60 protein-coding genes, 1 other RNA gene and 1 riboswitch (2 of these 62 cut by a window edge) are annotated in these 57671 nt (G+C 39.7%); of the genes, 9 read left to right on the top strand and 52 right to left on the bottom strand.

What is annotated here, in order from left to right; translation table 11 throughout:
* A protein-coding gene (locus tag H7U04_RS03635) for a TrkH family potassium uptake protein (protein ID WP_107372530.1) crosses the window boundary here: on the top strand, positions 1-835 show its 3' portion. Its footprint begins 530 nt before the window's first position; 835 of the gene's 1365 nt are visible here — the last part of the coding sequence; its start codon lies beyond the left edge, outside the window; the stop codon is at positions 833-835.
* 39 nt (positions 836-874) lie between these two features.
* Positions 875-1546 (top strand): potassium channel family protein, encoded by a 672-nt coding sequence (locus tag H7U04_RS03640; RefSeq protein WP_073949300.1) that lies wholly within the window; start codon positions 875-877, stop codon positions 1544-1546.
* An 87-nt stretch (positions 1547-1633) separates the two neighbouring features.
* On the opposite strand, the gene H7U04_RS03645 is transcribed toward H7U04_RS03640, so the two are convergent.
* From H7U04_RS03645 to H7U04_RS03745, 21 genes are all read right to left on the bottom strand, one after another.
* Positions 1634-2464 carry an energy-coupling factor transporter transmembrane component T family protein gene (locus H7U04_RS03645; RefSeq protein ID WP_073688680.1) on the bottom strand — a complete coding sequence of 277 codons (831 nt, stop codon included), beginning with the start codon at positions 2462-2464 and terminating at the stop codon, positions 1634-1636.
* Complete coding sequence (locus H7U04_RS03650; protein WP_073688681.1) at positions 2457-4133, bottom strand: ABC transporter ATP-binding protein; 1677 nt, start codon at positions 4131-4133, stop codon at positions 2457-2459. Before H7U04_RS03650 ends, H7U04_RS03645 begins: the two co-directional genes overlap by 8 nt.
* A 65-nt stretch (positions 4134-4198) precedes the next feature.
* Positions 4199-4744 carry an ECF-type riboflavin transporter substrate-binding protein gene (locus H7U04_RS03655; protein ID WP_002889953.1) on the bottom strand — a complete coding sequence of 182 codons (546 nt, stop codon included), beginning with the start codon at positions 4742-4744 and terminating at the stop codon, positions 4199-4201.
* Between the two features lie 9 nt (positions 4745-4753).
* Positions 4754-5602 carry an S-adenosyl-l-methionine hydroxide adenosyltransferase family protein gene (locus H7U04_RS03660; protein WP_060972170.1) on the bottom strand — a complete coding sequence of 283 codons (849 nt, stop codon included), beginning with the start codon at positions 5600-5602 and terminating at the stop codon, positions 4754-4756.
* A gap of 150 nt (positions 5603-5752) precedes the next feature.
* Positions 5753-6961, bottom strand: coding sequence for a serine/threonine transporter SstT (sstT, locus tag H7U04_RS03665; RefSeq protein WP_201059311.1), 1209 nt, complete (start codon positions 6959-6961; stop codon positions 5753-5755).
* Positions 6962-7083: 122 nt separating this feature from the next.
* Complete coding sequence (locus H7U04_RS03670) at positions 7084-7776, bottom strand: methionine ABC transporter permease (RefSeq protein WP_002883771.1); 693 nt, start codon at positions 7774-7776, stop codon at positions 7084-7086.
* The gene (locus H7U04_RS03675) at positions 7776-8843 is read right to left on the bottom strand and encodes a methionine ABC transporter ATP-binding protein (protein ID WP_201059313.1); all 1068 of its coding nucleotides are present in this window, start codon (positions 8841-8843) and stop codon (positions 7776-7778) included. Before H7U04_RS03675 ends, H7U04_RS03670 begins: the two co-directional genes overlap by 1 nt.
* Positions 8836-10209 carry a M20/M25/M40 family metallo-hydrolase gene (locus tag H7U04_RS03680; RefSeq protein WP_104020632.1) on the bottom strand — a complete coding sequence of 458 codons (1374 nt, stop codon included), beginning with the start codon at positions 10207-10209 and terminating at the stop codon, positions 8836-8838. Before H7U04_RS03680 ends, H7U04_RS03675 begins: the two co-directional genes overlap by 8 nt.
* A gap of 60 nt (positions 10210-10269) precedes the next feature.
* A complete protein-coding gene (locus H7U04_RS03685) occupies positions 10270-11172 on the bottom strand; it encodes a MetQ/NlpA family ABC transporter substrate-binding protein (protein WP_002889939.1) in 903 nt (300 codons plus the stop codon).
* 159 nt (positions 11173-11331) lie between these two features.
* Complete coding sequence (locus H7U04_RS03690; protein WP_002889937.1) at positions 11332-12180, bottom strand: amino acid ABC transporter substrate-binding protein; 849 nt, start codon at positions 12178-12180, stop codon at positions 11332-11334.
* A gap of 165 nt (positions 12181-12345) precedes the next feature.
* Positions 12346-13062, bottom strand: coding sequence for an ABC transporter ATP-binding protein (locus H7U04_RS03695; protein WP_002889935.1), 717 nt, complete (start codon positions 13060-13062; stop codon positions 12346-12348).
* 1 nt (position 13063) lies between these two features.
* Entirely contained in the window at positions 13064-13843 is a 780-nt protein-coding gene (locus H7U04_RS03700; RefSeq protein ID WP_201059315.1) for an energy-coupling factor transporter transmembrane component T, read from the bottom strand.
* Positions 13840-14817, bottom strand: a complete 978-nt coding sequence (gene cbiM / locus H7U04_RS03705) for a cobalt transporter CbiM (protein WP_073689639.1) — start codon at positions 14815-14817, stop codon at positions 13840-13842. The genes H7U04_RS03700 and cbiM overlap by 4 nt, the downstream gene beginning before the upstream one ends.
* Positions 14818-14820: 3 nt before the next feature.
* Positions 14821-15660: an urease accessory protein UreD gene (locus H7U04_RS03710; protein ID WP_201059317.1), complete on the bottom strand. Its 840-nt coding sequence runs from the start codon at positions 15658-15660 to the stop codon at positions 14821-14823.
* A 1-nt stretch (position 15661) separates the two neighbouring features.
* Complete coding sequence (gene ureG / locus H7U04_RS03715; protein WP_048790675.1) at positions 15662-16276, bottom strand: urease accessory protein UreG; 615 nt, start codon at positions 16274-16276, stop codon at positions 15662-15664.
* A 29-nt stretch (positions 16277-16305) separates the two neighbouring features.
* Complete coding sequence (locus tag H7U04_RS03720) at positions 16306-17019, bottom strand: urease accessory protein UreF (RefSeq protein ID WP_002886562.1); 714 nt, start codon at positions 17017-17019, stop codon at positions 16306-16308.
* Entirely contained in the window at positions 17009-17461 is a 453-nt protein-coding gene (gene ureE / locus H7U04_RS03725) for an urease accessory protein UreE (RefSeq protein WP_002949549.1), read from the bottom strand. The genes H7U04_RS03720 and ureE overlap by 11 nt, the downstream gene beginning before the upstream one ends.
* Before the next feature lie 140 nt (positions 17462-17601).
* On the bottom strand, positions 17602-19320 hold the full coding sequence (gene ureC, locus H7U04_RS03730) for an urease subunit alpha (protein WP_002886560.1): 1719 nt from the start codon (positions 19318-19320) through the stop codon (positions 17602-17604).
* A 15-nt stretch (positions 19321-19335) separates the two neighbouring features.
* Positions 19336-19647, bottom strand: coding sequence for an urease subunit beta (locus H7U04_RS03735; protein ID WP_002886559.1), 312 nt, complete (start codon positions 19645-19647; stop codon positions 19336-19338).
* An 11-nt stretch (positions 19648-19658) separates the two neighbouring features.
* Entirely contained in the window at positions 19659-19961 is a 303-nt protein-coding gene (locus tag H7U04_RS03740) for an urease subunit gamma (RefSeq protein WP_002886558.1), read from the bottom strand.
* Positions 19962-19985: 24 nt separating this feature from the next.
* Positions 19986-20501, bottom strand: coding sequence for an AmiS/UreI family transporter (locus H7U04_RS03745; RefSeq protein WP_048790674.1), 516 nt, complete (start codon positions 20499-20501; stop codon positions 19986-19988).
* 406 nt (positions 20502-20907) lie between these two features.
* Here H7U04_RS03745 and H7U04_RS03750 point away from each other — a divergent pair, with 406 nt between their 5' ends.
* On the top strand, positions 20908-22299 hold the full coding sequence (locus H7U04_RS03750; RefSeq protein ID WP_201059335.1) for a DUF4153 domain-containing protein: 1392 nt from the start codon (positions 20908-20910) through the stop codon (positions 22297-22299).
* Positions 22300-22350: 51 nt separating this feature from the next.
* Here the strand turns inward: H7U04_RS03750 and H7U04_RS03755 are convergent, their stop codons facing one another.
* From H7U04_RS03755 to H7U04_RS03780, 6 genes are all read right to left on the bottom strand, one after another.
* Positions 22351-22683 carry a DUF805 domain-containing protein gene (locus tag H7U04_RS03755; protein WP_002886546.1) on the bottom strand — a complete coding sequence of 111 codons (333 nt, stop codon included), beginning with the start codon at positions 22681-22683 and terminating at the stop codon, positions 22351-22353.
* Between the two features lie 110 nt (positions 22684-22793).
* Positions 22794-24890 carry a peptide cleavage/export ABC transporter gene (locus tag H7U04_RS03760; RefSeq protein WP_201059320.1) on the bottom strand — a complete coding sequence of 699 codons (2097 nt, stop codon included), beginning with the start codon at positions 24888-24890 and terminating at the stop codon, positions 22794-22796.
* A gap of 174 nt (positions 24891-25064) precedes the next feature.
* The gene (locus H7U04_RS03765; RefSeq protein WP_201059322.1) at positions 25065-25964 is read right to left on the bottom strand and encodes an XRE family transcriptional regulator; all 900 of its coding nucleotides are present in this window, start codon (positions 25962-25964) and stop codon (positions 25065-25067) included.
* A gap of 177 nt (positions 25965-26141) precedes the next feature.
* Positions 26142-26792 carry a phosphatase PAP2 family protein gene (locus H7U04_RS03770; RefSeq protein WP_201059324.1) on the bottom strand — a complete coding sequence of 217 codons (651 nt, stop codon included), beginning with the start codon at positions 26790-26792 and terminating at the stop codon, positions 26142-26144.
* A gap of 2 nt (positions 26793-26794) precedes the next feature.
* Positions 26795-27352 (bottom strand): ECF transporter S component, encoded by a 558-nt coding sequence (locus H7U04_RS03775; RefSeq protein WP_155198345.1) that lies wholly within the window; start codon positions 27350-27352, stop codon positions 26795-26797.
* Between the two features lie 81 nt (positions 27353-27433).
* Positions 27434-27556, bottom strand: a riboswitch (FMN riboswitch).
* Positions 27557-27662: 106 nt separating this feature from the next.
* Positions 27663-28172: a tRNA (cytidine(34)-2'-O)-methyltransferase gene (locus tag H7U04_RS03780; RefSeq protein WP_021143543.1), complete on the bottom strand. Its 510-nt coding sequence runs from the start codon at positions 28170-28172 to the stop codon at positions 27663-27665.
* Positions 28173-28449: 277 nt separating this feature from the next.
* Between H7U04_RS03780 and trkA the strand changes: the two genes are divergently transcribed.
* Together trkA and H7U04_RS03790 are read left to right on the top strand one after the other, a co-directional pair.
* A complete protein-coding gene (trkA, locus tag H7U04_RS03785) occupies positions 28450-29799 on the top strand; it encodes a Trk system potassium transporter TrkA (protein ID WP_037598979.1) in 1350 nt (449 codons plus the stop codon).
* A 6-nt stretch (positions 29800-29805) separates the two neighbouring features.
* Positions 29806-31245 (top strand): TrkH family potassium uptake protein, encoded by a 1440-nt coding sequence (locus H7U04_RS03790; RefSeq protein ID WP_002886535.1) that lies wholly within the window; start codon positions 29806-29808, stop codon positions 31243-31245.
* A gap of 22 nt (positions 31246-31267) precedes the next feature.
* Here the strand turns inward: H7U04_RS03790 and yidD are convergent, their stop codons facing one another.
* From yidD to H7U04_RS03840, 10 genes are all read right to left on the bottom strand, one after another.
* Positions 31268-31516, bottom strand: coding sequence for a membrane protein insertion efficiency factor YidD (yidD, locus tag H7U04_RS03795; RefSeq protein WP_201059326.1), 249 nt, complete (start codon positions 31514-31516; stop codon positions 31268-31270).
* Complete coding sequence (locus H7U04_RS03800; protein ID WP_002883686.1) at positions 31516-32241, bottom strand: pseudouridine synthase; 726 nt, start codon at positions 32239-32241, stop codon at positions 31516-31518. Before H7U04_RS03800 ends, yidD begins: the two co-directional genes overlap by 1 nt.
* A 106-nt stretch (positions 32242-32347) precedes the next feature.
* Positions 32348-32914 carry an SMC-Scp complex subunit ScpB gene (gene scpB, locus H7U04_RS03805; protein WP_201059329.1) on the bottom strand — a complete coding sequence of 189 codons (567 nt, stop codon included), beginning with the start codon at positions 32912-32914 and terminating at the stop codon, positions 32348-32350.
* Complete coding sequence (locus H7U04_RS03810; RefSeq protein ID WP_002889903.1) at positions 32907-33620, bottom strand: segregation/condensation protein A; 714 nt, start codon at positions 33618-33620, stop codon at positions 32907-32909. The genes scpB and H7U04_RS03810 overlap by 8 nt, the downstream gene beginning before the upstream one ends.
* Positions 33620-34381 carry a site-specific tyrosine recombinase XerD gene (xerD, locus tag H7U04_RS03815; protein WP_201059331.1) on the bottom strand — a complete coding sequence of 254 codons (762 nt, stop codon included), beginning with the start codon at positions 34379-34381 and terminating at the stop codon, positions 33620-33622. The genes H7U04_RS03810 and xerD overlap by 1 nt, the downstream gene beginning before the upstream one ends.
* The gene (cbpB, locus tag H7U04_RS03820; RefSeq protein WP_107372515.1) at positions 34335-34817 is read right to left on the bottom strand and encodes a cyclic-di-AMP-binding protein CbpB; all 483 of its coding nucleotides are present in this window, start codon (positions 34815-34817) and stop codon (positions 34335-34337) included. The genes xerD and cbpB overlap by 47 nt, the downstream gene beginning before the upstream one ends.
* The gene (locus H7U04_RS03825) at positions 34814-35335 is read right to left on the bottom strand and encodes a metallophosphoesterase (RefSeq protein WP_198463493.1); all 522 of its coding nucleotides are present in this window, start codon (positions 35333-35335) and stop codon (positions 34814-34816) included. The genes cbpB and H7U04_RS03825 overlap by 4 nt, the downstream gene beginning before the upstream one ends.
* Positions 35317-36291 carry a nucleoside-triphosphate diphosphatase gene (locus H7U04_RS03830; RefSeq protein WP_198463494.1) on the bottom strand — a complete coding sequence of 325 codons (975 nt, stop codon included), beginning with the start codon at positions 36289-36291 and terminating at the stop codon, positions 35317-35319. The genes H7U04_RS03825 and H7U04_RS03830 overlap by 19 nt, the downstream gene beginning before the upstream one ends.
* Positions 36284-37099 (bottom strand): glutamate racemase, encoded by an 816-nt coding sequence (gene racE / locus H7U04_RS03835; RefSeq protein WP_002889898.1) that lies wholly within the window; start codon positions 37097-37099, stop codon positions 36284-36286. The genes H7U04_RS03830 and racE overlap by 8 nt, the downstream gene beginning before the upstream one ends.
* A gap of 63 nt (positions 37100-37162) precedes the next feature.
* Positions 37163-37414, bottom strand: a complete 252-nt coding sequence (locus tag H7U04_RS03840) for a YneF family protein (RefSeq protein ID WP_002883695.1) — start codon at positions 37412-37414, stop codon at positions 37163-37165.
* A 245-nt stretch (positions 37415-37659) separates the two neighbouring features.
* Here H7U04_RS03840 and H7U04_RS03845 point away from each other — a divergent pair, with 245 nt between their 5' ends.
* The gene (locus tag H7U04_RS03845) at positions 37660-38202 is read left to right on the top strand and encodes a TetR/AcrR family transcriptional regulator (RefSeq protein ID WP_201042749.1); all 543 of its coding nucleotides are present in this window, start codon (positions 37660-37662) and stop codon (positions 38200-38202) included.
* A gap of 32 nt (positions 38203-38234) precedes the next feature.
* Here H7U04_RS03845 and H7U04_RS03850 read toward each other — a convergent pair whose 3' ends face one another.
* Positions 38235-39488 carry a diaminopimelate decarboxylase gene (locus H7U04_RS03850; RefSeq protein WP_201042747.1) on the bottom strand — a complete coding sequence of 418 codons (1254 nt, stop codon included), beginning with the start codon at positions 39486-39488 and terminating at the stop codon, positions 38235-38237.
* A gap of 137 nt (positions 39489-39625) precedes the next feature.
* Between H7U04_RS03850 and H7U04_RS03855 the strand changes: the two genes are divergently transcribed.
* A complete protein-coding gene (locus H7U04_RS03855; RefSeq protein ID WP_201042745.1) occupies positions 39626-40762 on the top strand; it encodes a DUF5105 domain-containing protein in 1137 nt (378 codons plus the stop codon).
* Between the two features lie 37 nt (positions 40763-40799).
* Here H7U04_RS03855 and H7U04_RS03860 read toward each other — a convergent pair whose 3' ends face one another.
* From H7U04_RS03860 to H7U04_RS03870, 3 genes are all read right to left on the bottom strand, one after another.
* A complete protein-coding gene (locus H7U04_RS03860; protein ID WP_049545705.1) occupies positions 40800-41489 on the bottom strand; it encodes a Bax inhibitor-1/YccA family protein in 690 nt (229 codons plus the stop codon).
* Positions 41490-41512: 23 nt separating this feature from the next.
* Positions 41513-42016 (bottom strand): HD domain-containing protein, encoded by a 504-nt coding sequence (locus tag H7U04_RS03865; RefSeq protein WP_002883682.1) that lies wholly within the window; start codon positions 42014-42016, stop codon positions 41513-41515.
* A gap of 101 nt (positions 42017-42117) precedes the next feature.
* Positions 42118-42855, bottom strand: a complete 738-nt coding sequence (locus H7U04_RS03870) for a TrmH family RNA methyltransferase (RefSeq protein WP_155198341.1) — start codon at positions 42853-42855, stop codon at positions 42118-42120.
* 102 nt (positions 42856-42957) lie between these two features.
* Between H7U04_RS03870 and H7U04_RS03875 the strand changes: the two genes are divergently transcribed.
* Both H7U04_RS03875 and yidC read left to right on the top strand, forming a co-directional pair.
* A complete protein-coding gene (locus H7U04_RS03875; protein WP_070575857.1) occupies positions 42958-43236 on the top strand; it encodes an acylphosphatase in 279 nt (92 codons plus the stop codon).
* An 86-nt stretch (positions 43237-43322) separates the two neighbouring features.
* Positions 43323-44240 carry a membrane protein insertase YidC gene (yidC, locus tag H7U04_RS03880; protein ID WP_037598962.1) on the top strand — a complete coding sequence of 306 codons (918 nt, stop codon included), beginning with the start codon at positions 43323-43325 and terminating at the stop codon, positions 44238-44240.
* Positions 44241-44407: 167 nt separating this feature from the next.
* Here the strand turns inward: yidC and greA are convergent, their stop codons facing one another.
* The 11 genes from greA to H7U04_RS03935 all read right to left on the bottom strand — a co-directional run.
* Complete coding sequence (gene greA, locus H7U04_RS03885) at positions 44408-44890, bottom strand: transcription elongation factor GreA (RefSeq protein WP_107372509.1); 483 nt, start codon at positions 44888-44890, stop codon at positions 44408-44410.
* A gap of 84 nt (positions 44891-44974) precedes the next feature.
* Complete coding sequence (mltG, locus tag H7U04_RS03890) at positions 44975-46951, bottom strand: endolytic transglycosylase MltG (RefSeq protein WP_201042744.1); 1977 nt, start codon at positions 46949-46951, stop codon at positions 44975-44977.
* A 96-nt stretch (positions 46952-47047) separates the two neighbouring features.
* Entirely contained in the window at positions 47048-47542 is a 495-nt protein-coding gene (locus H7U04_RS03895; protein ID WP_073689405.1) for a GNAT family N-acetyltransferase, read from the bottom strand.
* Between the two features lie 59 nt (positions 47543-47601).
* Positions 47602-48930 (bottom strand): UDP-N-acetylmuramate--L-alanine ligase, encoded by a 1329-nt coding sequence (gene murC / locus H7U04_RS03900; protein ID WP_201059333.1) that lies wholly within the window; start codon positions 48928-48930, stop codon positions 47602-47604.
* Positions 48931-48956: 26 nt separating this feature from the next.
* Positions 48957-49673, bottom strand: coding sequence for a hypothetical protein (locus H7U04_RS03905; RefSeq protein WP_002886515.1), 717 nt, complete (start codon positions 49671-49673; stop codon positions 48957-48959).
* Positions 49674-49828: 155 nt separating this feature from the next.
* Positions 49829-52924 carry a DEAD/DEAH box helicase gene (locus H7U04_RS03910; RefSeq protein ID WP_201042743.1) on the bottom strand — a complete coding sequence of 1032 codons (3096 nt, stop codon included), beginning with the start codon at positions 52922-52924 and terminating at the stop codon, positions 49829-49831.
* A 105-nt stretch (positions 52925-53029) separates the two neighbouring features.
* Positions 53030-55039 carry a cell division site-positioning protein MapZ family protein gene (locus tag H7U04_RS03915; RefSeq protein ID WP_073685711.1) on the bottom strand — a complete coding sequence of 670 codons (2010 nt, stop codon included), beginning with the start codon at positions 55037-55039 and terminating at the stop codon, positions 53030-53032.
* A 2-nt stretch (positions 55040-55041) separates the two neighbouring features.
* Positions 55042-56208, bottom strand: coding sequence for a THUMP domain-containing class I SAM-dependent RNA methyltransferase (locus tag H7U04_RS03920; protein WP_064525716.1), 1167 nt, complete (start codon positions 56206-56208; stop codon positions 55042-55044).
* Positions 56209-56350: 142 nt separating this feature from the next.
* An RNA gene (gene rnpB, locus H7U04_RS03925) (RNase P RNA component class B) lies at positions 56351-56718 on the bottom strand.
* A 14-nt stretch (positions 56719-56732) separates the two neighbouring features.
* On the bottom strand, positions 56733-57065 hold the full coding sequence (gpsB, locus tag H7U04_RS03930; RefSeq protein WP_037598953.1) for a cell division regulator GpsB: 333 nt from the start codon (positions 57063-57065) through the stop codon (positions 56733-56735).
* A 108-nt stretch (positions 57066-57173) separates the two neighbouring features.
* On the bottom strand, positions 57174-57671 hold the 3' portion of the coding sequence (locus H7U04_RS03935) for a DUF1273 domain-containing protein (protein ID WP_002889858.1). 18 nt of this gene lie beyond the right edge of the window; only the last 498 of its 516 coding nucleotides appear in the window; its start codon lies beyond the right edge, outside the window — the gene reads right to left on this strand; its stop codon occupies positions 57174-57176.

Here is a 57671-nt window from a genome sequence, read left to right on the forward strand (position 1 = left end):
TAACAGTTTACAGGATTATGCAACCAATCCAACCATTAACCTTGCTGTAGCTTTTCTCATTATGTCTGGAAGTTTGGGATTTGCAGTTTGGATTGATTTGATTCAACTATTGCGACGTTATATTAAAGATCGTCCAAGGAATTGGAAATTAGCTTGTAGACCTTTCAGCAATCAAAGCCGTCTTGTTCTTATAAGTACAGGCTGTCTCCTCTTAGGAGGAACACTACTTGCTTGGTTACTGGAAATGGATAACTCTAAGACAATCGGTACTCTCAATGTCTGGCAACAACTTCTGGTAAGTTTCTTTCAGACTGTAACCATGCGTACCGCTGGCTTTGCAACTATTTCCTATACCAATGTCGATTTCTCCACAAATCTTCTTTTTATGATTCAAATGATTATTGGGGGTGGTCCTGGAGGAACTGCGGGTGGTATCAAGGTGACAACTGCCACTATCATGTTCCTGCTTTTTAAGTCAGAGCTATCTGGTAACTCGAGCGTTGTTTTTCGAAATCGTATTATATCTAATAAGACTGTTTTGCAAGCATTCACAGTTATCCTCTTTTTCCTAACAATGCTCTTTGTCGGCTATGTTATTTTGCTGGAGACTAATCCCACACTATCGCCCCTAGGCCTACTTTTTGAGAGTGTGTCAGCCATTGCTACCGTTGGTGTTTCAATGGATTTGACCCCTAATCTAAATACTCTAGGACGACTCGTTATCATGTCTCTGATGTTCATTGGCCGTGTTGGACCTATCACTGTTCTCTTGAGCTTGATGACCAAAAAAGAAAAGCATGTCTCTTATGCCCCAACTGATATTTCAGTTGGCTAAACAATTTTATTCATTGACAACATTCTGAAAGGATTTTATATGAAAACACAAATTATTGGGGTCCTCGGTTTGGGAATCTTTGGACAAACCATTGCAACCGAACTCTCCTCTTTTGGACAAGACGTTATTGCCTTAGATAATAACTCTACAACAATTGATTCCCTTGCTGATCAGGTGACTAAGGCCGCTGTTGGTGACATTACTGACATTGACTTTCTACGTTCTGCTGGTATTGATACTTGCGATACGGTCATTATTGCAACTGGAGAACACTTAGAATCTTCTGCACTGGCGCTCCTGCAATGTAAAAAGCTTGGCATTACAAATATTATCGCCAAAGCTATGAATAACAATTATGAGGAAGTCCTTTACGGAATGGGGGCCAACTGGGTCATCACTCCTGAGCGTAGCACAGCAAAAGAATTGGCTTCAAATATCCTCCGTTATAACATTTCAAATGTTTTTCATTTAGAGGACGACGTGGCTTTAATTGAACTTAAAATTCCAAAGGAATGGGCTGGAAAGTCTTTGCATACATTAAATCTAAGACAAAATTATAACGTCAACGTTATTGGTTTTAGAGATGAGCAAAATGGCAAGTTAAACACTCACTTTGACCCAAGTAAGAAACTACCTGACGAAGGAATCATCCTAGTTGTCGCCGACAATCGGACACTAGAAAAATTTGATTATTTAGGCTATTTGAAATAACAAAAAACGTTCCAATCTCGTTCATCTGGACAAGACGGGAACATTTTTTATTATACTTAATGGCAGATTCTCTCTATGCTAAGAGCATTAGCCCCATGGATTATAAAAACGACTATGATTGAAGAAGATTAATCCAATACTAATCCCCAATATAAGGATAGCTGATAGGATGACAAGGTAATCTTGTTTCATCAAAGATTTATGCACATACCATGTACGTTTTTTGTAGCGACCAAATCGTCGTAACTCCATGGCTGTCGATATGGTATCAATTCGTTCTAGAGATGAAAAAATTAGTGGAAGAACAATTTGGAGATTCCCGCGAATGCGTTTGACCAATCCCGCCTTTTGCGACAAATCCAAACCACGAGCCTCCTGAGCCTTACGAATCGTAAAGAATTCTTCTTGAACATCTGGAATATAACGCAAGGTTAAACTCACGGAATAGGCAAATTTATAAGGAACCCCAATTTGATTTAGGCTAGCCGCAAACTGACTCGGATGAGTGGTCATAAGAAAAAGAATGGCAAGAGGGACCGTTGAAAAATACTTGAGCAATAGATTTGCAAGGTAAAAAAGCTCCTGACTGGTTAGATAGAAACGCCCCCAGCCTTCAATAATAACTGTCTTAGCCCCATAAATTTCTTCACCATAGCCAGGTGCGAAAAGGTAGACCATAAGTAAATTAAAGAGAGCAATCGATCCAATAATCTTAACAACGAAAGAAATATCTCGCCAACGAATCTTGGCCAAATAAAAGAGATAAATAGAAAGTAAGCCTACTGCTAGAATAAAACGTGGGTCATAGGTTGCCATACAAGCAACTGAAACCAAGATAAAGAAAAGCATCTTACTTGCCCCAGACAAATCATAGAGGAAACCTTGACCTGACTGATAACCAATTAAACGATTAGACATTAGGGCCTCCTTTTTCGATATAATACTGGGTTACTTCTACTGGATCACTTGACAATTTCTGACCCAATGTATAAAGAGATGTCTGCTTGAGATTGGCTGACTCAAGTAAATCCTTCTGATTAAGAATTGTAACAGGATTATCGTCTGCAATGATTTTCCCCTCAACCACAACGAGACAACGATCACTATATTCCAACATGAGCTGCATGTCATGGGTAATCATCACAATGGTATGGCCTTGCTTCTGAAGACTGTCCAAGAAATTCATGATATCCGTGTAAGTCTTGTAATCTTGACCAGCTGTTGGCTCATCCAAGATAATGATTTCAGGTTTCAAGACCAAGATCGACGCAATGGTCACACGCTTTTTCTGACCAAAGGAAAGCGCAGAAATAGGCCATTTACGAAAACTATAGAGGCCACAAGTCTTCAGGACCTCATGAACACGCTCTTCAACCTCAGTTTCTTCAATCCCTCGCAAGCGTAAACCTAGAGCCACTTCATCAAAAATCATAGTTTGGCTAATCATCTGATTAGGGTTTTGCAAAACAAAGCCTATACGCTCTGAACGCTCGGCGATGCTATCCTGACTGATATCCTGACCCTTGTAAGTTAATTTCCCTTGACTAGGAACAAAACCGCATAGAGCTTTGGCAAGCGTCGACTTTCCAGCTCCATTTTTACCGACAATCGCTAGTCGCTCACCTTTTTTCAAGCTAAAAGACATATCCTCTATAATCGCTGGATTATCCCCATAGGAAACGCTAAGCCCCTCAACCTTCAAAATAGAATCACTTGAACTGTCTCTTTTATCTTTCAAAACTCTATCTGGCAGAACAAGGTCAGATAAGTCTAAAGCATCCAATTGACTAAGATTTTGTGCATCTCTTGTGTCAAATCCCAACTGACGTAAAACCGTCACATATAGAGGTTCGCGAATCCCATTTTCCAGTAAGAGAGCACTTGATAAAAGCTCATCTGGGCTACCGTTAAAGAGGAGGGTGCCATCATTGACCAGTAAAATCCGGTCAACAGGACGATAAAGAACATCTTCTAGGCGATGCTCAATAATAATTGTTGTAGCTCCCTCCTCTTTGTGGATTTTATCAATGAGGTCAATGGTTTCCTGTCCTGATTTAGGATCTAAATTTGCTAGAGGCTCATCAAATAAAAGAATAGGACTCTCATCAATCAAGACTCCAGCCAAACTAACTCGTTGTTTTTGGCCACCTGATAAGTCTTGAGGGCGGTGATTCAAAAGAGAAGTCAAGTCTAGACGTTCAGCCCAGAGAGCTACCTTATCCTTCATCTCACTTTGATTAGCACAATCATTTTCCAAGGCAAAAGCCAAATCCTCGGCTACTGTTAAGCCAATAAACTGACCATCTGGATCTTGCAATACCGTAGATACTAACTGTGACTTATCATAGATAGATTGCTTGAAAATATTCTGTCCAGCTATCCTTACCTGGCCTTGTGCCTGGCCTTTATGGATATTAGGTATGATACCATTGAGACACTGAGCCAGGGTCGACTTTCCGCTACCAGAAGGGCCTAAAATGAGCACTTTCTCGCCTTTGACAATATCAAAGCTGATATCTTTAAGCGTCGCTTCTGCTTGCGCATCATATTGAAATGTAAACTGATTAAAACTAATGTATTTATCCATGTTTCTACTAAAAAAGAGAGGAGGTATCAAAGCAAACTGACAGTCCCACTCTCCTATGATTCATGCTAGTCTTTGGTAAGACTACCAGATTGTGTACGTGAGCCAGCATAGATTGCAAGAAGGAGGGTTCCTCCGATTGCAATTGTAATAAAGTTAGCTACGCCAGCTACAAAACTTTGTGCATAAAGATATGACCAGGCTTGTGCGAATTGGAGTCTATCACCAATAGGAGTAACGATACCATAGGCAATAAGGAGGGCCAATGCTTGTGCTAGGTTAAACCAAATCATACTCATCAAAGAAAACTTGCCAGTTGTCACATCATATTTTTTGTTGAATAGACCAATTACAAGACCTGTAATGGCACTTGCAAACACCCAAGCCCATGAGATATTTCCGTATTGAATACCATCTTTAAGCGCATGCCCAATAAAGCCCATAAAGAAACCTGTAATAGGCCCAAAAATCACTGAGAATAGGGCTTGAACAGCATACTGAAGTTGGATGCTGGTATTCCCAAAAATAGGAATATTAACAAACATACCAATGATAATAAAGAGTGCTGCACCAATACCTGTCGCAACTACTGTACGAATTGAATTATTTTTCATAATCTTACTTTAATCTCCTAAATGTTTGATTTCAATGTGCCAGTTAGACCCTACACCAACATTATAAGCCTTAGCAAAAGACCCTTGGTTAATGGCTAAGCCAACACGATAGAGGGAATTGATATAAATAATTGGCTGACCGATACGAACATCCGCAAAAGATTTCCCATAGGTAACTTGATTTTGGTAGACCAACATATCATTGTTAAAGATGGTCACCTCGAATCGATCACCAAAGTTTGGTTCCAAGGCATAAAAGTCATCACGTGTGATAGAGGTCCAAAGAGAGCCGAAACGGACGTCCAAAATATCAATTGCACCACGAACCAAATTATCCTCTATGATGGTTTCAACCACTGGAAGCTCTAGAATTTTGTCCACAGGTAACTCAGGACCTACTTCTTCAAAACTGATATGACCAGAAGCTAATTTGGCACCTGTATAGGCATAAACATCACGACCATGGAAGGTATAAGACAGCTCCGTATTACTACGACGATTCTCAACTTCTGAAATTTCACGGACAGCAACGATACCGACATCCTTCTTGATATAAGAAAGTGTTCCGTTATCTGGTGTGACGATATATTGCCCCGTCTTTGTTAAGGCAACCACACTTTTACGTGATGAGCCTACACCCGGATCAACTACCGAAACAAAGGTTGTTCCCTTTGGCCAGTACTCGACAGTCTGAAACAGACGATAGGAAGCTTCAAAAGTGTTGTAGGGTGTAATATCATGTGTAAGGTGATGAACTCCCAAACTTGGTTCTTCTTGAAGAGCCACACCAATCATGGCCGAAACAGCACCGTCAACCAAACCAAAGTCTGATTGAAGCACCAATAAATTATTAGTCATAAATGTTTCACCTTTTCTCTTTGAACGGTTTATTTTACCATATTTTATGGGCTTTTTAAAGATGATAGATTCTTGAGCTAGCTATAGTCTTTGACTATGTTTTCTCCAAAATCAAAAAGCCAGCCAAATAGGCCGACCTTATACAATTATCTATACTTTCTTCCAACGGCTCTTTTCTGCTACTGCTGTAAAAAGTACGTCTGTTGAAGAGTTAAGGGCTGTTTCACAAGAGTCTTGGATGACACCTACGATAAAGCCAACACCAACAACTTGCATGGCCAAATCATTTGAGATACCAAAGAGGCTACATGCTACTGGCACTAATAGAAGGGATCCTCCAGCAATACCTGAGGCACCACAGGCAGAAATAGCTGAAACCACACTAAGAATGAGTGCTGTCGCAAAATCAACCTGAATTCCCAAAGTCGTTACTGCAGCAAGAGTTAAGACATTGATTGTCACGGCTGCCCCAGCCATATTAATAGTTGACCCCAAAGGAATAGAAACTGAATAGGTATCAGGATTTAAACCAAGATCTTTACAAAGCTGAAGGTTAACAGGAATATTAGCTGCTGACGAGCGAGTAAAGAAGGCTGTAATCCCAGAGTCTTTCAAACAACGGAAAACCAGTGGGAAAGGATTTTTGCCCATCATCACAAAAGCAATGATAGGATTAACAACCAAGGCAACAAAGGCCATTGTTCCCACTAAAACAAGGATTAGGACACCATAATCCGCCAAAACACCAACACCATTCTCAGAAATAGTATTAAAGACAAGACCAAGGATACCAAATGGCGCCAAGTTAATAATCCAACGAACGATTTGTGAAGTCACTTCTGCCAAGGTATGTAGCAAATCTTTCGTGTGAGTGCTAGCTGTTCGCATGGCGAAACCAAAGACAACCGCCCATACTAAAACACCAATGTAGTTGGCTTGACCCAAGGCATTGACAGGGTTATCCACCATCTTAAGCAACAAATCTTTAAAGACTTCTCCCACACCTTGAGGTGCCGTCGCTTTAGTCGCTGCCGCTGCTCCCAACTTCAGAGAAATTGGAAAAATATAGTGAGAAATAACAGCCGTCAATGCTGCCGCAAAGGTCCCAAAGAGATAAAGAACAATAACTGTCTTCATGTTGCTTTGTTGCCCTTCTCGCGTTTGTGAAAGGGCATTGGCAACCAAGGCAAAGACCAAGAGTGGAGCAATTGCCTTCAAGCCACCAACAAACATATCCCCTAAGAGACCAATAACCGTAAACTTAGGAACAAGCAAACCAAGTACAGCACCAATTACCACACCAATGGCAATACGCTTGATTAGACTGGTCCTATTCCAAGTTGAAATAAATCGTTTCATAATTCATTAACTCCTTTTTATGGTTAGCTCAACCATAAAGTATTCGATAGCTTCCATACTATGATAAATATCTGAAACCGTCAAGACATGAGAAAAGCCTGTGGCAAACAGGCTCTCAAATCCTATTTATGACTCAATTTACGGGTCAAGAAATCACCCAAGAATTGGATAAGGAAAATCAAAATCAAAATCAAGAAAGTTGCCAAAATGGTAACTGATGTACTTGAACGGTTATATCCATAGTAGATGGCGATGTAACCAAGACCACCGGCACCGATAGCACCGGCCATTGCAGTTTCACCCACAAGGGAAATCAGAGTTACGGTTGATACACGAACCAATTCTGGGAGCCCTTCACCAAGGTAAACTTTAATCGTATCCCAAAGTGTTGCGCCACTAGCTTGTGCTGCTTCAATAACGCCACGGTCAAGATCTGCAAGTACCACCTGTACTTGACGTGCAAAGAATGGGAAAGTCGCAGCTGACAATGGAACCAAGGCCGCTGTCATACCAAGGTTAGTCCCCACGATAAAGTAAGTGAAGCCTTTCAAAATTGCCAAGAGGATGATGAAAGGAATGGCACGGAAGATTGAAGTGATTTTATCCAAGATTTGGAAAACAAATTTATTTTCAATGACTCCACGAGGACCTGTCAATACCAAGAAGAGCCCCATAACAAGACCAAGAAGCCCCCCAATGATGAAGGAAATAACCGTCATATAGAGAGTCGCATAGATGGCGTCTGGCCAAGAGTTAACCCCCTGCATACCAATACGATAAATATCTGGAAAGTTTTGTTGAATCCAATCTGCCATTATTGGGCTCCTTTCTTAAGTACTTGCAAGCTGACACCTGCATTTTCAATCGCTTTTTGGGCAGCAAGAACCTTATCTGCCTCACCATCCAATACAACGACCAATTCACCAACAGGTGTATCACCTAGAATCTCAAGGTTACCGTAAAGGATGTTACTTGAAACTCCGTAATCTTTGAAAATTTCAGTCAAGAGTGGCTCATCTGTTGAAGAACCAGCATATTTAAGTTGAACGAGAAGGGCTGAGTTTGGTAAGTTTTTCACTACGGGTTGTGCATTAATCTTAGCCAAGGCATCTTCAATCCCTGCAGCAGTTTCAATAAATTCTTGTGTCAAATCTTCTTGTGGATTTGAGAAGATATCAAGAACACTGCCCTCTTCCAAAAGTTGACCATTTTGCATAACAGCCACACGGTTACAAATGTCTTTAACAATTTGCATTTCGTGGGTGATCATAACCACTGTCAAACCAAGCTTTTTATTCAAATCCTGCAAAAGTGAAAGGATCTGCTTAGTTGTTTTTGGGTCAAGAGCTGAGGTAGACTCATCTGAAATCAAGATTTCAGGATCATTAGCCAAGGCACGGGCAATCGCTACACGTTGTTTTTGACCACCTGACAACTGTGCCGGATAGTTTTCGGCACGATCAGCCAAATCAACCAATTCCAAAAGACCACGAATTTTTTTGTCTTTCTCTTCATTGCTTAATTTAGAATGACGAAGAGCAAAAGCTACATTTTCATAAGCCGTCTTTTGAGCCATAAGGTTAAAGTGTTGGAAAATCATCCCAATCGTTTGACGTTTCTGGCGCAATTCTTTTGTCGACAATTGGACCTTACCATCTGCAAAAGTCACATCTTTACCGATAGTGATTTTACCAGCTGTAGGCACTTGTAAAAGATTGATCGCACGCACAAGGGTCGATTTACCAGCCCCTGAATAACCAACAATTCCGTAAATATCACCTTTCTCAATCTGGATAGACACATCCTTAACCGCTTGAATAGTGCGGCGTTTCTGCGTAAAGGTGATATCAATATTTTTCAAATCAATAATGACATTACTCATAACTTGCAATTAACTCCTTAATTAGTTCAATGTGGGTGTAGTAATCTGCTAGACTAACATTTTCATCCCCACCATGGTCACGACTGTTAGCATTCCCTATACCAAAGGCTGCCATAGGAACACCCAAAGCCTGATAAATCATATGCATAGGCCCCGTACCTGCTGCTGTTGGAAGGACAGCGACACCTTCTTCATAAAAGCCTTTTGCTAACTCAATAACATTGACAATAGCTGGATCAGACATATCACTTCGATAACTTTCTTCACCAAGAGTGAAGGTTACCTTGATACGGTCAAATCCTTCTTTTTTGAGGTGAGCCTTAATACACTCCAAAACGTACTCAGGTGTCAAGCCAGGGACCAAACGCATCTCCATCTTAGCTCTGGCTTGAGCTGGTAAGATGGTCTTAACCCCTTGCCCCTGATAACCTGTTGAAATTCCCTCAATAGAAAGAGCAGGCTCAAAATAGTAAGTTTTTAAGAACGCTCGGCGGTCACTTTCTAAAATGGGTAGTTTTAAGCCGTAAATCCTACGAAGACTGTCTGCATTTTCAATGGCATAAGTTTCGATAAGATTCATCTCTCGTTCATTTGGTTGGACAATCTTTTCATAGATGCCGTCGATAAGGATACGTCCCTGATCATCTCTCATGCTTGAGATAGCATTAAGCAAGTACCATGACGCCGATTCAATCACTGCACCAAATTTAGAGTGGATATCAACATCAGCACTCTCGACAGACAAGTCAAAGGTAATAATTCCCTTGTTGCCACCTGTGATTTCCAATTGACCTTTACTATTTCGGTTCCCTTGCTCCCAAACCAATAGGTCTGCTGGAAGAAGATCATCTCGGTATTTTTCTAAATATTTTTCAAGGTCTGTTGATGCTGATTCTTCAGCACCTTCCATCATAAACGTAATATTTACAGGAAGATCTCCGACCTCACGAATGTACTTACGAAGAGCTGTCAACCGAGCTGTGATATGGCCCTTATCATCGTCGACACCACGACCATACATATATCCCTTTCGAACAGTCAGACGGAAAGGTTCATCGGTCCATGGCTGATCATTGTCCGCAGGAACAGTGTCATAGTGTTGATAGAAAATAATTGTTTTCGCTTCTGGATTTGGACTCTTGAATTTCGCCAAGACAAAAGGTGCCGTATGGGTCTCGTCAATTGTCACCTCTGCGCCAACACCAGAGAAAATCTCACCAAGGTAAGCAGCTACATCATAGAGACCAATATTTTGAGCAAAAATAGATTTTTTAGAAATCAAAGTCCGCAAAACTTCAAAATAGTGCTGAGCAATTTCATCGTTACGAAATTTTCGTAACTGCTCTTCTTCACTTGAAAATGCCATCAAATCGTCTCCTTCATACACGACAAAACGGCGTGCTCTCACACGCCCTCTGTCCTTAGCTTATTTCTTTGAATTAGCTTTCAATTGATCTTGTGTTGGGGCACCTTTCCATGCTGGAAGGTCAACCTTGTTAGATGCATCATAGATGATTTGCGCTACTTCATCATTTTGGTAGGCTTTAATCAAAGTCTTGATAGCATCAGCTTTATTTGATTTTTCCCAATCTTTATTAGCTGCAATGATATTGACCCAATCTTTTAAATCTTGGCTTGGATCTTCTTGGAAGAGAGTTGTGTCATAGTCAACGTTTTGTTGTTGTGCGTATGAGTTGTTAACAACTGCTGCATCAACAGATGAAAGAGTTTGGGCAGCTTGTTCAGCTGCGATTTCTTTGATGTCCAATTTCTTTGGATTTTCAGAAATGTTCTTGATAGTTGCCAATTCACCATCTTTAACATCCAACTTAATCAAACCAGCTGTTTGAAGAAGTGTCAACGCACGGCTTTCGTTTGTACCATCATTAGGTACTGAGATAGTAGCTCCATCTGGAAGCTCTTTAACATCTTTATACTTAGCTTTTCCGTTTTCAGTACCTGAGAAAAGGTGGATTGGGCTAAGAAGTGTGTCAGCTGCCGCAACAACATCACCTTTATTTTCTTTGTTCCAGTTGTTTAAGAAATAAATGTGTTGGAAAGCATTAACATCGATTTCGCCGTTTTTAAGGGCTTCATTTGGTTGGTTGTAGTCTGTGAACTCTTTCAACTCGATAGTAACACCCTTGTCTTTAGCCAATTCTTTGACTTTATCCCACAATGGCTCAGTAGTGTCATCCAAAGTCATAACACCAACTGTTAATGTTTTATCATCTTTAGCTGATTTGTTACCGCCAGCACCACAAGCAGTCAAAGCTACTGTTGAAGCGACTGCCAATCCTGTAATTCCGAGAATTTTTTTAAGTTTCATAACGAACTCCCTTTAATTGTTTTAAGTGTAAAATTATTATCCCATAGGATAAGAATTGTAGCAAATTGTTTATAATTGTATATCTCTATAGTTTTTAACTATAACGTGTCCTAGATTTTAATTATATGAAAAAGCTGAGAATCATTCCCAGCTCCTTTCTTATTTTTTGCTTGGAACTTTCAAAGCGTCTTTAGTTGGAATATAATCTTTGTTTCCAAGGAATTTTTCAGCCAACTTAGCCAAAGTACCATCTTTTTGGAGTTCTTCCAAACGTTTGTTTACAAATTTTTGAAGATCTTTTTGGTTATCTGCGAACAAGAAGTAGATGTATGGTTGTTGATCAGATTTAAGTTCAATCGTCTTCAAGTTGCTCAACTTATTATTTTTGATAATTGAATTAACAGTTGGTGCATCAAAAATCTTGAAGTCGTACTTACCTTCATTCAAACTTGTCAACATTTGTGTAATATTTTCATTTGTGTAGTTAAGTTCAACTGGCTTGTCTGAATGTTTCTCATTAAACTCTGTCAATTGAGTAGCTGTCGATGTTCCTTGAACAACCTGCGTTGAGTGTCCAGCAATATCATCATATTTCTTAATATTACTATCTTTTGGAACAGTCAAAACAGCTGGTGTGGTACCAATTGGATATGAGAAGAGATATTTTTGGTCACGTTCTTCTGAATAAGAGATATTGTTCCCAGCCATTTGGTATTTAGCTGAGTCAAGACCTGTGAAGACTGAAGACCATTCTGTTTTTTGAAATTTCACTTCATATTTGTCAGAGTCTTTGAAGACTGCTTTGGCCACTTCCACATCGTAACCAGTCAATTCACCGTTTTCTTCATATGAGAACGGTGCTGTTGTCCCAACAGTGGCAAAGTTAATTGTTTCTTTAGCACCTGAAGATTTAGATGCTTCTTTTGATGATTTAGATGAACATGCAGCAAGCAAAGCTACTGAAGCAATGGCTACACCCGTAATTCCAAGAATTTTTTTAAGTTTCATAATACTCTCCTTTGAGATTGATTGTTTTTATTGTAACAGAATTCACTAAGCTTAACTAATACTTAAACATAATCAAGGTGATAAGAAAATACTATCACCTAAAAATATCAATTGTTTGACAAAGAAAAAAGTAGGAAACCTAGAACGATTTCCTACTTATCCTTACTAATAATGTGACAAACGCTCAACTACTTGCTGGTTACTGAGCACTTCCTGGGCAGGAAAGAAATCAGCTTTGCCATCTTCGAAAAGAAGAACATCAGCCTTTTCATGATGAAGGTGCTTGAAGTGGTGAGCAGACATGATAATAGTTTTTCCAGCTGAATGAAGGTCATGTAGAAGTTCCCTAAAAAATTCTTCATATTCTTTAGAAAGATTATTGAAGGGTTCATCAAGAATATACACATCTGGATTAGTTACCATGATACTGGCAAAAGCCACTTTCTTCTTTTCTCCACCAGACAGTTGATAGGGAACGCGATCTCTTAAATCGTCAATTTTAAGCAGGGATAGCGTGTCTTGAACGCGCTGTGAGACTTCTTCTTCGGTTAGACCTAGCTGGCGAGGACCAAAAGCAATCTCATCATAGACAGTACTATTAAATAACTGACTATCCACATCCTGAAAGAGGATTCCGAGGCGACTATAAAAATCTCGTTTTTGACGTTTGTCCTTCAGCCAATCTTTGAGGTCCTTCCCTAGGAAAAGAATGCGACCAGATTCTTCCTGCTTGAAGCCGGTTAATAAACTGATAAGACTTGATTTCCCAGTCCCATTTTCCCCCATCAACATCACATATTGTCCTTGTCTAATCTCCAAATCAAGACCAGTAAAGACCTTTTTTTGTTCATAGGCACAGGCCACTTGATTCAATTGAAACATCTCATCCTCCTAACAGAATCTGTCCTAAAATCACTGCTACTAGACCTATCAAGGCCAGCCAGTCCTTCCATGTGAATGACTGTGATGACTTGACATACTCACCAACAAAGCAACGTGCTTCCATGGCTTGAGTCAGTTCCTCACCATAGCGTATAGCTTTAAGGTATAAAATTCCCCAGATATTACTTCCAATTTGGAAACGGTGGTTACCACCATAGCTACGTGCCTCAATTCCTTTAAGCAAGTCCATTAATTGTTTCCCAAAAACATCAATATATTTTATGGTAATATCCAACTGGAGTAGGATAAGGTCAGGAAAATGCAGACCCTTTAGGGAAGCTAACATCTCACTTATCGTACTCGTCTCCGAATAATAGGCAATGGCCAAAGCAATCAAGGGAAGCCTTAAAAGAAAAAGCGATTGACCTCCGCTAAGTAAGAGATGCGGTAGATAAAGAACTAAAGGGAAGATCAACAACACTACAGTTTTTTTCAAAGTTCTTACTAAAACAGAATGCGGTAAAAAAGCCACGCCAGCTCCTAAAAACAAGGCTACAATCCACAAAACTGTGAGATTTCGGCTAATTCCCACTGAAACAAGTAAGAAAAAGAGAAGTAAAACCTTAGCTGTTGGATGAAAGACTGATGCTACTTTTAAAGGATGCGTTTCAAACTTTTGAAGAAGAGCTTCCAGATGGTGACGATTCCGGATAAGAAAGTTATTTCTACCGACTTTAGTGACTACTGGGCGCTCTTCCGACATCCAATCTGGCAGAATCATTTCTCAACCTTTCTACCGAAAATCAAGCGATAGAGGATGAAGAAAATCAAAACAGCAGAGGCAGCGCTCAGGATATAACCCAAAACTTCTGGAATGCCTGCGATACTATAATCTGGGAAGAGGGCATTGAATGAAAAACCATTCAACATTCCTTTTGGCGCTTGGGCTTCCACATGGTAATGAGACAATTTTTCTACCAACTCTTTGACATCCCATTCTGCAAAAGCTGTTCCCGTCGCCAATAAACCAAGTGGCGTTAGGATAATTAAGGCTAGGATAAAGAGCAATAAAGGACGTAGTTTTTTAGTCGTTATTTCCTGAGTATTATCAATATTCAAACGTTCAATGAATTCTTGAACACCGGCTGTAAAAAATCCTTCTACCAAGCCGATAAGCAGGTGAGTCAAGCCCATTACTGGAAGCGTCACTCTCAAAGGGTATGGATTGTAAAGCGGATTACCACTGCTATCTTTAAAAAGAATCGGTTGAATTCCTAGTAAAACCGCAACAGTCAGGGCCGCAACTACAATTCCAATATAACCTCCAAAAAAGCTAGCAATTATCCTGTTCTTTGTCCACTTATTCAAGAGTTTATAAACAGCATAACCCACAAATGGCATGACAACAGCCATACAAAAGGCATTAGCACCAAAGGCCAAAATACCACCATCACCAAATAGCAAAGCCTGCATAGCCAGGGCTACACTAACTGCTAAACAGGAAGCCCAAGGCCCTAACAATATAGCAATTAGTACTGCCCCAACAGCATGAGCACTCGTTCCACCAGGGGCTGGAAGGTTAAACATCATGATAAGGAAGGACAAGGAAGTCCCAATTCCCAACATAGGAATCGTTTTTTTATCAGTATCAACTTTAACCTTTACTTCCTTGACAGCCTTATACCAAATAGGCAACATAACTGCCCCCATTGCCGCACAAGTCGTAGGACTTAGGTAATTTTCAGGAATGTGCATTTTTTATCTCCTCATATCATTTTTTCTCAAATTTAAAGGACTTAATCCATGTATTTCTTGTCTAAAATAATCAGCACAAGCATAAATCACACGGCGATTATCTTCAGCTGTCTTTCCCAAAATACGTAACACCAGACCTGGGATATCTAAGGATGAAATGGCAAAATCAGACTCTAGATTTAGCCCTTCTAAGTGCTTCTGCAAAGCCTTAACAAAGGTATCGTCAATAGCTGGGGACACCATAATCAAACTATTGTAATTGCGCCATCCCTCAAAATAACCAAGCTTAAACATATCTTGTTTCTGAGGCTCTAAGAGAGTCTGATCGCTATAAACAAGCTCATTATCTTGGTAAATTTGTGTCAAATTACGAAAATAATGGTATTGAAACGGTAAATCCTCATGAGACCAACCTGCCGTCACACCATCTGAATAAATCAAGTGGGCAGACTTATCCATATCAATACGACTTGTTTGGAAATAGCGTGATTTTAAATAGGGAATGACTTCATCAGCCATATACTCCAAATAACTATCTTCTTCAAGTCTGATTGACGTATTCTGTTGTGTCAACTGCCCTTTCTCACACTTGTAAACATAGGTCGGTGTTTGGGTTGTCACTAGGGCATGAGCATCTTTATTAACATCAATCGTTACTTGATACTGCTCACCCTCGACAAAGCCCCCACCCATATTAATTAGGAAATAATAAGGAACGCCATTAGCATCTGAATTATCCGCTGACACTCGAGAGTTACCTTCTTGGTATTTCTTGTGGGAAATTGTACGACCATTTCGATTTGAAAATCCAAGATGGACAAAGCCATCATAAACTTGTGTCATCTTACAAGTCCTCTAGTAGGAAATTCTTGCGAATCCATTCTTCTACTTCCTTAACATTGTCATCATTATTCAGATTTGTAAAAATGAAAGAATCTTCGTTACGGAAATGAAGGGTATCTTCACGCATACGATCTAGGTTAGCTCCAACATAAGGTGCAAGGTCAGTCTTATTGATCAAGAACAAATCACTCTTAATCATCCCTTGACCAGCCTTACGTGGGATTTTTTCACCCTGAGCAACGTCAATAATATAAATGGTAAAATCAACCAAATCAGGACTGAAGGTCGCAGCTAAGTTATCCCCACCACTTTCAAGGAAAATAACATCCAAATCATGGTCAAAGCGCTCTTGAAGAGTTTCAATCGCTTCAAAGTTCATAGAAGCATCCTCACGAATCGCAGTATGAGGACATCCACCAGTTTCTACACCAATGATACGGTCTTCATCTAAGCTTGAATTTTTAGCCAAGAAAAGAGCATCTTCTTTTGTATAGATATCGTTAGTAATAACTGCTAAATTTAAGTCGGACATACGTCGTGTAAGACGCTCAAGTAAAAGAGTTTTACCTGAACCAACAGGTCCACCAACTCCAATAATTACAGTACGTTTTGTCATTGTTTTTTCCTCTCAACCTTGTTGATATTTTAGGACATGAATAGGCGGAATACCTGTGTTTCATGTTTCATCTGAGCTAATTCAAGACCAGGCGTATTGGCCCCAAGGTAGGACGCGTCCAGTTCTTGAATTTCCTGTGTCATTTTTTCTAATTGCGAAAAGCTACGTAAAACAATCTCTTGTCCAGCAAACTGTCCAAGTGGAATGGCACGAACAGCATTTTGAACCATCGTCGAAATCACGCTATAGCCATAAAGTGCAATGGCTTCACTACATCCCAAGCCCTTGTTAAACACATAGAGCGCAAAGACAATAGCTGGATTGCCGAAGACCTCACCCTTACGTATTTTGGACTGATAGTCATCCAATACCGGAATAGCATGAAGCCTTTGAATGAGTCGAAGCATTTGCTTAGCAATCATTTTAGTCCCCTGTCTTGTTTCACGCGCTTGCGTCGAAACTGTCAAGACCTTATCATAATGCCAAACCTGCTCTAAGTTGTCTGTAGCCATAGCATCATAAACCAGTTTGATTACAAGACCTTCACCATATTTAAACTGACTAGCTAAATAGGCTTCTTGCCACTCTTCGTAACCTTTATCATCTGTTACAGTGTCTTCGCGCAGATAATTTTCCATCCCAAAAGAGTGGTTAAACGATCCAATTGGAAAGGTTGAATCGACAATTTGCACAATTTCAAGATAATCTTGCAAAGACACATTAGCAAAAGGATTAATGTTCATGGGCAGTTAAATTCACATGGCGTAGGGGCTTATCAAGGACCACTTCTTCAATCGTGTAGGCAATCTCTTTTTGAGTCAAGACTTGCTCTACAACTGGGTCAACCTCTAAATAAATCTTGGCATCTTTCACCTCAATCGGTTTATGAGTATTCCCAAGAATATGAGCTGTGATTCCCATTTCATCCATATCTTTAGGTGAGATGACAATCAAATCCTGTGACTCAACACCAATAGCTAGGACATGGTGATCATCGATAAAAAAGGCAGAGCCATTTTGCAATTTTTGTCCCTTATCAAGACGAATACCAAATTCATTCCCGTGATCACTCTTCACACGAATAATTTTTTTGTTAAGGTCATCACTCGAAAGAATGACTGTTTCAATATGGTATTTGTCCACATCGATATCTTTAACAAGAGCGTCTACTTTTGTAAAAATCATACTTTTTCCTTTTCTATTACATTTTAAAAATCTAGCATCAAACTCATATAGCAACTTAATTAAGCGCTAAAAATGTTATGGCTATAAAATACAAAAGAGGTTGGAGGAAAAATTCCAGCCTCATTTATATAGCGTCTTCCTTAGAACAAGAAATAACGTTGAGACAATGATGTCGTATGGATTGGTTCACAAGTAACCAACTCATCATCAATAAAGACATCAAAGGTCTGTGGATCGATACGGATTGTTTTTGGAGCGTAGTCATTAAGCTTCATATCACGCTTAGTCAAGTTACGCGTATTCTTAACAGGAAGAACAATCTTATTCAAACCAATTTCTTCTTTGATACCGTGATCATAAGCATATTGAGAGACAAATGTAAGATTTGTTTCATGAACCGCTTGACCGTAAGCACCATATAATTTACGCATGATACGTGGTTGAGGTGTTGGAAGACTTGAACCAGCGTCACCCATAACACCATAAGTTAACATACCACCCTTAAGCACCAACTTAGGTTTTGCACCAAATTGTGCTGGTTCCCAGATAACCAAATCTGCAAATTTACCAACTTCTACAGAACCGATATAGTCTGCAATACCGTTAGTGATGGCAGGGTTAATTGTATATTTAGCCACGTAACGTTTGATACGGTTATTATCGTTAAACTCTGAATCCCCTTCAAGCGGACCACGCTGAGCTTTCATCTTATCAGCTAGTTGCCAACAACGCATGGCTACTTCACCGACACGTCCCATAGCCATGGCATCTGAAGTCATGATACTAAGGGCACCCATATCATGAAGAACGTCTTCTGCAGCCACTGTTTGTTTACGTACACGTGATTCAGCAAAAGAGACGTCTTCTGGAATTTTTGGATCCAAGTGGTGGCAAACCATAACCATATCTAACAACTCACCAATAGCATTTGTAGTGTATGGGTTAGTTGGGTTAGTTGATGATGGCAAAATATTTTCCTTACCAGCAAAGACCATAATATCTGGAGCATGTCCACCACCTGAACCTTCGGTGTGGAAGGTATGAACGGTACGACCTTGGAAGGATTCCAAAGTATTTTCCATAAATCCACCCTCATTCAAAGAGTCAGTGTGGACCGCAAAAGAAACATCGTATTTATCCGCAACTTTAAGGGAATTATCAATTCCTGCGTAAGTCGCACCCCAGTCCTCGTGTGTCTTAATTCCTGCTGCACCGGCCTTAATTTGCTCTTCAACCACTTCAGTCTCAGAACCAACACCTTTGGCAAGGAAACCAAAGTTAGCAGGCATATCATCAACAGCTTGCAACATACGAGTAATATGGAATTTACCTGGTGTACATGTTGTTGCATTACTTCCATCAGCAGGACCAGTACCACCACCAAAGAGGGTAGTAATCCCGTTATCCAAACCAAATTCAGGAAGGTCGGCAGAAATATAGTGCACGTGAAGGTCAATACCACCAGCAGTCACAATCAAACCTTCAGCAGCAATGGCTTCTGTACTAGCACCCACAACAAAGTCCACATTGTCCATTGTATCTGGGTTACCACCGCGACCGATAGCAACAATCTTACCATCACGAATACCGATATCCGCTTTAATAATACCTGTATAGTCAATGATGGTTGCACCTGTAATAATGGTATCAACAACTGATGGATTGTCACGTGTTTCCGTAGCACTAACACCCATACCATCACGCAAAACTTTACCGCCACCAAACTTAGATTCCTGTCCATAAACAGTAAAGTCTTTTTCAATGGCTGCAAAAAGATTGGTATCTCCAAGACGTACGCTATCACCTACAGTTGGTCCGTAGTGTTGAGCATACTCTTCACGATCCATTTTAAAACTCATCGATTTGTCCTCTTTCTAGTCTAAGAAACCATTGACCTTGTTATTGAAACCAAAAATACGACGTTTCCCTCCAAAGTCAATAAGTTGTACTGTTTTCGTTTCACCTGGCTCAAAACGAATGGCTGTACCTGCTGGAATATCTAGACGTTTGCCTCGCGCCTTTTCACGATCAAACTGAAGACCAGCTTCGTTTGCTTCATAAAAATGGTAGTGAGAGCCCACTTGAGCAGCACGGTCACCCACATTTTTCACTTCAAGACTAATGGCTTCGTAACCACCGTTATAATCAATTGGCTCACTCGCCACATGGTATTCACCTGGAATCATTACATTTCTCCTTACTGAATAGGATCATGAACAGTAACCAGTTTTGTACTGTCCGTAAAAGTAGCTTCAACTTGAATCATTGGAATCATTTCCGCAATACCTTCCATAACATCTTCACGTGTTAAAAGATTGCGAGCTTCATCCATCAATTGGGCAACAGTTTTACCTTCTCTTGCACCTTCAAGCACATAGTCTGTAATCAAAGCAACCGCTTCTGGATGATTCAATTTGATTCCTTTATCTTTACGTCGTTGAGCAATCATAGCCGCAAGGCTAATCATCATTTTTTCCTGCTCACGCATTGTCAATTGCATCGTTTTTCCTCCTTAAATCAATGCTTACCACTTGCCCCAAAGCATCAAAAGCCCTGGAATCCAAGCTGTTACAATTCCTTCAAAAATAGCTAGGTAAGGGACAAATTTCCCTAGGTGCTTCTTAAGGTTAATTTCAATAAAGGCAGTTAGCCATAGAATACCCCACAAGAACCAAATAATACCATACCAAGCATTACCACCGTATCCAGATGTTAAGCAAAGAATCCCTGCTGGTAGCGTATTAATCGCCACAAATAAACTAAACCACCCATACAAACGTTGATCAAAATCGAAAATCGTATTGATAGCTGAGTAAAGGTAGGTGAAGGCAAATAAAAGGCCAGTGGCGCTACCATAAAACCATTCAGCGCCTTGCCCTGTACAAGCTCCATAAGCAATGACAATAATGTTGAGAATCAACCCCAAACCACCCGTAAAGATATTCATGACAACATTTGACTTATCAGGAATACCCTCTAAACGATGGAGTCCATTACTCATCAAAACCATACCAACATAGAGTAGGATGACACCTAACATAAGAACCTCCTAAGTTTTTTATGTTAATATCATACTACTTTGACAACACATGTCAACGAATTTTCAGAAATTTTGCAACATTTACATATTAGTCAAGCTAACATGTGGTGTCAAAAAATGACATTACATTTGGTAATTCTCAATAGGAGTCCTTTGCTTAATCCCAGATAAATAAACAGTTAATCTATAAAAAGCTTCCTTTAGTATTTGACTGTTTCTGACAATATAGTCCGTACAATCTATCATCCAATGTGAGCATTATATTTTTTTCTCGCCTATTTTTCCAACTCATTCTCCAGACCTAAGTCCATAGACCTATTTTTAGTAATTTTACAGTTGGGTAACAAAGTCAAACGTTTTTTATGATAAAGTCTTTTTTGGACAAAAATCCAAAAGGAGAATTATGATGGAAACAAATAACTACACTACTGATTTACAGCTAGTCTCCCAGGAATATTCCGACGAAAAGACTAGTCTTCAAACCAAAACCAAGAAATTCTTGGAACATTTTTCACCAAAAGACATTTGGAAAATTAAGGGACTGATTGTCGCCTGTCTTGTGTCCTGCTTCCTGTATGTCACTTACTTGACCCATTTTTCCTTTGCCTTTCCAGCAACCCTTGTCTTGATCAGTACGATTGAGCTAGGCTGTCGCCTATTAGGTGGAAAAGCAAAGGGAATGCGACTTGAATCGGGAATATTTATGGTCACTAGTCTCCTCCAAGGCTTGCAAATTAGTCTCTGGGGTCTGCACGACAACTGGGGCAGCGCTCAGATTCTTTGCCTTCATGCGAGTATCCTCCTTTACTTAATGGCACGTACTGGACAAAGTAGTCAAGACCGTTTGGGAATTATGGTTTGGCTAGACCTCATATACACTAGCTGCATCTTCCCACTGAAATATTTCTTTATCGGAGCCTGGACACTACTCTATAAAACAGCACCTAAACAAGAGCTCTCTGAAGAAGAAAAACACGCAGTTCAGAACCACAAATGGATGATTCTCATTAGTATCATGATTGCCTTGGTACTGACTGTATTCGCTGCTAGTCAGCTTAGTCAGGTCTTGCCTGCTTTCGGACAACTTTGGCAACAGTTCTTCCAGACACTTGCTACTCTACTTGATTTCACTATCACCTTCAAGGATAACGGATTATTGTTCTCTCGTTTAATAACCAGTATCCCTCTGGCTCTAGGACTTTTTGCTCAACTCGGTGCAACCTATTTGGCAAAAGAAAAGCCACTTAGTCAAAAACGATTTGAAGGCCGTCTTAAAACAACCCGTCAGTTTCCAAAAGTAGCAGCTTATATCGTACTCGGAAGCCTCTGCCTTACTTATGCCCTATTCATATTAACTGCCACTAGTCAGATGGGAGAACTCCTTTCTCTCAACCAAGTCAACATTCCAGCTCATCAAGCCTCACATATTGCTGTTCAGGGCTTCTGGCAATTAGTTCGAGTCTCTACCCTTAACTTGGGAATCCTAGCTGGACTTTACATTTTTTCTAAAGAAAACTTCTTCACCCACAAGAGGCTTCGTTTGTTGAGTACCCTACTCTTTACTTTTGCTAGCCTCTTTGCCCTTATCGCCGGCTGGAAACTCTTTGGCGTTTATATAGCACTCTATGGTGTAACGCCACGTCGCTTACTATCAGGTTGGTTTGTCACAGTACTCTTTATTTGGTGTGTCCTAACACTTATTAGACTTTATAAACCTATCCAGGCAACCCGTCTCGCTGTATTTTATGCAACTATCAGCTTCACCCTCGTTAGCCTCTTAGGTAGCTTTATTTTATAAGAAAAAAAGAGTGGAACTAGATTAACTAGTTTCACCCTTTTTATATTGGAGTTATTTTGAATCTCTTGTAGGAAAGGCATACATCACCCAAAGTACTACTAGTAGTGGGGTCGCTTTTAATACAATCCAAGCAACATTGAAATTGGCATCACGTAGACGACGAATCTGCATAGAAATGGTAGGAAGCGCCGTTGCTGCTATAAATAGAATGAAAGCTGTCAATGTAAAGCCAGCAGCTCTTGTTTCCCCAAGTAAGTCCATCAGTAGGAAAATCAAACTACCGATAATTCCATTAATCAAGACAACCCACCAATAGTCTGATCGTTTTGTACGACCATAAAAATCGAGATAGCCTAACCAAAAATTTTTATATGCCTCTAACATGTTTACACCTCTTAATAGTCTACTACCAGTATACTATATTAATAAGATAGGTGCAAGATGTGAAAATTTAGACTTCTTAAGTTTTCTACATATATAATAGGAAGATTATTTTAAATAAACTGGAATAGATTGAAATTAGGACTGTCTGACTCAATCTGGCCACTCACCATGGTCACTACACGACTGACATGTTGACGTACACTATTGCGGTGAGCAATAAAAATCATTGTTCGTTTAATCTTAGCAAGATTAGTCATGACCCTACTTTCAGTATCACTATCGAGACCACTGGTAGCTTCGTCAAAAATCAAGATAGGCTGCTTGGACAAGAGAGCCCTCGCTATAGCCAAGCGTTGTTTTTGACCACCTGATAGACCACCGTCTTCAGATACTTGGGTCTGAAAGCCTAGTGGCATTTTTTGAATATCCTCTAAGATATCAGCTTGTTGGCAAACTTTAAGAAGCTTTTTCTCGTCAACTTCTCCTTCAAATCCTAATAGAAGATTCTCTAAAATCGTCCCCGTAAACACATAGGTCTGCTGGGGAACGTAAGTCACCATTTGACGCAACTCCGCATGGCTAATGGCATCTTTATCTAGGGTTACATGACCACTAGATTTCGTATAATAACCTGACAACATTTTAGCTAAGGTCGTTTTTCCAGATCCACTTTTACCCATGAGGGCGATTTTCTCACCCTTATGAATCGTTAAATCAATCTTACTAAGAGTCTCTTGCTGATAACTAAAACGGTGGCTGACTCCTTTAAAAGCAAGTTGTTTAAAAGATAACTCTTTAAGTTTTCCTTTTTCTTCCTTGTCCACAACATAAACTTCTTGAAGACGATTATTGGCGACTTTGGCTTGCTGAATTTTGGATTGGAGATTGATAATATTAATTAAAGGAGTTGTAAAATAATTGAGCAACATATTATAGGTAATCAACTGACCTGCAGATAGTTGCCCTTCCATGACCAATTGTGCCCCATACCAGAGAATAAAGACATTAGAAACTAACTGAATCCCTGTCTTTAACCCATCCTGCGTTAATTGCCACTTGGCCTTAGACAAAGACTTCTTCAAATAGTCATGGAATTTCACCTCAATTTCCCGATAACGTCTTTCCTCAACCCTCAAGGATTTTAAGGTTTCAATACCTCGCAAATCATCAATAACAGCGGTATTGACCTGACTATTTGCCTCCATCAATTGATAATTTTCTTTCTCAAAAAGCTTATAGAATGCCACAATGATTAAAACATAAAGAGGAACTACTGTGAGAGTCATCACAAAAAGTGACTGATTTTGTACAATAAGAGCCACAGCTAGAGTCATCACAATGGTCACATCTAGGAAAATCGATAAAATCGTTGAAGCTAGAGCATCGATAATGGTGTTGGCATCTCCAAAACGTGACGTGATTTCACCAGTACGACGTGAACTAAAGAAACTAATAGGTAAGGAAAGGACATGCTTGATATAAGGAAGAATGACAGCAATGGACAGGTAATTACCCAATCGATGTAGAAGATAATCTTTGAAAAAAGTAAAAACTTGTTGAGCAAGATAAGAGATACATAAGCCTAGCGAAATCATGGTCAGAAGATTATAGGCCCCCTGAGGAATCAAGCGGTCAATAATAGCTTGCAAATAATAAGAACCAATAATATTAACAAGGGTCACTAGAAAACTTAATAAGACAATAACTGCAATCAAACCCTTACGACGAAACAAAATTGGTAAAAAAGAAAGAAGTCCAGGTACATCTTCTTTGTATTTAGTATAGGCTTCTCCTGGAACAAAAAAGAGAGCAACTCCCGTCCACTCTTTGGCAAATTCCTCTAAGGGCATTTTAATGACCTTCTTGCTAGGATCTGGATCACCAATAACAAGCTGCCCCTTGATTTGACCAAACACCGTATAATAATGTTGTAGCCCACCTTCTTTAACCACATGTACAATAAAAGGATAAGATAGGTTTTCTTGTTTAAACAAGTCTAAATCCGCACGAATAGCCTGAGTTTCAAGATCCAACTGCTTGGCCGCTTCCACCAAACCAAGCGCAGAAGTACCTTCACGAGAAGTCTGAGCCAACTCTCGCAAATAAGCTAAACTATAAGATGAACCATAGTGTTTAAGAATCATGGCCAAGGCAGCGACACCACAATCACGCTGATCAACCTGTGAAATATATGGATATTTTGACATGGTGACTCCTTATTAAAGACAACCTGCAAAATAAGGCAAGATAGTGATAAGTAGTGAGAATAGTGTAAATAATTTTAGTTTTTTCAAAATAAAACTCCTTTTAACTGTTATTTATGTTTCTATAGTAAACATTTAACCATTAAAAAAGTAGTGACATTTATGTCACCACCATTTCTATAAACCATCTGCCGCTTTACCTGCCTTTATACTTTCTTCTAGTACCGAGTCTTCTAAAACGGAAGCAAACATTATGGCCTTATCGTAATTTTCTGCAGCCTCTTTCTTGTTTCCTTTATGAAGAAGTTCATATTTGGCTTTGAGAACAAAAACACTAGGTTTATAGCTATAGAATTGTGATTTTTCTATAACAGCCAAGGCTTTATCCACAACTGTTAAGAAGTCTGAGAAGGAATTGTGAAAAATCTTCAAAGCAGCGATAGCCATCAAATCATTAAACAAAACAATATTATAGACATCATCTGTCCAAATTTCCTGATTTAATACTCTCTTTACGATTCTTTCAAAAAGTTTTTTATCATACCGTTTTCTTCCATAAAGATGGAAGAAATAGTAGTCAATAACTAATAAATCGTTAGTTGAGAATTTCCTCTTCCTTTTGACTTGTTCAAACAAGTCTTCATATATCTCCTCAACTTTAGGACTCTCTTCCCAACTAGTAAAACTCAAAATATTTTCCAAAATATCTAGAGTTAACAATTCTTCTTCTGGGAGAAGTTCAAAGAATTTCTCATAGACCTCCTCAATTAAGGCAAGTTTAGCCTTTATTCTTTCTGGATTTCTATACGTTGGAAACTTAATCAGACGATTCTTCATCTCGTAGTATTCGTCAGGGATAGTAATATTATCATGATCCAATAAATCGGTCATATTTTTTCCTAGACGTTTTGCAATATAAGATAATTTATCCAAAGACGGGAGCGACTCCCCTTTTTCAATGCGAATTAACTGACGAACAGTCAATTCCGCACCATCTAAACATAGCACTTCACGTGACATCTGCTGGCGTTCACGCTCAGTTTTGATTCTTAGTCCAATGCTGTCTTTTATGTTCAAGAGACACTCCTTTATTTTGAAATTTTAAAAACATTATATCATAATTATAATATAATTAATATACAGTTAATGCATTTTTAACAGAACAATAGTCAAAATAAGCTATTTTTATACATTTTATATAGGAAAGACCTTCCTTTGTATCAAAAAAACATGCAGTTCAAAACTACATGTTTTTTATTTCTGTTTACTTTGGAATCGCCATTCAAAGCGAATGCGATCATAAGTTGGATAAATAGCATTAAGCAACCCAAAGGCTAAGGTAAAGCCAGCTAAAACATCTGTTGGATAATGAACACCTACATAAATACGCGAAAGTCCAACAAGGAAAATCAGAAGCCCAGTAATAGCATAAACTACTATTTTAGATTCTTTTTTCTCCAAACGCTGAGCAAGGACAATGGCAATTGCTCCAAGAATCATAAAAGTTCCCAAAGAATGACCACTAGGGAAAGAATAACCACTAGCATGCACTAAATGCGTAATTGATGGACGCTGACGCTGATAAATATACTTCAAACTTACAATCAAGATACTAGCGAGAAGCCCACTGGCTCCCACAAAGATAGCTTCTGATTTATACTGACGTAGATAAAGCCAGATGACTGCTACGATTGCAATAATAGCCTGTACAGGCGTATTCCCAAGCATGGTAATCGTTTTAAAAAAGCGTGTCAATCCTGCTGGTAAGCCTCCTCGAACCCAAGTTTGAATGTTGCTATCAAATCCTGTCAAGACTTCAGGGTAGAACTTAACCAAATAACCGAGAGCAACAAATAACAATAAGGCAAAAGAAGCATAAATATAATGTGTGTGTTTGTGTTTCATATTTATAATTTTACTAGAATAGACTTAAGTGGAGCATAAATTAAAGCAAAGGCTACTGCAAAAATCAATCCTTCAAGTAAATTGAAAGGTACTACCATAACGAAAAGGTATTTATAGAGACCTATAAATTGTGCAATATCAAAGTTGGCAAATTTAGCATAGAGTGGTACTGCATAAATATAGTTAAGAATAACCATAGCAACTGTAAGCAAAACAGTTCCTAAAACAGAACCAAGAATATAATTCTTGCTTGTTTGATTTTTCTTCCAAAAATAGCTTAGGCCCCAAACAAAGACGCCTAGAGCAATAAAATTCATAGGAAGTCCAATCATTGATCCTGGTCCACCATTGTTTAGCAAGAGCTTCAACAATGAACGAAGCAAGAGAACACCAATGGCACTCTTAAAATCAAAGATAACCAAGGCAATAAGAACAGGAAGGATTGAAAAATCAACCTTCAAAAAATCTGCCGCTGGAATCAATGGAAATGAAAAATAAAGCAACAAGAATGAAACTGCAGATAAAATGGCAATGTAAGCCAATTTACGTGTGTTTGTCATAAAAAAATTCCTCCAAATTTTAACAATTTGAAAGAAGTTCCCAATGGATTTGCCCATGCCAAAAAAAGCCTACGCAAAAAGACTGGTCTTCTTCCATCCAGACTATACTGTCGGTTGAGGAATCACACCTCATCAGCTTGCGCTCGCGGACTTATCCAAAGAATCACCGCCGGTCGGGAGTTTCACCCTGCCCTGAAGACCTTTTAAGGATAACATAAAAAAACCTTGGTGACAAGGTTTTCAAATTATGGATTTCTAATCTGTTGATAGTCAATGACTATAATTATTCTTTTAAAACAAAATGAAGTATCTATTTTAATTTATCGTGTTGATAACGGTGACTCAGCTCTAGCCCCTCAAATTGTTGCTGACGAAGCGCTTCGTAAACAATCATACAAACAGTATTGGACACATTTAGACTACGCACATGTTCATCATTCATCGGAATACGAATAGCTTTTTCAGGATGCTCACGCATAAAATCTTCAGGTAGGCCTGTATCCTCACGACCAAACATAAAATAGTGGTCCTCACCATCGGCATAGGCCTCTTCTGAATAAGTCTTATCCGCAAATTTCGTGACTAAATGCAAACGCCCCTCTTGATTTTTAGACATGAAATCTGCCAAATTGTCATAATAAGTGATGTCAAGCTTATCCCAGTAGTCTAAACCTGCACGTTTCATTTTCTTGTCATCAATTGGAAAGCCCATAGGACGGATGATATGAAGAGGGCTATTAGTCGCTGCACAGGTACGTGCAATATTTCCGGTGTTTTGTGGAATACGAGGTTCAAACAAGACAATATGATTACGTGACATCTCAATTCTCCTAGACATAAAAAATACCATGTCGCCCGGAGTCAAGCTCAGCAGACGACATGGTTGTGGACGTTCATTAGCTTAAATCATGACAGGTTAGATTTAAAATAACGAATCTTTGAATATATTTTAGCACTTCTGGTCTAAAAGTCAATACTATTTAAAGAAAAATTTCACCTTTATTCACTTAAATAGGAATAGTTGATAAAGCTAGCTGAAAAGGATGATTTTTCCGCTAAAATAGAGTATCATAGTAATGATTATTTGGAGGTAACTCATGCGTATTATTGTCGTAGGTGCCGGTAAAGTCGGTACCGCACTCTGTCGTTCTCTTGTTGAAGAGAAGCACGATGTTATTTTAATTGAAGAAAAGGAAGAGGTCCTCAAACGCCTCAGCAAACGCTATGATGTTATGGGCTTTGCTGGAAATGGGGCTAATTTTAAAATTTTGGAACAAGCCGAGGTTAGCAACTGTGACGTCTTTATCGCGATGACTGATAAAGATGAAGTGAACATGATTTCAGCAGTTCTGGCTAAACAAATGGGTGCCAAAGAAACTGTTGTTCGCGTACGTAACCCAGAATACTCTAATGCTTATTTCAAAGACAAAAACTTTCTTGGATTCTCACTAGTAGTTAACCCTGAACTTTTAACAGCTCGCTATATTGCCAATACAGTTGAATTTCCAAACGCCCTATCAGTTGAAACTTTTGCTAATGGACGCGTTATTCTTATGGCATTTAAAGTTACTGAAAATAGCCAATTATCTGGTATGACAATGGAACAATTCCGTAGGAAATTCGGCAATATTCTAGTTTGCACGATTCACCGTCAGGGTGAACTCATCATTCCAGATGGAAATGCTACCATGCAAATTGGGGATAAGATTTATGTCACTGGTAAACGTGTTGATATGGCACTTTTCCACAGTTACATCAAGCCAAAAAGCATCAAAAAACTTTTGTTGATTGGTGCTGGGCGCATCTCCTACTACTTGCTCAATATCTTGAAAAACAATCGTATTAAGGTCAAATTGATTGAGCAAAAAATGGACCGTGCGCAAACCTTTAGTCAGGTCTTCCCTGAAGTTTCTGTTATCTTAGGTGACGGTACTGCTAAAGACCTTCTTCTCGAGGAAAGTGCAGCCAGTTATGATGCCGTAGCTACCCTAACCGGAGTAGATGAGGAAAATATCATTACCTCTATGTTCCTCGAAAGCCTTGGTATTCACAAGAATATTACTAAGGTTAACCGTACTAGTCTCTTAGAGATTATCGATCCACGTGAGACAACAACAATTGTCACTCCTAAGAGTATCGCTGTTGACACTGTAATGCACTTTGTACGTGGGCGTTTTAATGCCAAAGACTCTAGTCTTGATGCCCTTCACCATGTGGCTAATGGTCGTATCGAAACCTTGCAATTCCAAATTAAGGAAAATAACAAAATCGCTGGAAAGAAACTTTCTGAGCTTGAATTTGCTAACGGTGTCCTTATCGCTGCTATTATCCGCAATGGAAAATCTATTTTCCCAACGGGAGAAGACAGACTCGCTATTGGGGATAAAATCGTGGTCGTTACACTCTTACAAAATGTAACTCACATTTACGACTTGTTGAAGAGGTAAGTTGCCATGAATCGATCTATTGTCCGTTTTCTTATTGCCAAGCTCCTACTGATTGAGGCTGCTCTCTTGGTTGTACCACTTATCGTCGCTCTTATTTATCAAGAAGATGCTAAAGTATTTGCCAGCATCTTGGGTACGATGGGGATTCTCCTCTTTCTCGGGATGCTTGGTACTCTCTTTAAACCAAAGAACTACCATATTTACACCAAAGAAGGAATGCTTATTGTAGCCCTCTGTTGGGTGCTCTGGTCCTTCTTTGGAGGATTGCCCTTCGTCTTTGCTGGTCAGATCCCAAGTGTCATTGATGCCTTTTTCGAGATGAGCTCTGGTTTCACAACCTCGGGGGCTACTATTCTTACAGATACTGGAGTACTTACCCACTCCCTACTTTTCTGGCGAAGCTTCGCCCACTTGATTGGAGGGATGGGGGTATTGGTCTTTGCCCTAGCCATCATGAACAACAGTAAAAATGGTCACCATGAGGTTATGCGTGCAGAGGTTCCTGGTCCAGTATTTGGTAAAGTCGTTGCCAAGCTCAAAAATACAGCTCAGATTCTTTACATCATCTATCTGACTATGTTTGTTATTTTTGCTGTTATTCTCTGGCTTTGCGGTATGCCAATCTTTGATAGTATCATCACTGCTATGGGGGGCGCAGGTACTGGGGGATTTGCTGTCTATAATGACTCTATCGCCCATTACCACAGTGATCTGATTACCTATGTGGTTACTGTTGGTACCCTACTCTTTGGAGTTAACTTCAACCTTTATTTCTATATCCTCCTTCGCAAAATCAAGTTTTTCTTCCAAGATGAAGAACTACGTACCTACTTTGCGATTGTGGCTATTTCAACAGGTTTGATTTTCCTCAATATTTTTGGGATTTACCACAATTTGGCTGACTCTTTCAAATACTCATTTTTCGAAGTGTCAACCATCATCACAACAACCGGTTTTGGTCTAACGGATATTACCAAATGGCCACTCTTTTCTCAGTATATCCTACTCCTCCTGATGTTTATCGGGGGATCAGCAGGTTCTACTGCCGGTGGTTTCAAGATTATCCGTGCTATGATTATTGCTAAGATTGCACGAAATCAGACCCTGGCTAGTCTCTATCCTAATCGTATCCTGTCACTTCATATCAATGGAAGTGTTCTCGATAAAGAAACTCAACACAGTGTTCTTAAATATTTAGCTGTATATGTACTCATTATACTAAGTTTAGTCACTGTTTTATCACTGGATAATCAAGACCTCTTGATTGTGACAAGCGCTGCTGCTTCAACCTTTAACAATATTGGACCTTTACTTGGAACGAGTGATAGCTTTGCTATTTTCAGTCCTTTGTCTAAGCTTATCATGGGATTTGCTATGATTGCAGGACGTTTGGAAATTTATCCTTTACTACTCCTCTTCCTGCCAAAAACTTGGTCAAAAACTTAAGCATAGAAAAACTCCTTTGGATTCATTTATCCAAAGGAGTTTTATTACGTTTTAGACTAAAATAATCTGGCACCGGATCATCTCCAGTCTCTGATAAAGGGTGACATCTTAAGATACGGGCAACTCCCATAAGAACTCCCTTTAAACCGTGCATTTCTATTGCTTGGATCATATAAACCGAACAAGTTGGACGAAAACGGCAAGAGGGTGGAAATAGGGGAGAAATCCATCTCTGATAAACCCTTACTAAGGCAATCAGAAATCTTTTCATTATTTAACCTTATTGACAGCAGCGTTATGAAGCTGACTGATTTCTTTCTTATTCAGACGGCGTGATTCACCTGGGCGAAGCCCTGTTAAATCAAGGGTACCAAAACGCGTACGTGACAACTTATCAACAAGCAAGCCCACTGATTCAAACATTTTCTTAACCTGGTGGTTACGCCCTTCATGAATTGTCAATTCAACAACTGAACGGTTCTTTTCATGGTCTACTTTGATAATATTGTAACGTGCTGGTTTTGTTTTCTTACCATCAATGACCACACCACGAGTCAAAGGACGAAGGTTCTCCTTGGTCGCAATACCTTTGACACGCGCCAAATAAACCTTGTCAATCTCATTACGTGGGTGAATCATCTTATCGGTAAAGTCACCATCATTAGTCAAAATAAGAAGCCCCGTCGTATCCCAGTCAAGACGACCAACAGGATAGATACGTTCCTTAACGTGGGGCATGAGGTCAATCACCGTCTTACGATTTTTCTCATCAGATACCGAAGAAATAACCCCTCGTGGTTTATTAAGAAGATAATAGACCTTCTCTTCATTATAAATTGGGCTACCATTTACCTCTACAATATCACCATTTTTGACAATTGTTGCCAATTCCGTAACGGTCTTACCATTTAGGGTCACACGACCCTCTTTAATTAGTTCCTCAGCCTTACGACGGCTGGCCACACCAGCGTGGGCAATATATTTATTAATTCGCATTCTTTTTCTACAGCTTAAGCTGTATCCTTTCTACCTAGCACCTCTGCTATGTTTCTTTATTTTTAATGATTAGTTTCAACAAGGTTTACTCTTAATTGTCCAAGTCCTAAAGCTCCTCTGAAGCATCTTCCCTGAAGAGACTCGTTTCTTGCTCTTCAAGTTCTAGTTGATCAATCGCCACAAGCTCGTCTAAATGGTTAATGCCCATATAGTCAAGGAAATAATCAGTAGTCGCATATAGGTTAGGACGACCGACAGCATCCTTTTTACCAGCCTCTTGAATAAGATCAAAGGCCTGAAGTTTAGCAATAGCGCCACTCGAATTAACACCTCTAATGTCATCGACTTCAGCACGAGTAATGGGCTGTTTATACGCAACTATAGAGAGGACCTCAAGACTCGCTCGTGATAAACTCTGGTTAATAGGCGTTTTAGAATAGTCACGAAGGAGACTTGCAAAATCTGGTTTAGTCACTAACTTATAGGTATTTGATGATTCCAATAAACACAGAGCTGAATCCTCATCTGCCTTGTACTTAGCTTGCAATTTCTCCAAAGACTGAGTCAGACCCGTCACTGGCATTTCCAAAAGCTGTGCCATAGTACGTAGACTAAGACCATCTTCACCAGCCACAAAAAGTAAAGCTTCTAATCGTGCTAAGTGACTACTCATTCGTCCATTCCTTTCTTAGTGTGATTGTGCCAAAAATTGTTTCCTGTTGTACTGATATGCGATGTACCTTAATCAATTCAAGAGTTGCCAAAAAGAGGGTGATTACTTGATTCATATCTTTAGCATCTGTGAAAAGTTCATCCAGATATAGCTCATTTTTTGAGCCAAATGCTTCCTCAATAATTAGCATCATGTCTTCAATTTTATAATCGTCACGCGCAATGGTCGTGTGATTTCGCCGAATTTCTTCTTGCTTTTCAGTCATGATTTTTGAAAAAGCCAAGAAAATGTCTTGAATGGTCTTATCCTGATTCAGCGTCACATCTTCATAAACTAATTCAACTTTTGGTTTTGAAAAATACTGAGCTCGCACTTCATGCTGCTTAGCCAACTCTTGACTAACCGCTTTGAAGCGTGCATATTCTTCCAACTGACTCAAGAGCTCTAGTTCTGGATCATCTGCTTCTGGCTCAGCTTCCACCACTGTCGGCAGAAGCTTACGACTCTTAATCAGCATGAGCTGACTAGCCATAAGCATATATTCCCCAGCAACTTCAAGCTTCATGGCTTGCAAGGTTGCCAAATAAGCCAAGTATTGCTCAATAACCTCAACAATGGGGACATCGTAAATATCTACCTCATACTTAGAAACCAGATGGAGCAACAAATCCAGTGGCCCCTCAAAATCTTTTAACTTAATATCCATTAGATTTTATAGTATTTCTCCAAGGTCACTGGACTTTTTAGTCCCAGTAAACGAGCAAGTTCAAAGGCGCCCGTTCCCTTTTCAATTTGTCTAAGAATAAATTGCTGACGCAAGACTTGAGCAGTTACATTCGATAAGCCACAGTCACTAACATAAGTCTGGATTTGCTTATACAGCCATTGTCGAGTATAGACCTTACCCAAAAGCAATCCCTGACTGTTCACATCTTTAATAGCCAACAAATACTGTTTCAAATCTGCTTCAAGTCTAAGAACACGCTTAGTCGTTCCCTTGGCCACAGTTACAACACCAAAATCCAAGTCGATATCGGACCAGTCCAACTCCAAAATCTCTGAAGGCAAGAGCCCCAACTCTAGAATCAGCAGACAGGCCAGTTTCCCAGCCCCTTCACGTCCCTCGTAAAGCGACGAAAGATCCAGTATCTGCAACTTATCCTCCTGAGAAGGTAGCGTTACCATCTCTGATAGTTTGAAAAATTTCGCTAATTCACCCTTTTGATAGAGATATAGTAAAAATTGATTGACCGCAGAGCGCTTACGTTTTTGTACGGATGGCTTCCATTCCTTAAGTTGGTTTTCATAGAGCTTTAAAGTGGTTTGATCAATTTGTCCTGAAATCAAAGTTGTAAACTGCTTAAGATCATAAGTATAAGCTTGCTTTGAACTCTCTGAAATGACCTTAGTAGCCAGAAAATCAGTGATCTGAGTTGTCAGTTGTTTTTGGAATGATGATATAGTCATGTGTAAAGTCATGTAAGAGGCTATTAACCGCCTTTAGAATCGATTTTCGTGTGATAATTCCTTTGAAAATACCTTGGCTATCAACCACAGGAAGGAAAGGATTATCAACTAGTTTATGCATTACCTCGTTTAGATTAGCATTATCTTCCACTGTTTCCACGACATCTGATGTCATCGGCCCGATATCACGGTTAACCATCTCCCACTCTTGCAAGTTATGTTCATCTTGATAACGCTTAATATCTGTCAAAGATATGGTCCCAAGATAATGCTTATCCTTAGTCAAAACGGGAACGCGCGAATAACCGTTACTCGTCAAAAGCAAAACCACATGATTAGCGTTATGACTATCAATAAAAATAGCAACCTGATCTGATGGAATTAAATAATTATCTAAACGAGCCAACAAAAAATCTTCAAATTCTTTAGCAATCATCGTTCAAATTCCTGTGTAAGTTCTGAATAAAGTTCATGGTCACGTGTGTAATATTCCACACGAATTTTTGCATCATTTATAATCACCTTTGCATAAAGTTTCTCATGGATAGGTCCACGTGGCTGTAAAACAGAACCTGGATTGATAAACACTGTCTTACCATTTCGCCAAGCTGTTGCCGCATGCAAGTGGCCATAAAGACAAATATCAGCATCCTCTTGTTGCGCCCAAAGATCTAACTTGTCCCAGGTAAAATTAATGCCATAGAGATGACCATGTGTTTGTGCAATAATCACATCTCCAAGTTTAACGACCAAACGTTCTGGATAACCTGAATCATAATCACAGTTTCCTCGAACTACATAGATACCTTTCCAAATAGGATCACTTGATTCTAACTCCGAATCTCCGTTGTGGAAAATGGCATCCACCTTTCCTTGATAACGTTTTTTTATATCTGCTACAATATCACGATCCCCATGGGAGTCACTCATTACGATTATTGTTTGTTCTGCCATGCTGGGAAGACCTCCATAAGTTTCTTAACAGCTTGTCCACGGTGAGATTGTTCATTTTTCTCTTCTGCAGAAAGCTCTGCTGCTGTTTTACCCGTATTACCAACTAAAAAGAGAGGATCATAACCAAAACCATTGTCACCTTTAGGTTCTCGGCCAATATAACCCTTCCAGTCGGCATCAACAACCAAACTATCACGTCCAGGTGCTGCAACAACTAGGGTTGTATGGAAGTTCGCCGTACGTTTGCTATCATCAAGCACCATAGCGAGCTCATGCAATAATTTAGCATTATTTTCAGCATCTGTGGCATCAGGGCCTGCAAAGCGTGCAGACCAAACGCCTGGTAAACCTCCAAGAACATCTACCTGCAAACCAGAGTCATCTGAGAGGACCATTTTACCAGTTAAGTCAGAAATGGTTTCCGCCTTCAAGCGTGCATTTTCCTCAAAGGTCATACCTGTTTCAGCAACTTCAGGAAGGTCTGGATAATCATTAAGATTCTCTACCTTAATGCCTAGTTTTCCAAATAGTTTACGAAATTCCTTAGTTTTTCCTTCATTGCGTGTCGCAATCAATAGGACATCACCAAAATCTGATTTGTTATCAGAACCAAAGAAATCACTCAAGGTGACACCTTCTCTTGGCACATGAACATAGACAAGCTTATCCCCTTCACTAACTACCAAGGCCCCTTGATGTTGCGTAACAGCTAGGTCACGACCAGTTTGCTCTTTCAAGCAATCCAAAATAAAGGATACCAAGCGAAGGTCTGAAGAATGTTTAGCAATATGTAACTGGAAACCACTAACAGCCAAAACGTTAGTCAAGGCTTGGAAAAGGTCAACAAATTGTTCATAGGCCTCATCACCACCAAAACAAGTCAAGTGATTGTAGCTTCCAAAACTAGCCAAATACCAGTCTTGTTCGTCTTTATATTCTAAAATTGATTTAGTCATTTTCTAACTCCTTGTCCAAATCGACATGTTGGACAGCAACTTCTTCACCCAGCCATTGTTCTGCGATTTCTTTAAAACCAAGCACACTAGCTGTGGTGTAATATTCTTCCGTCTTGTCTTCGACTTCACGGCTACGATTAATTTCAAAATAATTGAGCAAAACGGAAACATCACGAACTGTTTCAGCTCCGCTATCAATTAGCTTGACACTTGGCCCCATAACATTCTGGATGATAGGACGTAAAAGTGGGTAATGGGTGCAACCTAAAACCAAGGTATCTACCTTACCGACTAAAGGTGCCATGCTCTCATAAACAATCTTTTTAGCCACACTTGAGTTAATTTCATTGGATTCAACAATAGGGGCAAAGCGAGGACAAGATAAACTCAAGACATTCATTTGTGGTGCCAGATGCTTAATTTTTTGTTCATAGATGTTAGAGGAAATCGTCATAGGAGTCCCAATGACGCCAATATGACCCGATTGACTAGACTTAATGGCAGCACTAGAACCAGGCAAAACCACACCTAGAACTGGGATATCCAAGGCTCCTTTGATTTCCTCCCAAACTACTGCTGTTGCCGTATTACAAGCAATAACGATCATTTTTACATCTTTGGTCAGAAGGAATTTAACCAACTGCCAGGTATACTCTCTGATTTGTTCTGCTGGTCTAGGACCATACGGCGCCCTAGCAGAGTCACCAATATAAACAATAGACTCGTGAGGCAACTGACGTTTAAGTTCACGTACCACCGTCAGTCCTCCGACACCAGAATCTAAAAATCCTATAGGTCGATTATCCATCTTGCCTCCTTATCCCCTAGGTTACATGTAAAAAGCTGAGATTCACGTCCCAGCTCCCCACCATTATTTTTTCTTTTTCTTGCTATCTGCAAGTGCTTGTTTTTGTTGTTTGATAATTTGGTTATATGTTTGACGCACTTTTGCTTCATTTGGCTTTTGACCCGCAGCCGACATCATGGTACGAACAGCGTCCACATTCAAACGAGGATTTTCAGCCAATTCTTTCTCCATTTGTTTGCGGGCAAAGTATGCGCCTCCATAAAAACCACCCAAAAGGGCTACAAAAACAAGAATAATCCAAAGGACGGTGTTCATAAATTTAATTCTCCTATAACGTTGATTTACCTTATATTATAGCAAAAATGGACCCTACTGACAAATAAGACGTTGGTTCTTAAAAACGTATAGAAAAAAAGTTTTTTCGTTTAAAATATCGACAAAATGAGAGTTTCAGTATTTTCCACTTACAACTGTAAAGGACTTGTAAGATTTCTAGAAAAAAAATAGGTTATTATATAAGTTGTGGAATTATTATTATGTTTATATAAAGGGGTTTATTTATGCTCAAGGAAGCAACTATTTCCGAACGAAAAATTGTCAACGCATTTATTGAACTCTTAGAAGAGAGTTCACTCGAACAAATCAGCATCACAGACATCATCAAGAAGGCAAATCTCAGCAGACCAACTTTCTACTACTACTATTCAAATAAAGAAGATTTGGTTGAAACAACCTTCTCAAAGATTTTAGATAAAGTTTCAAGTATTCTTCAGGAAGACATGACCTACCAAGAGGGTGTTGTTACTGAAATGCTAGGATATCTTAAGGAAAATCAAAAACTCTGTCTCACCTTAATGACACACATTCCAAACATCAATGAGATGATTCGTGAATTCATTATCGAGACTATCCTTAACTCTGATATTGAAAATGTTACAGAGCTCATGGAACAAAGCTATCATATCCCTGCCAAATATTCATTGGAAGTTTATGTTAGCACCATTGTTACCATTTTAACATTATGGCTCAAAGAAGGCTGTATCGAATCCCCTGAGGAGTTAGCCGATATCATTCTTGAAGCTGTCATCATTAAAGTAAAATAAGCTAGGGCCTTTAAGGCCTAGCTTATTTTTTGTTAAATGTCAAAATCAAAACCATCAAGAGTAGCAAAGTAATCATTCATCGTCTCTGCACGGCGGATCATACGAGCCGTTCCATCTTCTTGGTAGAGAATTTCTGCAGAACGAAGACGTCCATTATAGTTGTAACCCATTGAGAAACCATGTGCACCTGTGTCGTGGATAACCAAGGTATCTCCAATACGAGCTTCTGGCAATTCACGGTTCTTAGCAAACTTATCATTATTTTCACAAAGAGAACCTGTCACATCAACTACTTGAATGCCACCATCTGGATTAGTCATATTCGTGATGTGGTGGTAGGCATCGTACATAGCTGGACGAAGCAAGTTAACCGCAGAAGCATCTACACCAACGTAACGACGATAAGTATCCTTAATATGAAGAACCTTAGTAACAACAAGGCCATGAGGTGCTGTCATGAAACGTCCAAGTTCAGTGTAAATACTGATATGTCCAAGATCATTCGGAACAAGGATCTCATCAAATTTAGCATGAACCCCTTCACCGATAACAGCAATGTCATTTTGCTTATTAGCCGGTGTGTAGTCTACCCCAACACCACCTGATAAATTGATAAAGTCAAGACTAACTCCAAGTTCATTCTTGATTTCTACCGCCAATTCAAACAGTTGAGCAGCCAAGGTTGGGTAATACTCATTCGTTACTGTATTTGATGCTAAGAAAGCATGCAAGCCGAATGATTTCACTCCTTTTTCTTTAAGGTAAGCATAGCCTTTGAAGAGCTGTTCCTTAGTCATCCCAAATTTTGATTCTTCAGGATGATCCATGATATCAGTACCGAGAGAGAAGACGCCCCCTGGGTTAAAGCGCAAAGAAAGGGTTTCAGGAAGTCCTGCAGCCTCTTGCAAGAAAAAGATATCTTCGTAAGCATCAAGGTTAATTGTCGCATTAATATCACGAGCGTAAACAAACTCTTCTGCACGTGTATCATTAGACGTAAAGCTAATGGCGCTACTATCAAAACCAATTTTCTTACTCATGACAAGCTCTGTATCGGTCGCACAATCGACACCACACCCTTCTTCTTTCAAAATTTTGAGGATTGCTGGATTAGGTGTGGCCTTTACAGCAAAGAATTCTTTAAAACCTGGATTCCACGAAAAAGCTGCATTAACTGCACGTGCTGTTTCACGAATACCTTTTTCATCGTAAAGATGGAAAGGTGTGGGAAATTCTGCAGTGATTTGTTCAAGTTTATCAGCTGCAATAAAAGGTGTTTTTGTCATTTTATTCTCCATTTTTTTACAATAGTAATCCTATTATAGCATAAGAAAAGGCTTGAAACCCAATTTTCTAATAATCTCAAAGCATATTTCATGATACAATAGACCTATAACCTAAATAAAATAACGGGGGATTATTTATGAAAAAATATCTTTACTCTGGGGCTCTTGCTCTAGCAGCCATCTTAACGCTCTCAGCATGTGCCAAGCCAAAACTTGATGCCAAGCTTTCTGTTAACGAAATTGTCTATATGTCAGGAAGCGACCTCAAGCTCAAGGATGACCAAACCCTAGTCGAAGTCTCATTCAAACTCGAGAATACTTCGGAAGATATGGAAAATGAGCTCAAAACATCTGCTAAACAATTCTACCTCAAAGATAAAGATGGTAAAAAAGTCACAGCAAGCAAGCTCGACAAAAGTGACCTCCCTACTCTCTTTAACAAAAATAAGAACGTAGAGGATGCTACAGATGACTTTGGAAAGCTTGAAGCTGACGACTACAAAACTGTCTCACTCTTTTTCGAAGTTAACAACGACGAAAGCTATAAACTCTATTTTGAATCAAAGGATGAGAAGACAGAAGGACAAACTGTTTCTACTAACCTAAAAGATTTCGATGGTAAAACAACTACCAATGTTAAAAAGGCTGTTGATGCTTATTTCAACGCAGTTCTTCTAGGTGGCGAAAGCAAAGACTACAGCAAATTTGTTTCTAACGACTTGGACAAAGCTAAGGGCGAACTTAACCAATATTTCTCAGATAGCCTTCAATACAGCTATGATGCAACTGATAACATCAAACCAACCGGTGATGAAGTTCCAAAAGTTTTTGGTTGGGTTCAAACAGCTAACCGTGAACGCGGCAGCTACACTGTTGACAACATTATCGTCGCTAAAGATAAGGCAGAATTCAATGTCAGCATGTCAACTATCAGTATGAAAGCTGCAGACGACGCCTATGGTGCTAATCACCCCAATCTCACAGACGAACTTAAAAACTACCTACAAAGCAATGGTGCTAACGCTGGAAATGTCGACCAACTGACAAGACAATTCTACATGGAAACTTACCTACCGAATTCAATCAAAGAAGTAAACCCATCAGCACCAAAGACTGAAGGGACAAATATCTTTGATAATTACTCAGTCGAGCTTACCAAAAAAGACGACAAGTGGGCTTTCCCAGATAAAGATAGCTATGTCGGAAAATGGGATTACTATCCACTCTTCTACGCTTACACAGGTCAGCAAGGAACACTCACAAAAAACTATTAGACAGTAAAAAAATCAGCCATCTGGCTGATTTTTTTTACTAATTACGTCTAGCAAAGAGACGCAAGATATTCAAGAATAAGTTAATGAAATCCAAGTAAAGACTAAGTGCCATAGAAACTGCCCATCCATCTGTGACCTGACCATTGGTACCATAATAAACCTTCTTAATCATCTGGTTATCGTAGGCAATTAAACCTGAGAAAATAAGAATTGATACAATACTAATCACAAAACTCATCATGCTACTTGCAAAGAAAATATTAATCAAGCTAGCCACAATAATCCCAATCAAGGCTGCCATAAGGAACTTGGCCATGCCTGATAGATCTCGCTTAATGGTAACTCCGATAAGTGCCATGATAAAGAAAACAATGGCAGTGCTAAGGAAAGCTTGGAAAACAATGGCTTGCGTATATTGTACGATGATAAAGCTAAGTGTAAATCCATTCAGAGCAGAATAAACCAAAAATAAAGGTAGAGCCGCAGGTGTATTCCTTCTTGCAGCACCGCTAGCCAAAAAGACCAAACCAAACTCTAAAAAGAGTGCCGCCATGTAAACCCAAGAATAATTCATGAGAATGTTGACAAAAAGATGCGAAAGAGGGAAGAGCATCAGATAAGAGATGACTGCTGAAAGTCCCACTCCCATACCGACAAGACCATAAATCTTTCCGAAAAAGCGGTTCAAGCCCGCATCACTAGTTGTATAAATTGCATTTGATTCCATAGTTATCTCCTAAAAATAATGAATTATTGGTGGTGGCTTTGTAGAGTCTTGCGACGGAAAAACTTACGATTTTTGATTCGGTTTCGTAAGGGTGTCGCTGCTTCTTTAACCGCCCAATACTTATCCACCATAGTAACAATATAAGATTCCTTATACTTCGGCGGCGCAATCGTTGCTCCCCACATATGCTTGAGGATAATATCCTCTTCTTTTTTATTCAGATTAACAAGCTTTCTGGCATTACGAACAGCAATACGTGGGTGTACCCAAGCATGACTCTTGTTAAATTTAGTCACTCGCCAATCATAATAGAAAAAGTCATGTAAGAGACCACCTCGAGCTGTGCTCTTGGCATCCCAGCCAAATTTTTTAGCAATCTTATAGCTGGTGTAACTAACATTAACCGAGTGTTCTAAACGTGTCGAATGATGGTGTTGTACAATCCCATCCAATTTTTGAAAACGTGGATGAGAAATCAAATGTCCCACAACTTCCATGAATTCTTTATCATCTTCTGGTCGTTTCATAATAATACCTCATTAATGTTTCTAATGCTTCTTCATTATACCACTAGTACTTAAAATTACTTTAAAAGTCAGTTGTTTTCTCCTAAAATCATCCTTGAGACCTAGAGACTAAACATGAGAATTCCTGCTGCAACAGCAACATTCAGACTCTCCGCCTGACCTGGCATGCTAATATGTACGAGTTGATCAGCAGACTCAGCCATATCCTGACTAATTCCCTGCCCCTCATTTCCCATCACTAGGGCAAAATTGCCATCTGTATTAACTGCTTTATAGTCAACGGAAACATCGGAAAGAGTCGTTGCCAAGACGGGGATACCTTGTTTTCTGCAAGCCTCAACCATGTCAAGAATTGGTCCACGATAGATTGGAAGGTGGAAATGACTTCCCTGCATAGAACGCAAGGTCTTCTGATTATAAATATCAGCTGATTTGTCTGACAAAAAGACTCCGTCATAACCTGCGGCATCTGCTGTTCGAATCATTGTTCCTACATTACCAGGGTCCTGAACATCCTCCAAGAGCAGATACTTCCCTGAGAAAGACTTTGGCAAGGCTTGAGATTGTTTAGCAACTTCTACCACAATCCCTTGAGGTGTCTGAGTTTCACAGAGTTCCTTAAGCACCTCTGGACTAACCAACTTAACCTTAGATATATTAGCCACACGATCAGCCATTTCCTCAAGTACGAAAACTTGAAGAATCTCGGCACCGCTTGCCTTTGCTTCCTCAAAAAGATGCCATCCTTCTAAAAGATAGCTAGTTTTACGGTGCTTACGCTGCAATAATTTTCTAGCAGACTTAATGCTAGCATTTTGCTTTGATTGAATGATTTCCATACACTCATTATAGCAGAAATCCCCTGATAAATCTTGGACTTGACCGACTTTATAGCAAGGATTATACTAAAAGAAAGAGCTTTCAAAAGGAGGTCATGGACCATGCAAAAAGTACGATTATTAGTCTCAGGAAAAGTCCAAGGTGTTGGTTTTCGTTATTCAACCTATGCTCTAGCACTAGATATTGGAGATATATGCGGTCGGGTTTGGAATAATGACGACGGCACTGTTGAAATTCTAGCTCAGTCAGATAACCCTTCTAAGTTAGCTAAATTTATTCAAGAAGTTCGAAAGGGACCTTCAAAATGGTCTAAAGTAACCTATGTCGATGTGACCATGGCTAACTTCCCTAATTACAGCGATTTTCGCATGGCTAATTAAGGTCGGAGTTCCGTTTTTAACTTGTTCTCTCCCTTAAAAAAAGGTAAAATAGACAAGTATAACTAAAAAACAAAAGGAATGATATTGTGAATAAAAATCAAAAACGTCTAGCCCTGATGGGGCTTGCTGCCAGCATGCTTCTCTTTCTATCAGGATGTGTGAGCCTTGATAAGTCTGGTAATCCTACTGGTTGGGTTTGGAACCTACTTGGTCGCCCTATGAGCCACGTCATCACCTACTTCGCACATAATTTAAATCTGGGATTTGGTCTTGGCATTATCTTCGTAACCATCATTGTTCGTTTGATTATCTTGCCACTTGGTCTTCATCAATCTCGTAGCGCAGCCTACCAAGCAGCAAAACGTGAATACCTTGCGCCTATCTTAGAACCAATTAACGAACGTTTGCGCAACGCTGAAACTCAAGAAGAAAAAATGGCTGCCCAGTCTGAACTCATGCAAGCTCAGCGTGAAAACGGTCTAAGCTTGATGGGCGGTGTCGGCTGTCTTCCCCTATTGATTCAGTTCCCATTCTTCTCAGCACTCTACTATGCAGCACGTTACACTCCTGGTGTACTCAAGGATAACTTCCTCTGGTTTAACCTTGGTCACCGTGACTTCCCATTGATTATCATCATCGCAGCGCTTTACTACTTCCAATCTTGGTTGTCTATTCAACAAGTTCCTGAAGAACAACGTAAACAAATGGCAGCGACGATGTACAGTATGCCAATCATGATGATCTTCTTTGGTATTAGCTCACCTGCAGCCGTAATCCTCTACTGGTTCGTTGGTGGTATCTTCTCTATTATCCAACAGTTGATTACCAACTACATCATCAAACCTCGCTTGAAAGAAAAAGTTGCTGAAGAGTTCAAAAAGAACCCTCCAAAAGCACCTCGTACAACACCAAGCAAGCGTAAAGATGTGACACCAAAAAATACTCAAGCAATTGCGAGCAAACCAAAGAAAAACCGTAACGCCGGTAAGCAAAATCGTAAATAAGCTACAAAGCACTCTTGGAATTTTCCAAAAGTGCTTTTCTTATAGACTAATTCAGACTAACCTAATTCCTAATAGCGCCAACAAGCAAAAAAGGAGTGCGACAGAACAACTGTTTTGTCTCACTCCCACTAGTTTCAAATATTGAACACCTTAATTCCAACAGTCACTTAGGCTGTTTTTTCTACACTAAGGATTTCCACAGAGTAGCTACCTGCTGGTGATTCGATAGCGACTTTTTCGCCAACTTTCTTACCAATCAAGGCTTGAGCAATCGGACTTTCATTTGAAATCTTACCTGAGAAGATATCAGCACCGGCGGCACCAACGATATGGTAAGTATCTTTGTCGTTTGTACCAACTTCTTGAACAACAACAGTTTTACCAATTGCAACTTCGTCATTAGCAACAGCATCACTATCAACGATTTCTGCATAACGAATTTTTGTTTCAAGAATCTGAATTTGTCCTTCAACAAAGGCTTGTTCGTCTTTGGCTGCTTCATACTCAGAGTTTTCTGAAAGGTCACCATAAGAACGAGCAATCTTAATACGTTCTACAACTTCTGGACGACGGACGAGTTTGTACTCCTCCAATTCCGCTTCAAGTTGTTCTTTCTCCGCTTGTGTCATTACATATGTTTTTTCTGCCATTTTTTTCTCTTTCCTATTTTTTGAGCCCTTGGCTTTATTTTCAAAATCACTCTTTGTTTGCTTGATTTTAATGAGCCAATCAGACTATTTATCTTTTAGTTTGCTATTAATGTAAGTTTCAACGTTATGCTGATGCTCTTCATAGCTTTCAGCAAAATAGACATTACCAGTGGTTACATCTGCAACAAAGTACATGTACTTGGTAGATGATGGATTGATAACCGCTTCAATTGCAGACAGACTAGGGCTGTCCACAGGACCTGGCATCAACCCCTTATGAACATAATCATTATAAGGGGAGTCAATGTTTGTGTCAATAGTTGCATCTTCTTTCAAGGTCGTTTCCTGACCAAGTTTTCCAAGAGCATAAAGAACTGCAATATTACTTTGTAGAGCCATGTCTGAGTTAAGACGATTATAGAAGACGCTCGCAATATTTTTACGGTCGTCATCTGTAGCTCCTTCTTTTTCCACAAGAGAAGCTAGGGTCAAAATCTCATTAACATTGTGTCCGCTAGATGAAATCGTCGCATAGTAAGGTGATAGGTAGGTATCCATCGTAGACAACATTTCCTCTGCCAAAGATTCCACCGTCGTATCATCATGAATGTTATAAGTCGCTGGGAACAGATAGCCCTCTAGGACATACTTAGCATCCGTAGAATTCGGAAGGTTGGCCAACAAGGTTGGGTACTTCGCTTTCATCTTAGTAATGAAAGCATCATCCTTCATCAGCTTCAAGAAATCTTTTGCCTTAAGTCCAGTTGATGTTTTTTTGCCTTTTTTCGCTGAGGAATTAACTTCAACTGCCTTAGCAATTTGATCAATGGTGTATCCTTCTTTGACCAAGACCGTACCAAGAGATGGCTCCTGAGGTTTATCACTTCCTTTTTTCTGAAGTGCCTCAATAATTTCATCCATAGTCATGCTAGCCTGAAGGTTGTAATAACCACTTTTCAGATTTGAGATGTTTTTAAACTTGGTATAGTAATTAAAGACCTTACCAGACTTAATGACACCAGCTGATTCCAATAGTTGACCAATATAACTGCTACCTGAATTTTCAGGAATTTCAACACTAACAAACTTAGTTGAATTAACATCTTTTGCGCCAACAGCATCACTAACATAACGATAACCAAAGAATGCAGCTACTGACAAGATAAGTAGCAAGAAGATAATAATATTTCTTGCAATTTTACCAGCACGACGGTTATTTTTATTGCGTTTGTGATTTCGGTTAGAACGTGAAATCGGCTCTTCGTCGACAATATCAGCCTGTTTAACATCTTTTGGCGAAGACTTTTTCTTCTTCACTTTCTTACCTTTCTTTTTCTTAGGTTTTCCAGAGGGTTCTAGAGAAATACTCTCATCATCCTCATTACCATCAGCCACTAGCTCTGATTGAACCTTTTCTTGCGACGCTTGGTCACTTGTTGCATGATGTTCCTGCAAGAATGCTTCTTTTTGACGTTCTGAGGTCAATTTGGCCTCCAATTCTTTAGGGTCTGTATAAATAGCTTCGTTAGACTTAGCTTCAATGAGCTCCTTGGCAACATCTGCAGGAATATACTCCTCTTCAGATGCTTCGTTAAGGCTAGTTTCCCAAACCGGACGTTTAAAACGGCGTTTCGACGTTTCAGTCTCCTGAGGAATATTTACCTTTTTCTCCTCCTCAATAGGTTCTTTAGAAATAGACGCTTCATTTGAATGAGCATCAGACACTAAAGACTCAGCTTGAGAAACAGAAAACAAGCCAAGACTATCTTGTTGAGAATCTTGAGCCGTCTCAGAAGTCATAGATTTAGCGAAAGCACTGTGAGAAACAGAATGTGAACTAAAATCTTGGTTACTTACTTTATTGGACGCTGAGGTACTATGTGTTGTAGCGCTCTCAGCTGACGTTGAACGTGGTGTCTCGGGCATAGTTGCACTTTTATTATGCTCCTCCTCGCGAAGAGAACGGAGCCGTGTTGCTTCTTGTAAATCTCGAAGAATCTGATCTTTAAAGCTTAGGCTATCTTCAGCAGATTCCGAGTGTTCATTAAACTTGTCCGTCAAGGCATACCTCCTCTATAGTAACAAACGCCATTATATCTTAAAAAGTCAGTTAATGCAAATCAATTGGTCCTTTGTCACAGTAACGTAACACTGAATTCAATGGGTTTCTGGATTCTCCCAAACCATATTATACCAAGTGCTACCGCCATGATTTGATTCTGATTCTCCTTCATCAGTGAAACCATTCATCTCATAATAGGCAATCAGGTAATCATGGCAAGTCAAACTAATACCTTGGCGTTTTTGGGCGATAGCCAAATCCTTAAGCGCTGCAATCAAGGCTGTCCCAATCCCTTGCCCTTTAAAATCTTTGGAGATAGACAAACTAGTAACTGCAATAAAGCCCCCTTGACTAGTATTAGGAACCACCTTATGGAACAAGTCATCTGTAAGATAACGTTCCGCAATCACAGGCCCTTCAATGTAGCCAGCTACAACGCCATCAATTTCAGCAATTAGAAAGGTATCACAAATCGTCTTTAAACGCTCCGCAATAGCCTCTGGAGTTGCAGCCTCTTCAGGTGAAAAATTATCTTGTTCGATACGGACAACATCAGCCCAATCATCCTCTCGGGCATGTCGAATAAGCATATTAAATTCCTTTCTATTAAGAGAAAGAGCTGAGCGAAATCGCTACAGCCCTTAATATATTACATGTGTGTTTGCAAGCTTGCTAGGAGCTCTTCAAACGAGCGTTCGTAAAGTTGGATGTCCCCAGCTCCCATAAAGACATAAACAGCATTGTCATGGTCAAGGAGAGGTGAGACATTTTCAACTGTAACCACTTTGGCAGGTTTATTGATCTTAGCAGCAAGATCTTCAACCTTAACATCACCATGGTCAACTTCACGCGCTGAACCATAAATTTGCGCCAAATAAACAGCATCTGCTTCGTTCAAAGCTTCAGCAAATTCATCAAGAAGAGCAATGGTACGTGTGAAGGTATGTGGTTGGAAAATAGCAACAATCTCTTTAGATGGGTACTTTTGGCGTGCTGCATCAAGCGTTGCAATAATTTCAGTTGGATGGTGAGCAAAGTCATCGATGACAACAGTACCACTGATAATTTTTTCTGTGAAACGACGTTTAACACCTGAGAAAGTTTTAAGGTGTTCTGCAACCAAATCCATGTCGAAACCAGCTACATAGAGGGTCCCAATAACCGCAGTTGCATTCAAGATATTGTGACGACCATAGGCTGGCACATGGAATTCTCCAAGAATTTGTACATCGTGTTTTACCTTGAAATTAGACCCTGTCGTTGTACGAACAATGTCTGTTGCCATAAAGTCATCATTTTCTTCGAAACCGTAGTAATAGATTGGCGCATTGGCTGTAATCTTACGAAGGTGTGGATCCTCACCGTAAACAAAGAGTCCTTTTTGCACTTGCTTAGCATAATCATCAAAGGCAGAGAACACATCATCGATACTTGTAAAGTAATCAGGATGGTCAAAGTCAATGTTAGTGATGATTGAGTATGCTGGGTGGTATGGCATGAAATGACGTTCATATTCATCAGACTCAAAGACAAAGTATTGTGCATTAGCAGAACCTCGACCAGTTCCGTCACCGATAAGGTATGACGTGTCTGTGATATTTTTCATAACATGTGACAAGAGACCTGTTGTAGAAGTCTTACCATGTGCACCTGCCACACCAAAGCTAGTGAATTGATCCATGAAGTGACCCAAGAACTCGTGATAACGCTTAAAGCTGTAGCCATTTTTAATCGCATAAGCAACTTCAACGTTGTTGTCTTCACGAAAGGCATTTCCAGCAATCAATTCAACATCTTCTGTGATGTTTTTTTCATCGAAAGGAAGGATAGGAATACCTGCTTGCTCAAGACCACGTTGAGTGAAGTAATATTTTTCCACATCTGAACCTTGAACCTTGTGTCCCATTTGGTGGAGCATCAAAGCCAAAGCTGACATACCAGATCCTTTAATTCCAATAAAATGATAAGTTTTTGACATAGTTTCTCCTTACAATCGCACTGCGATTAGTTTGCGTCTTCTAAATGCGTCAAATTTAATTCTTGAGCAACTCGGTGTTCACGGTAAGTTTGACGTTCTGGGTAATTATAAACCTGGCTACGTTTCAAGAAGTCATAGCTATTTTTCTTGACGTTCTTACGAGATGGGTTACTAGGCTGTTGATAGGTTGGAGCCACTTCTGCCAAGATGTAAGAATCCTGTTGCAGACGATTTGCCAAGTGATGGATTTTTGAGTGTTTCCCGTTAGGTGCTAAAGTTCGCTTGATAGCACTTACAGGAGCTCCCAAGATAGATGCTGTCACTGGCCCTTTATCCGTTGTTACAGCAGCTGGCTCAACAGTAGCCTCAAAGCTTGGCTTAGCTTCTACCTTAGGCTTAGCAGTTAGTTGACGGCTATTAGTATGTTTGGTTTGTTGAACTTCTTGGCGGAGGAATTTTTGGCGTTTCTCACGGACATCACGCTTAGCCTTTTCACGGGCTTCCTCTGCATAAGTCATGCCAGCTTCTTGTGTCTCCACTCGTTTTGAAGCCTGCTTACGATTGCTAGGCTTAGCTGACAAGAAATCATAGTTCGGCAACAAATCATTGTAGTCCTTATCTTGGTAAGGGCCACGGATATTTGTGATTAAATCTTCATTTTCATATAGGCGCATAGAGACCGGTTCTTGCAAGCAAGATTCCCCGTCTGGAATCAGCGGAAATTGTCGTCTTTGGCGATGCATAAAAGACTTCCTTTCGTTTTCGAGATGATGCGTATCTTAATATAAACAATCGGGAATGTGAAGATACGTCTTGCAGTATTCTATTATAGCCTAATTCAAAAGATTTGCCTAGTAGCATTTTCACATCTTAGTATTTCAATATCAAATATAACAAATTAAGATATTACAATACCAAGAATTTCTTTAATATCCTCAACGGTCATGCTGGCACGGCTTTCATTGCCATCCAAGACAGTTGTTACAAGGTTCTTCTTGCCTTCTTGAAGCTCAATAATTTTCTCTTCAATAGTCCCTCTTGTAATCAAACGGTAAACTTCGACATTTTGTTCCTGACCTATACGATGCGCACGACTAATAGCCTGCATTTCTACCGCTGGATTCCACCAAAGGTCAATCAGAATAACCGTATCAGCACCAGTTAGATTCAGTCCCACTCCTCCTGCTTTTAGAGAAATCAAAAAGGCATCTCGGCTTCCTTGATTGAAGGCTCTGGTCATCTCTTGACGACTATCAGATGGCGTTGACCCTGTTAGCTTATAAGAGGAAATACCTAATTCTTGTAAGAGCCTCTCTGTAATATCTAACATCCCACGAAATTGTGAAAAGATAAGAACACGGTGGTCTGATTCCTTAATTTGACTAAGCAACTCTCTTAGGCTATCTAATTTTCCGCTATCTCCAGCATAGTCCATAAAAAGAGCTGGGGTATCACAGATTTGTCGTAAGCGGGTAATTCCTGACAAAATTTCCACCTTACGACGGTTGATTTCCTGATCACTTGCAGAAATTAAACCTTGCTGCATCTGTTGCAATTGCGCTAAATAGATAGCCTTTTGAGCATCTGACAATTCACTTTGGTGAGTGATTTCAATCAAATCTGGTAAATCAGGAAGGACCTCTTCTTTCCTACGTCTTAGAATAAAGGGAGAAATATACCTAGCCACTTCCTTTGGTGTTAACTTAAGGAAAGTTTTCTTAGCCGGTAAAAGTCCTGGTAGAATAATTTGGAAAATAGACCAAATCTCCAACAAATGATTTTCAATAGGCGTTCCAGATAGTGCTAAGCAATGTGGAACAGAAAAATCACGTAGATATTGGGCAATCTTTGTCTGTGTATTCTTCATGACCTGAGCCTCATCGAGAATGAGATAGTCATATTTACCAGCCTTGTAGGCATCAAAATCCTGACGGAAGGAAGCATAGCTTGTAATAATAATCTGGTGGTCTTCAGTAATGATGTCATCACGTCTTGGCTTGAGTCCATAAGAAACCGCTACATCTAACTGAGGAGCGAACTTTTTAAACTCATCCTGCCAATTGTAAATCAGGCTTGATGGTGACAAAACCAAGACTCGCTGCTCTTCTTCTAAATGTGCAGAGAGATAGGCAATGGTCTGCAAGGTTTTCCCCAACCCCATATCATCGGCCAAGATACCGCCAAAACCATAGTGATGCAACATAGATAGCCACTGAACACCCTTTTCCTGGTAGGGACGAAGGTCAGCTTCTACCTTATAAGTTGGCAAATCAAAGGTCTCTGGTTTACTCAAATGTTGCGTTAAGAGTTGGAAATCTTTTGAAAAACGAACAGAATCACTTTCTGAAAGAGCCTCCATTAATTGATAGGCAGTCAATTGATTTAGTTCTAGGTGACCTTGCCCTGAATATCGAGCTCTTAGAGTTTTGAGACTCTCACTAATACGATGCGTCGCTTCGTCAAAAACAATCAACTGACCACTACGATTGATAAAATAGGGCGAACTTTCCATCAAAGCTGCTAAAGCATGATCCACATCTTCATCGTCAAGACTTGAAAAATCAAAGGAAATATCTAATAAATTCCCCTGACGCTCTACCTGAACCTGTGGACTCTGTTCAACCCGTAAGTCACGCAACTCCTGCCCAATCAGAACCGTCCCTGTATTTTCAAATTCTGCTAGAGTATTCGTAAAGAAATCATAGAGCTCTTGACTGCTACTTAATCGTTTAGATGACTGAAAATCAGGGGTGAATTCATGCTTAGCCATCAAACGGAAAACAGCCTGCTCATGACGATAGTTACTCGTAAATCCTAAATGACTCAACTCTTGTCGATTATGGACTAGGAAACCATCAAAATCAAAGGCTAATGTAAGTATAACCTCACTGTCACCTTTCAGATCAAAGTGAAATCTCGGTGTGAAATCCTTGATATTAAATGCTTTAGGAGCTTTAACTGGTCCCATAGTCCTAAAATCAAAAAGACTAGCAGCCAAGATAACTTGTTCATCAAGATTAAAGCTGACATGCTTATTCAAATCGCTTCCGATTGGAAGAGAGCGTAAACCAACCAAAAGTTTTTGTTGTTTTCGATTCAGGCGATAAAAAATACCTTGATAAAAGAGAATACGATTATTAAAAAAGGCCTGACTATTCTTCTCAGCAACAATCAATTCAATCATCTTAGGCTCGACAGAAATATCAAACGAGAAGAGATGGGCATCAGCAGTCAAATCCTCAACCAAAAGTCGGTGATATTCGGTTCCTTCCCATTCAAACCTAAAGCCATCCAAATCTTGCATCCGTCTCAAACCTTCCTCAAAAAAACCGTAGGGGAGACAAAGATGACGTGCATTATTCGGTAAAATAAAGTCTAAATTAATCTTGGCTTCATCTGGAATCATCCGTCCTAAGAAGTCTAAAAATGCCTGTGAAGCCTGGTCAAATTGAATAAGCGATAGGGGTTCATAATAGTTCTTACCTATCTGATAATAACCCTCAGCCTCTACAAGTTTGAGAAAGGCAGGAATATCTCGAATAACATAAGAACGTTCATCTGGTAAGCGACGTAAACGTATACTCCACCAAATCTCTGAACCAAAGGTAGATTCCTCTCCCTCTACCATCAAGCTATATCTAACAGTATCATCCTCATTTAGGGAAAGGCCTTCTAAAAATAAACCACCAAAAGAGTGTCCTCGCTCTTGGCCCTGAGAGGACTCTTGTTCCTCTTCCAATTCTGCCAAGAGACGCTGGCCTTCTTTATCGTTTTTTAGATAATACTCAATCGCTGCCAAATGGGGACAATAGCCTTTTTGAGCGAAATAATCACAGTCACACGTGATTTCAGAATCATTGAGTGCATAAATTAAATGATGTTGGTCAACTGTTGTATCCAACTGAGTTTCTGAGACCTGATGAATGGTAATGAGATCCTTTTCAAAAAGTTCAATACCCTCATTACGGACTCTACCCGGCATCAATTTTGCCATAGTATTCACCCCTATCTTATCCCTCTATTATAGCACAAAATCCTTATAAACTAGGCCTTCACCAAGATAAAACAAAAAACACTCCCGAAGGAGTGTCGCAGATTATTATTCGTAATCAAGTTTATCTGAGTGACCTGAACCATTACCAACATAGTAACCTGTCTTACAGTTAATACTGAAGAGGTAAGTTCCATCTGGAAGGTACAAGTTGTAGTAACCATTACCATTGATGATGTTGACTGGCTCAAGGATGAAGTTATCTCCTGAGAAGTAACCACGTGAGTGTGAGTCATTGATGATCTTATCAAGAACACCGTCAGCCCATGTCCAAGCTGGGTTACTTGTATCTGCTACTACGTTTGCATTATAAGGCACACGTGAGCGATTACGTTGAAGGATTGATGGGTTATAATTTGTGATTCCGCGTGTTACAACTGTTGAAGCTGCAGCTGAGCCACCAGTAGTTCCTCCAGTCGCACCAGTTGAACCTGCTGAACCTGCTGAGTTAGCTGCTCCATTTTGCGCTCCAGAAGTATTTGATGCGGCCGCACCATCACCATTAGAAGCTGCTCCAGATGCGTTATCACCTGAAGGTGCAGCAGGACTAGCAGTATTAACACTTTCAGAAGCTGTCGCTGCAGACGTTGCACTCGCAGCCTTAGCTTTTTCTTCAAGTTGAGTCTTACCACCCTTAATAGCTTCTTGGACAGTGCTGTCGAGACTCGCATTTCCAGTTGTTGTTACACTTTCTGGAAGATTATTAAAGTTAGCATCTGATTTAACAGCAATAGAGGCATTATAGTTACCATCTACAAGAGCATCTGACTCAAACTGACTGTTAATCTTTTGTACAGCTTCAATTTGTTTCTTCAAGTTATCATATTTTTTCTTAGCTGCATCATAATACTTGGTTTTCTCCAATTTCTTGAGCAGCTTTTCCAAATCTGATAACTTACCAAATTGGTCATTAGCGAGTTTTGTTTGCTCGTCATCTGTGAAGAAATTCTTATACATTTCTTCAAAGGCCTTATTATCAGCAGCTGACGTATCCTTGCTTGATGATGATGTCACTGCTGAAGAAGCTGTGCTTGTTGTTTTCGCCGATTGGCTATGTGTTCCTTTATAAAGAGCATAGCTACCACCGATAATAGCTAAAGCAAGAACTGCTAGAGCACCGATAACAACACCTTTACGACGGTAAACTGGAATGTCACCATCAAAGGCACTCTTATGCGATGGTGAAATAGACTCTGAAGAGATTCTGTCTTCTGCAGATGGGCGATTAACTGCCATAGACACTTTTGGTGTTGTCTTTTCTTCATCAGCTTTTGCTCCAGTTACCCCTGCCACTGTTGATGCAATAGCTGCCAAATCAATAGTGTCTGAAATAGCAGCATCATCCAACAAAGGTTTTGAAGCTTGTGGCTCAGTACCGTCAATATTGGCAACATTGGCAACAGCAGGATTTTGTGGTTCTGGATCATCAATGTTAGCAATCAAAGGATTGTTATCATCAATATTATCTACCAATGCATCGTTATAGGCTGGCTGATTAGTTGAAGTAGATGAATCAGCGAGTGCATCACCAAGGTCAAATTTTTCTGTTTCTGACGTGATGAAACGATCAGCATTTGTTGACGTAATGATAACTTCAGAACTTTGACTTTCTGGTTCTGCAATAACCTCAGGTTCAACAGGGGCATTTGGCAACTGCTTGTCAATATGAGATTGAGTTTCATCAGCCTTGTTATCTGTAGCACCAAAACCAAATGTGACCGGTGTTACTTCTTCAGTAGCTGTTGTTGAGTTGATTGACTCATTAGCCATTGATTGACCAATCAAACCTGAATCCGCAAACTCCTGACGTTGCTTTTGAATAAAAGCATCCAAAGGTGATGTGTCGCCGTCAGCTTCAATTTTCTTTGAAAATTTTTGTGAGGCAACTTCTTCGCGGTGTTGCTTGATATACTTATCCAAAATGCTATCTGTTTCTGTTACACCAGCATTAATCTCGGCTTCTTTTCGGACAGCCTCACCGACCGTCATTTCCTTGGCATCTTGGAAATCTAGCTCTTGGCTACCTTCATAGCCATTTTGTGTTTTATCTTCTGACACGTTTAATTTACCTTTCTAGCCTCAGAACGGCGAACACGCTCTCCAAAATATTGATATAAATCAACACGGAGGGTTCCGTTATAAAGCTTACGTTTTTTATCGGCTTTCATACCGTATTTGCTTTCAAATTGTTCATCGCTGGTCAAGATAAACTTGCTCCAAGTTTTAAGTGGCGCAAAAGTTTGACCCATTTCATTATACAAGATATCCACAGCCTTGTCATCCAACAAACGCTCACCATAAGGAGGGTTTGAAATAATGACACCATTGATTTTATCTGTTTTCAGGTCCTGTAAACGCATTTGTTTCAATTTAATAACATCTTCAAGACCTGCCTCACGAGCATTGGCTTTTGCAATTTCAACCATACGGCCATCAATATCACAACCCATAATATCTAATTCAATATCGTAGTTTGCCTTGCTATCTGCTTCATCACGTACCGACTGTACTAAATCCTTATCCACCCAATTCCATGCTTCAAAGGCAAAATCACGATTAAATCCTGGTGCAATGTTCATGCCAATCATTGCAGCCTCAATACAGAAGGTCCCTGAACCACAAGTCGGGTCAATCAATGGTTTATCCGGATACCAATTACTAAGTTCAAGGATAGCAGCCGCCATATTTTCTTTAATCGGTGCTCCACCTTTATCAGTACGGTAGCCACGCTTAAAGAGACTAGCACCTGTGGTATCAATCAAAACCGTAGCCTTATCCTTCAAAATAGAGACTTCAATCTTAAATTCCGCTCCTGTTTCTTGGAGAGGCACTCCTTCTGGACGGTGGAAATACTTCTGCAATTTCTTCACGACAGCTTTTTTTGAAATCGCCTGAACAGATGGCTCATTATGAAGCTTTGATTTAACACATTTAGCCTTAGAAATTGGGAACTTTGCACCTAGCGGAAGATAATTTTCCCAGTCTAAAGCAAAAACTCCCTGAAAGAGTTCCTCAAAGGTACGTGCTGGAAATTCACCCACTACAATCTTGATACGATCTGCTGCCCTCAACCAAAGGTTAGTTTCAGCAATTGCACGAACACCACCTTGGAAACGCACCTTACCATTTTCAACCTGCGTGTCATAACCTAACTCACGCAATTCACGTCCAACCACAGCCTCAAGACCTGCTGCTGCAGTTGCTACTAATGTAAATGTTTCTTTCATTGTTATCCTTTTATCTCATTGTTACGCGTACAAACTTTCTTAACCGATAGCTTATTTCCCACTCTTTTCTTTAAATATAAAAGAGAGAATTCTTGCTAAAAGAAGGCTGAGACATGTGTCCCAGCCTCACCTATATGCAATTTTCTATAAGCCATGTTTTGTTCCAGAAGTGACTAGGTACCACTTCCTTCGATAATCATCTGTCTACTGCAAAGCAGTCAGGATGGTCCGTTCGTTTCCAGCCATCCCATGCCCCTACCAAAGTTTGGGTTGCTAGCTTGAGGGGTTTACCGCGTTCCACTTTTTAGGTTTCCCTAAAAACTCCGTCACTGTGGCACTTTCAGAGCTACTAAAACCTATCCTAAGACTTAGCCAGTTCACTCGCCGTAACTTGAAAATCAAGTCCCTAGGCTTATTAATTCACCTAGCACAAACACTACTGGCATCACAGCCAGTGCTAGCATGGACTTTCCTCATGGAAGACTAGCAACCATGCGATTATCCAAAAATTGCACAAACCAGTTTTACTCGACGATTTGTTTTCCAAAGACCTCTTTCTCCAAACGACTGATACGTTTTAAGATATCATAGTTTGAAGCCGAAGCAACATTGGCATTCGCAGGTGATGGCTCACTTGTCGCACTCGCGTATGCTGGGCGACTAGCAGGAGCTGATGAAGTCTTAGCTTTCAGTTTTGCATTTTCTTCTTGCAATTCCTTAACTAGAGCAATATAGACACCGTAATCTTTGATTACATCGTCTAGAAACTCATCAACTTCTTTTTTATCGTATCCACGCATGCTTGTTTTAAATTCTTGTTCGTAGATTTTCTTGGGCGTTAAATTAATCTTAGCCATTTTTATTCTCCAATACTTGTCTTATCTAACTTACTAATACTTTACTGTCTAATGTTTTTATGATACAGAAAAAAAGATAAAAATGCAAGTTTAAAATTCAATTATATCCTATTCCGACATGACTTCATTGAGGTCATCAAAAGTCAGTCTAGATACGGGATAACCCCTTGCTTCTAACATCATACCGTAAAAATATTTCAGATTTGTTTCATTTTCAGGTTCATAAAATAAATAAGCCTGATCTGTATTGTCAATGAGAAACTGATTAAATTGTTTAAACTGTGCTGGAGATTGGTAAGCGGGGAAGCTGTACTTGACAAAATCAACCTGCTTAAAGGCCGCTAGTTTTGTTTGATTCGCTTCATTCCAATTCTGACCATGCGTTTCAAAAGGGAAGAGGGTCGCTAACTTCAAAGGATAGTCTTTTTGAAGTTCTTTGGCTACTTCTAGTGCCCAAAATTCAAAACCGAGGTTCCCAGTAAAAATCATCCAATCCACACCATCATCCAAGAAACGCTTCAAATCACGTTTGATTGCTTTCTTGATAATGGTTACTTTAGGGTCCTTGTCTTTAAAAATACCGAGTTCAAAGCTCTTATAGCCAGT

It is taken from the genome of Streptococcus sp. 22.1, from assembly GCF_016648645.1.
GTDB lineage: Bacteria > Bacillota > Bacilli > Lactobacillales > Streptococcaceae > Streptococcus.

Excerpts from the sequence above, each read along its gene's own strand:
- H7U04_RS03745 (WP_048790674.1), bottom strand. The coding sequence starts at position 20,501 with ATGTTAGGTGTCATCCTACTCTATGTTGGTATGGTTTTGATGAGTAAT.
- H7U04_RS03670 (WP_002883771.1), bottom strand. The coding sequence starts at position 7,776 with ATGGCAGATTGGATTCAACAAAACTTTCCAGATATTTATCGTATTGGT.
- cbiM (WP_073689639.1), bottom strand. The coding sequence starts at position 14,817 with ATGCACATTCCTGAAAATTACCTAAGTCCTACGACTTGTGCGGCAATG.
- H7U04_RS03645 (WP_073688680.1), bottom strand. The coding sequence starts at position 2,464 with ATGTCTAATCGTTTAATTGGTTATCAGTCAGGTCAAGGTTTCCTCTAT.
- ureE (WP_002949549.1), bottom strand. The coding sequence starts at position 17,461 with ATGATTTTTACAAAAGTAGACGCTCTTGTTAAAGATATCGATGTGGAC.
- H7U04_RS03825 (WP_198463493.1), bottom strand. The coding sequence starts at position 35,335 with ATGGCAGAACAAACAATAATCGTAATGAGTGACTCCCATGGGGATCGT.
- H7U04_RS03810 (WP_002889903.1), bottom strand. The coding sequence starts at position 33,620 with ATGGATATTAAGTTAAAAGATTTTGAGGGGCCACTGGATTTGTTGCTC.
- H7U04_RS03910 (WP_201042743.1), bottom strand. The coding sequence starts at position 52,924 with ATGGCAAAATTGATGCCGGGTAGAGTCCGTAATGAGGGTATTGAACTT.
- racE (WP_002889898.1), bottom strand. The coding sequence starts at position 37,099 with ATGGATAATCGACCTATAGGATTTTTAGATTCTGGTGTCGGAGGACTG.
- H7U04_RS03750 (WP_201059335.1), top strand. The coding sequence starts at position 20,908 with ATGGAAACAAATAACTACACTACTGATTTACAGCTAGTCTCCCAGGAA.
- H7U04_RS03840 (WP_002883695.1), bottom strand. The coding sequence starts at position 37,414 with ATGAACACCGTCCTTTGGATTATTCTTGTTTTTGTAGCCCTTTTGGGT.
- H7U04_RS03760 (WP_201059320.1), bottom strand. The coding sequence starts at position 24,890 with ATGTCAAAATATCCATATATTTCACAGGTTGATCAGCGTGATTGTGGT.
- H7U04_RS03710 (WP_201059317.1), bottom strand. The coding sequence starts at position 15,660 with ATGACACAAGTTTATGATGGCTTTGTCCATCTTGGATTTTCAAATCGA.
- H7U04_RS03850 (WP_201042747.1), bottom strand. The coding sequence starts at position 39,488 with ATGACAAAAACACCTTTTATTGCAGCTGATAAACTTGAACAAATCACT.
- yidD (WP_201059326.1), bottom strand. The coding sequence starts at position 31,516 with ATGAAAAGATTTCTGATTGCCTTAGTAAGGGTTTATCAGAGATGGATT.
- H7U04_RS03780 (WP_021143543.1), bottom strand. The coding sequence starts at position 28,172 with ATGTCACGTAATCATATTGTCTTGTTTGAACCTCGTATTCCACAAAAC.
- H7U04_RS03770 (WP_201059324.1), bottom strand. The coding sequence starts at position 26,792 with ATGAAACACAAACACACACATTATATTTATGCTTCTTTTGCCTTATTG.
- H7U04_RS03905 (WP_002886515.1), bottom strand. The coding sequence starts at position 49,673 with ATGCATCGCCAAAGACGACAATTTCCGCTGATTCCAGACGGGGAATCT.
- H7U04_RS03865 (WP_002883682.1), bottom strand. The coding sequence starts at position 42,016 with ATGAAACGACCAGAAGATGATAAAGAATTCATGGAAGTTGTGGGACAT.
- cbpB (WP_107372515.1), bottom strand. The coding sequence starts at position 34,817 with ATGATTGCTAAAGAATTTGAAGATTTTTTGTTGGCTCGTTTAGATAAT.
- trkA (WP_037598979.1), top strand. The coding sequence starts at position 28,450 with ATGCGTATTATTGTCGTAGGTGCCGGTAAAGTCGGTACCGCACTCTGT.
- H7U04_RS03775 (WP_155198345.1), bottom strand. The coding sequence starts at position 27,352 with ATGACAAACACACGTAAATTGGCTTACATTGCCATTTTATCTGCAGTT.
- H7U04_RS03895 (WP_073689405.1), bottom strand. The coding sequence starts at position 47,542 with ATGCTTATTCGACATGCCCGAGAGGATGATTGGGCTGATGTTGTCCGT.
- H7U04_RS03640 (WP_073949300.1), top strand. The coding sequence starts at position 875 with ATGAAAACACAAATTATTGGGGTCCTCGGTTTGGGAATCTTTGGACAA.
- H7U04_RS03660 (WP_060972170.1), bottom strand. The coding sequence starts at position 5,602 with ATGACTAATAATTTATTGGTGCTTCAATCAGACTTTGGTTTGGTTGAC.
- H7U04_RS03800 (WP_002883686.1), bottom strand. The coding sequence starts at position 32,241 with ATGCGAATTAATAAATATATTGCCCACGCTGGTGTGGCCAGCCGTCGT.
- H7U04_RS03700 (WP_201059315.1), bottom strand. The coding sequence starts at position 13,843 with ATGATTCTGCCAGATTGGATGTCGGAAGAGCGCCCAGTAGTCACTAAA.
- sstT (WP_201059311.1), bottom strand. The coding sequence starts at position 6,961 with ATGAAACGATTTATTTCAACTTGGAATAGGACCAGTCTAATCAAGCGT.
- H7U04_RS03845 (WP_201042749.1), top strand. The coding sequence starts at position 37,660 with ATGCTCAAGGAAGCAACTATTTCCGAACGAAAAATTGTCAACGCATTT.
- H7U04_RS03695 (WP_002889935.1), bottom strand. The coding sequence starts at position 13,062 with ATGTTTCAATTGAATCAAGTGGCCTGTGCCTATGAACAAAAAAAGGTC.
- ureC (WP_002886560.1), bottom strand. The coding sequence starts at position 19,320 with ATGAGTTTTAAAATGGATCGTGAAGAGTATGCTCAACACTACGGACCA.
- xerD (WP_201059331.1), bottom strand. The coding sequence starts at position 34,381 with ATGACTATATCATCATTCCAAAAACAACTGACAACTCAGATCACTGAT.
- H7U04_RS03740 (WP_002886558.1), bottom strand. The coding sequence starts at position 19,961 with ATGCAATTGACAATGCGTGAGCAGGAAAAAATGATGATTAGCCTTGCG.
- H7U04_RS03855 (WP_201042745.1), top strand. The coding sequence starts at position 39,626 with ATGAAAAAATATCTTTACTCTGGGGCTCTTGCTCTAGCAGCCATCTTA.
- H7U04_RS03680 (WP_104020632.1), bottom strand. The coding sequence starts at position 10,209 with ATGGCATTTTCAAGTGAAGAAGAGCAGTTACGAAAATTTCGTAACGAT.
- H7U04_RS03875 (WP_070575857.1), top strand. The coding sequence starts at position 42,958 with ATGCAAAAAGTACGATTATTAGTCTCAGGAAAAGTCCAAGGTGTTGGT.
- H7U04_RS03675 (WP_201059313.1), bottom strand. The coding sequence starts at position 8,843 with ATGAGTAATGTCATTATTGATTTGAAAAATATTGATATCACCTTTACG.
- H7U04_RS03685 (WP_002889939.1), bottom strand. The coding sequence starts at position 11,172 with ATGAAACTTAAAAAAATTCTCGGAATTACAGGATTGGCAGTCGCTTCA.
- gpsB (WP_037598953.1), bottom strand. The coding sequence starts at position 57,065 with ATGGCTAAGATTAATTTAACGCCCAAGAAAATCTACGAACAAGAATTT.
- H7U04_RS03690 (WP_002889937.1), bottom strand. The coding sequence starts at position 12,180 with ATGAAACTTAAAAAAATTCTTGGAATTACGGGTGTAGCCATTGCTTCA.
- H7U04_RS03860 (WP_049545705.1), bottom strand. The coding sequence starts at position 41,489 with ATGGAATCAAATGCAATTTATACAACTAGTGATGCGGGCTTGAACCGC.
- H7U04_RS03790 (WP_002886535.1), top strand. The coding sequence starts at position 29,806 with ATGAATCGATCTATTGTCCGTTTTCTTATTGCCAAGCTCCTACTGATT.
- H7U04_RS03755 (WP_002886546.1), bottom strand. The coding sequence starts at position 22,683 with ATGTTAGAGGCATATAAAAATTTTTGGTTAGGCTATCTCGATTTTTAT.
- H7U04_RS03830 (WP_198463494.1), bottom strand. The coding sequence starts at position 36,291 with ATGACTAAATCAATTTTAGAATATAAAGACGAACAAGACTGGTATTTG.
- H7U04_RS03735 (WP_002886559.1), bottom strand. The coding sequence starts at position 19,647 with ATGATTCCAGGTGAATACCATGTGGCGAGTGAGCCAATTGATTATAAC.
- H7U04_RS03650 (WP_073688681.1), bottom strand. The coding sequence starts at position 4,133 with ATGGATAAATACATTAGTTTTAATCAGTTTACATTTCAATATGATGCG.
- scpB (WP_201059329.1), bottom strand. The coding sequence starts at position 32,914 with ATGAGTAGTCACTTAGCACGATTAGAAGCTTTACTTTTTGTGGCTGGT.
- greA (WP_107372509.1), bottom strand. The coding sequence starts at position 44,890 with ATGGCAGAAAAAACATATGTAATGACACAAGCGGAGAAAGAACAACTT.
- murC (WP_201059333.1), bottom strand. The coding sequence starts at position 48,930 with ATGTCAAAAACTTATCATTTTATTGGAATTAAAGGATCTGGTATGTCA.
- H7U04_RS03720 (WP_002886562.1), bottom strand. The coding sequence starts at position 17,019 with ATGAACATTAATCCTTTTGCTAATGTGTCTTTGCAAGATTATCTTGAA.
- H7U04_RS03920 (WP_064525716.1), bottom strand. The coding sequence starts at position 56,208 with ATGAAAGAAACATTTACATTAGTAGCAACTGCAGCAGCAGGTCTTGAG.
- H7U04_RS03655 (WP_002889953.1), bottom strand. The coding sequence starts at position 4,744 with ATGAAAAATAATTCAATTCGTACAGTAGTTGCGACAGGTATTGGTGCA.
- H7U04_RS03870 (WP_155198341.1), bottom strand. The coding sequence starts at position 42,855 with ATGGAAATCATTCAATCAAAGCAAAATGCTAGCATTAAGTCTGCTAGA.
- ureG (WP_048790675.1), bottom strand. The coding sequence starts at position 16,276 with ATGACAAAACGTACTGTAATTATTGGAGTTGGTGGACCTGTTGGTTCA.